This window comes from Rhizobium tropici CIAT 899, assembly GCF_000330885.1.
GTDB classification, from domain to species: Bacteria; Pseudomonadota; Alphaproteobacteria; order Rhizobiales; family Rhizobiaceae; genus Rhizobium; species Rhizobium tropici.
The window spans coordinates 575,193-631,815 of the sequence record NC_020062.1; the positions used below are offsets into that span (position 1 = coordinate 575,193).

Annotated in this window: 52 protein-coding genes and 1 pseudogene (2 of these 53 only partly in view); 31 read left to right on the top strand and 22 right to left on the bottom strand. The window is 59.4% G+C overall.

Annotated elements, in window-relative coordinates:
- The 8 genes from RTCIAT899_RS24775 to RTCIAT899_RS24810 all read left to right on the top strand — a co-directional run.
- Positions 1–377 carry the final stretch of an SAM-dependent methyltransferase gene (locus RTCIAT899_RS24775; RefSeq protein ID WP_015342562.1) on the top strand. The gene continues 964 nt to the left of window position 1, outside the view, so 377 of the gene's 1,341 nt are visible here — the last part of the coding sequence; its start codon lies off the left edge, out of view; its stop codon occupies positions 375–377.
- A gap of 364 nt (positions 378–741) precedes the next feature.
- Positions 742–1,509: a L,D-transpeptidase gene (locus RTCIAT899_RS24780; protein WP_015342563.1), complete on the top strand. Its 768-nt coding sequence runs from the start codon at positions 742–744 to the stop codon at positions 1,507–1,509.
- A gap of 112 nt (positions 1,510–1,621) precedes the next feature.
- Positions 1,622–1,897, top strand: coding sequence for a ribbon-helix-helix domain-containing protein (locus RTCIAT899_RS24785; protein ID WP_041678156.1), 276 nt, complete (start codon positions 1,622–1,624; stop codon positions 1,895–1,897).
- Positions 1,884–2,228, top strand: a complete 345-nt coding sequence (locus tag RTCIAT899_RS24790; RefSeq protein WP_015342565.1) for a type II toxin-antitoxin system RelE/ParE family toxin — start codon at positions 1,884–1,886, stop codon at positions 2,226–2,228. Before RTCIAT899_RS24785 ends, RTCIAT899_RS24790 begins: the two co-directional genes overlap by 14 nt.
- 178 nt (positions 2,229–2,406) lie before the next feature.
- Positions 2,407–3,081, top strand: coding sequence for a response regulator transcription factor (locus tag RTCIAT899_RS24795; RefSeq protein ID WP_015342566.1), 675 nt, complete (start codon positions 2,407–2,409; stop codon positions 3,079–3,081).
- Positions 3,078–4,541: a sensor histidine kinase gene (locus tag RTCIAT899_RS24800; RefSeq protein WP_015342567.1), complete on the top strand. Its 1,464-nt coding sequence runs from the start codon at positions 3,078–3,080 to the stop codon at positions 4,539–4,541. The genes RTCIAT899_RS24795 and RTCIAT899_RS24800 overlap by 4 nt, the downstream gene beginning before the upstream one ends.
- Positions 4,542–4,682: 141 nt before the next feature.
- Entirely contained in the window at positions 4,683–4,886 is a 204-nt protein-coding gene (locus RTCIAT899_RS34290; RefSeq protein ID WP_015342568.1) for an ankyrin repeat-containing protein, read from the top strand.
- An 89-nt stretch (positions 4,887–4,975) separates the two neighbouring features.
- Positions 4,976–5,812, top strand: coding sequence for a bifunctional allantoicase/(S)-ureidoglycine aminohydrolase (locus RTCIAT899_RS24810; RefSeq protein WP_015342569.1), 837 nt, complete (start codon positions 4,976–4,978; stop codon positions 5,810–5,812).
- A gap of 74 nt (positions 5,813–5,886) precedes the next feature.
- On the opposite strand, the gene RTCIAT899_RS24815 is transcribed toward RTCIAT899_RS24810, so the two are convergent.
- The gene (locus RTCIAT899_RS24815) at positions 5,887–7,614 is read right to left on the bottom strand and encodes a tetratricopeptide repeat protein (protein WP_015342570.1); all 1,728 of its coding nucleotides are present in this window, start codon (positions 7,612–7,614) and stop codon (positions 5,887–5,889) included.
- 388 nt (positions 7,615–8,002) lie between these two features.
- Between RTCIAT899_RS24815 and RTCIAT899_RS24820 the strand changes: the two genes are divergently transcribed.
- Both RTCIAT899_RS24820 and RTCIAT899_RS24825 read left to right on the top strand, forming a co-directional pair.
- Positions 8,003–9,022 (top strand): hypothetical protein, encoded by a 1,020-nt coding sequence (locus RTCIAT899_RS24820; protein WP_244441555.1) that lies wholly within the window; start codon positions 8,003–8,005, stop codon positions 9,020–9,022.
- Positions 9,023–9,230: 208 nt separating this feature from the next.
- The gene (locus RTCIAT899_RS24825; protein ID WP_015342572.1) at positions 9,231–10,697 is read left to right on the top strand and encodes a glucosamine inositolphosphorylceramide transferase family protein; all 1,467 of its coding nucleotides are present in this window, start codon (positions 9,231–9,233) and stop codon (positions 10,695–10,697) included.
- Here the strand turns inward: RTCIAT899_RS24825 and RTCIAT899_RS24830 are convergent.
- Entirely contained in the window at positions 10,650–11,792 is a 1,143-nt protein-coding gene (locus RTCIAT899_RS24830; protein WP_015342573.1) for a glycosyltransferase family 4 protein, read from the bottom strand. The genes RTCIAT899_RS24825 and RTCIAT899_RS24830 overlap by 48 nt on opposite strands.
- A complete protein-coding gene (locus RTCIAT899_RS24835) occupies positions 11,789–13,201 on the bottom strand; it encodes a lipopolysaccharide biosynthesis protein (RefSeq protein ID WP_244441556.1) in 1,413 nt (470 codons plus the stop codon). Before RTCIAT899_RS24835 ends, RTCIAT899_RS24830 begins: the two co-directional genes overlap by 4 nt.
- Before the next feature lie 243 nt (positions 13,202–13,444).
- Between RTCIAT899_RS24835 and RTCIAT899_RS24840 the strand changes: the two genes are divergently transcribed.
- From RTCIAT899_RS24840 to RTCIAT899_RS24850, 3 genes are read left to right on the top strand one after another with little or no spacing between them, the layout of a single operon-like run.
- Positions 13,445–15,610: a GumC family protein gene (locus RTCIAT899_RS24840; protein WP_015342575.1), complete on the top strand. Its 2,166-nt coding sequence runs from the start codon at positions 13,445–13,447 to the stop codon at positions 15,608–15,610.
- 2 nt (positions 15,611–15,612) lie between these two features.
- Entirely contained in the window at positions 15,613–16,740 is a 1,128-nt protein-coding gene (locus tag RTCIAT899_RS24845) for a glycoside hydrolase family 5 protein (RefSeq protein WP_015342576.1), read from the top strand.
- Between the two features lie 59 nt (positions 16,741–16,799).
- Positions 16,800–18,353 (top strand): hypothetical protein, encoded by a 1,554-nt coding sequence (locus RTCIAT899_RS24850; protein ID WP_015342577.1) that lies wholly within the window; start codon positions 16,800–16,802, stop codon positions 18,351–18,353.
- A 65-nt stretch (positions 18,354–18,418) separates the two neighbouring features.
- On the opposite strand, the gene RTCIAT899_RS24855 is transcribed toward RTCIAT899_RS24850, so the two are convergent.
- From RTCIAT899_RS24855 to RTCIAT899_RS24875, 4 genes are all read right to left on the bottom strand, one after another.
- Positions 18,419–19,165, bottom strand: coding sequence for a hypothetical protein (locus RTCIAT899_RS24855; RefSeq protein ID WP_015342578.1), 747 nt, complete (start codon positions 19,163–19,165; stop codon positions 18,419–18,421).
- Between the two features lie 242 nt (positions 19,166–19,407).
- A complete protein-coding gene (locus RTCIAT899_RS24860; RefSeq protein ID WP_015342579.1) occupies positions 19,408–20,661 on the bottom strand; it encodes an FAD-dependent oxidoreductase in 1,254 nt (417 codons plus the stop codon).
- Positions 20,658–21,467: a WecB/TagA/CpsF family glycosyltransferase gene (locus tag RTCIAT899_RS24865; protein ID WP_015342580.1), complete on the bottom strand. Its 810-nt coding sequence runs from the start codon at positions 21,465–21,467 to the stop codon at positions 20,658–20,660. Before RTCIAT899_RS24865 ends, RTCIAT899_RS24860 begins: the two co-directional genes overlap by 4 nt.
- Positions 21,468–22,070: 603 nt before the next feature.
- Complete coding sequence (locus RTCIAT899_RS24875; RefSeq protein ID WP_015342582.1) at positions 22,071–22,697, bottom strand: LysE family translocator; 627 nt, start codon at positions 22,695–22,697, stop codon at positions 22,071–22,073.
- Between the two features lie 235 nt (positions 22,698–22,932).
- Between RTCIAT899_RS24875 and greA the strand changes: the two genes are divergently transcribed.
- From greA to RTCIAT899_RS24890, 3 genes are all read left to right on the top strand, one after another.
- The gene (gene greA / locus RTCIAT899_RS24880) at positions 22,933–23,415 is read left to right on the top strand and encodes a transcription elongation factor GreA (RefSeq protein WP_041678159.1); all 483 of its coding nucleotides are present in this window, start codon (positions 22,933–22,935) and stop codon (positions 23,413–23,415) included.
- A 96-nt stretch (positions 23,416–23,511) separates the two neighbouring features.
- Positions 23,512–24,333, top strand: a complete 822-nt coding sequence (locus RTCIAT899_RS24885) for a class I SAM-dependent methyltransferase (protein WP_041678370.1) — start codon at positions 23,512–23,514, stop codon at positions 24,331–24,333.
- A gap of 80 nt (positions 24,334–24,413) precedes the next feature.
- Entirely contained in the window at positions 24,414–25,616 is a 1,203-nt protein-coding gene (locus RTCIAT899_RS24890; protein ID WP_135488108.1) for an acyltransferase family protein, read from the top strand.
- Between the two features lie 104 nt (positions 25,617–25,720).
- On the opposite strand, the gene RTCIAT899_RS24895 is transcribed toward RTCIAT899_RS24890, so the two are convergent.
- Together RTCIAT899_RS24895 and RTCIAT899_RS24900 are read right to left on the bottom strand one after the other, a co-directional pair.
- Positions 25,721–26,647, bottom strand: a complete 927-nt coding sequence (locus tag RTCIAT899_RS24895) for a cation diffusion facilitator family transporter (RefSeq protein WP_015342586.1) — start codon at positions 26,645–26,647, stop codon at positions 25,721–25,723.
- Between the two features lie 148 nt (positions 26,648–26,795).
- Positions 26,796–27,677, bottom strand: coding sequence for a helix-turn-helix domain-containing protein (locus tag RTCIAT899_RS24900; RefSeq protein WP_135488109.1), 882 nt, complete (start codon positions 27,675–27,677; stop codon positions 26,796–26,798).
- A gap of 123 nt (positions 27,678–27,800) precedes the next feature.
- Between RTCIAT899_RS24900 and RTCIAT899_RS24905 the strand changes: the two genes are divergently transcribed.
- Together RTCIAT899_RS24905 and RTCIAT899_RS24910 are read left to right on the top strand one after the other, a co-directional pair.
- Positions 27,801–29,033: a cytochrome P450 gene (locus tag RTCIAT899_RS24905; RefSeq protein WP_015342588.1), complete on the top strand. Its 1,233-nt coding sequence runs from the start codon at positions 27,801–27,803 to the stop codon at positions 29,031–29,033.
- Between the two features lie 29 nt (positions 29,034–29,062).
- Positions 29,063–29,383, top strand: a complete 321-nt coding sequence (locus RTCIAT899_RS24910) for a 2Fe-2S iron-sulfur cluster-binding protein (protein ID WP_015342589.1) — start codon at positions 29,063–29,065, stop codon at positions 29,381–29,383.
- A 61-nt stretch (positions 29,384–29,444) separates the two neighbouring features.
- Here RTCIAT899_RS24910 and RTCIAT899_RS24915 read toward each other — a convergent pair whose 3' ends face one another.
- Positions 29,445–30,491, bottom strand: coding sequence for an isopenicillin N synthase family dioxygenase (locus RTCIAT899_RS24915; protein WP_051043335.1), 1,047 nt, complete (start codon positions 30,489–30,491; stop codon positions 29,445–29,447).
- Positions 30,492–30,746: 255 nt separating this feature from the next.
- On the opposite strand from RTCIAT899_RS24915, the pseudogene RTCIAT899_RS32655 reads away from it, so the two are divergent.
- Positions 30,747–30,953 (top strand): annotated as a pseudogene (locus tag RTCIAT899_RS32655) (VOC family protein); the annotation flags it as partial.
- A gap of 185 nt (positions 30,954–31,138) precedes the next feature.
- A complete protein-coding gene (locus RTCIAT899_RS24925) occupies positions 31,139–32,092 on the top strand; it encodes an NAD-dependent epimerase/dehydratase family protein (RefSeq protein WP_041678372.1) in 954 nt (317 codons plus the stop codon).
- A gap of 21 nt (positions 32,093–32,113) precedes the next feature.
- Here the strand turns inward: RTCIAT899_RS24925 and RTCIAT899_RS24930 are convergent, their stop codons facing one another.
- Positions 32,114–33,325, bottom strand: a complete 1,212-nt coding sequence (locus tag RTCIAT899_RS24930; protein WP_041678161.1) for a TIGR03862 family flavoprotein — start codon at positions 33,323–33,325, stop codon at positions 32,114–32,116.
- Positions 33,326–33,614: 289 nt separating this feature from the next.
- Here RTCIAT899_RS24930 and RTCIAT899_RS24935 point away from each other — a divergent pair, with 289 nt between their 5' ends.
- The 4 genes from RTCIAT899_RS24935 to RTCIAT899_RS24950 all read left to right on the top strand — a co-directional run bounded on the left by RTCIAT899_RS24935 (position 33,615) and on the right by RTCIAT899_RS24950 (position 37,651).
- On the top strand, positions 33,615–34,322 hold the full coding sequence (locus RTCIAT899_RS24935) for a TetR/AcrR family transcriptional regulator (RefSeq protein ID WP_041678373.1): 708 nt from the start codon (positions 33,615–33,617) through the stop codon (positions 34,320–34,322).
- A 129-nt stretch (positions 34,323–34,451) separates the two neighbouring features.
- Positions 34,452–35,609 (top strand): Gfo/Idh/MocA family protein, encoded by a 1,158-nt coding sequence (locus RTCIAT899_RS24940; RefSeq protein ID WP_015342595.1) that lies wholly within the window; start codon positions 34,452–34,454, stop codon positions 35,607–35,609.
- A gap of 12 nt (positions 35,610–35,621) precedes the next feature.
- On the top strand, positions 35,622–36,797 hold the full coding sequence (locus tag RTCIAT899_RS24945) for a dihydrodipicolinate synthase family protein (RefSeq protein WP_015342596.1): 1,176 nt from the start codon (positions 35,622–35,624) through the stop codon (positions 36,795–36,797).
- A 29-nt stretch (positions 36,798–36,826) separates the two neighbouring features.
- Positions 36,827–37,651, top strand: coding sequence for a sugar phosphate isomerase/epimerase family protein (locus RTCIAT899_RS24950; protein WP_015342597.1), 825 nt, complete (start codon positions 36,827–36,829; stop codon positions 37,649–37,651).
- 79 nt (positions 37,652–37,730) lie between these two features.
- On the opposite strand, the gene RTCIAT899_RS24955 is transcribed toward RTCIAT899_RS24950, so the two are convergent.
- Positions 37,731–38,837: a branched-chain amino acid ABC transporter substrate-binding protein gene (locus RTCIAT899_RS24955; protein WP_015342598.1), complete on the bottom strand. Its 1,107-nt coding sequence runs from the start codon at positions 38,835–38,837 to the stop codon at positions 37,731–37,733.
- Positions 38,838–39,236: 399 nt separating this feature from the next.
- Between RTCIAT899_RS24955 and RTCIAT899_RS24960 the strand changes: the two genes are divergently transcribed.
- Positions 39,237–40,061 (top strand): aminoglycoside phosphotransferase family protein, encoded by an 825-nt coding sequence (locus RTCIAT899_RS24960; protein WP_015342599.1) that lies wholly within the window; start codon positions 39,237–39,239, stop codon positions 40,059–40,061.
- On the opposite strand, the gene RTCIAT899_RS24965 is transcribed toward RTCIAT899_RS24960, so the two are convergent.
- From RTCIAT899_RS24965 to RTCIAT899_RS24995, 7 genes are all read right to left on the bottom strand, one after another.
- Positions 40,058–41,443, bottom strand: a complete 1,386-nt coding sequence (locus RTCIAT899_RS24965) for an FGGY-family carbohydrate kinase (protein ID WP_015342600.1) — start codon at positions 41,441–41,443, stop codon at positions 40,058–40,060. The genes RTCIAT899_RS24960 and RTCIAT899_RS24965 overlap by 4 nt on opposite strands.
- Positions 41,440–41,766, bottom strand: a complete 327-nt coding sequence (gene rhaM / locus RTCIAT899_RS24970; protein WP_015342601.1) for an L-rhamnose mutarotase — start codon at positions 41,764–41,766, stop codon at positions 41,440–41,442. The genes RTCIAT899_RS24965 and rhaM overlap by 4 nt, the downstream gene beginning before the upstream one ends.
- Positions 41,763–42,779, bottom strand: a complete 1,017-nt coding sequence (locus RTCIAT899_RS24975) for an ABC transporter permease (RefSeq protein ID WP_015342602.1) — start codon at positions 42,777–42,779, stop codon at positions 41,763–41,765. Before RTCIAT899_RS24975 ends, rhaM begins: the two co-directional genes overlap by 4 nt.
- Positions 42,776–43,780, bottom strand: coding sequence for an ABC transporter permease (locus tag RTCIAT899_RS24980; protein ID WP_015342603.1), 1,005 nt, complete (start codon positions 43,778–43,780; stop codon positions 42,776–42,778). The genes RTCIAT899_RS24975 and RTCIAT899_RS24980 overlap by 4 nt, the downstream gene beginning before the upstream one ends.
- Before the next feature lie 10 nt (positions 43,781–43,790).
- Positions 43,791–45,326: a sugar ABC transporter ATP-binding protein gene (locus RTCIAT899_RS24985; RefSeq protein ID WP_041678374.1), complete on the bottom strand. Its 1,536-nt coding sequence runs from the start codon at positions 45,324–45,326 to the stop codon at positions 43,791–43,793.
- A 73-nt stretch (positions 45,327–45,399) separates the two neighbouring features.
- Positions 45,400–46,395 carry a rhamnose ABC transporter substrate-binding protein gene (gene rhaS, locus RTCIAT899_RS24990; RefSeq protein WP_015342605.1) on the bottom strand — a complete coding sequence of 332 codons (996 nt, stop codon included), beginning with the start codon at positions 46,393–46,395 and terminating at the stop codon, positions 45,400–45,402.
- Between the two features lie 53 nt (positions 46,396–46,448).
- Positions 46,449–47,261, bottom strand: a complete 813-nt coding sequence (locus RTCIAT899_RS24995) for a DeoR/GlpR family DNA-binding transcription regulator (protein WP_015342606.1) — start codon at positions 47,259–47,261, stop codon at positions 46,449–46,451.
- 207 nt (positions 47,262–47,468) lie between these two features.
- Between RTCIAT899_RS24995 and RTCIAT899_RS25000 the strand changes: the two genes are divergently transcribed.
- Together RTCIAT899_RS25000 and rhaI are read left to right on the top strand one after the other, a co-directional pair.
- A complete protein-coding gene (locus RTCIAT899_RS25000) occupies positions 47,469–49,565 on the top strand; it encodes a bifunctional rhamnulose-1-phosphate aldolase/short-chain dehydrogenase (protein WP_015342607.1) in 2,097 nt (698 codons plus the stop codon).
- A 227-nt stretch (positions 49,566–49,792) separates the two neighbouring features.
- Complete coding sequence (gene rhaI, locus RTCIAT899_RS25005) at positions 49,793–51,085, top strand: L-rhamnose catabolism isomerase (protein ID WP_015342608.1); 1,293 nt, start codon at positions 49,793–49,795, stop codon at positions 51,083–51,085.
- Between the two features lie 42 nt (positions 51,086–51,127).
- Here the strand turns inward: rhaI and RTCIAT899_RS25010 are convergent, their stop codons facing one another.
- Complete coding sequence (locus RTCIAT899_RS25010; RefSeq protein ID WP_015342609.1) at positions 51,128–51,838, bottom strand: helix-turn-helix transcriptional regulator; 711 nt, start codon at positions 51,836–51,838, stop codon at positions 51,128–51,130.
- 102 nt (positions 51,839–51,940) lie between these two features.
- Here RTCIAT899_RS25010 and RTCIAT899_RS25015 point away from each other — a divergent pair, with 102 nt between their 5' ends.
- Complete coding sequence (locus tag RTCIAT899_RS25015) at positions 51,941–52,339, top strand: VOC family protein (RefSeq protein ID WP_015342610.1); 399 nt, start codon at positions 51,941–51,943, stop codon at positions 52,337–52,339.
- 338 nt (positions 52,340–52,677) lie between these two features.
- On the top strand, positions 52,678–53,469 hold the full coding sequence (locus tag RTCIAT899_RS25020) for an HpcH/HpaI aldolase family protein (RefSeq protein WP_015342611.1): 792 nt from the start codon (positions 52,678–52,680) through the stop codon (positions 53,467–53,469).
- A 103-nt stretch (positions 53,470–53,572) separates the two neighbouring features.
- On the opposite strand, the gene RTCIAT899_RS33895 is transcribed toward RTCIAT899_RS25020, so the two are convergent.
- Positions 53,573–53,722 carry a hypothetical protein gene (locus RTCIAT899_RS33895; RefSeq protein WP_015342612.1) on the bottom strand — a complete coding sequence of 50 codons (150 nt, stop codon included), beginning with the start codon at positions 53,720–53,722 and terminating at the stop codon, positions 53,573–53,575.
- 379 nt (positions 53,723–54,101) lie between these two features.
- Between RTCIAT899_RS33895 and RTCIAT899_RS25030 the strand changes: the two genes are divergently transcribed.
- Together RTCIAT899_RS25030 and RTCIAT899_RS25035 are read left to right on the top strand one after the other, a co-directional pair.
- Positions 54,102–54,293, top strand: a complete 192-nt coding sequence (locus RTCIAT899_RS25030) for a hypothetical protein (protein WP_015342613.1) — start codon at positions 54,102–54,104, stop codon at positions 54,291–54,293.
- Positions 54,294–54,638: 345 nt separating this feature from the next.
- Positions 54,639–55,535 carry a fructose bisphosphate aldolase gene (locus tag RTCIAT899_RS25035; protein WP_015342614.1) on the top strand — a complete coding sequence of 299 codons (897 nt, stop codon included), beginning with the start codon at positions 54,639–54,641 and terminating at the stop codon, positions 55,533–55,535.
- Positions 55,536–55,583: 48 nt separating this feature from the next.
- Here the strand turns inward: RTCIAT899_RS25035 and RTCIAT899_RS25040 are convergent, their stop codons facing one another.
- Positions 55,584–56,623, bottom strand: the 3' portion of a protein-coding gene (locus RTCIAT899_RS25040; protein WP_015342615.1) for a class I SAM-dependent methyltransferase. 22 nt of this gene lie beyond the right edge of the window; 1,040 of the gene's 1,062 nt are visible here — the last part of the coding sequence; the start codon falls outside the window, past its right edge — the gene reads right to left on this strand; the stop codon is at positions 55,584–55,586.

A 56,623-nucleotide genomic window follows, 5' to 3' on the forward strand; every position in this document is an offset into this window, starting at 1 on the left:
TCCTGCGGCTCCATTATGCCAAGACGCTCGAGCAATGGCGCGACCGTTTCATGAAGAACAGGAGCACCCTGGCAAAACTCTATGACGAGCGGTTCTGTCGGATGTTCGAGTTCTACCTCGTCGGGTCCGAACTTGCCTTCCGTCGCATGGGGCACATGAACTGGCAATTGCAGCTGACGAAGAATGTTTCCGCCCTGCCGCTGGCCCGAGACTACATGGTCGATATCGAGCGAGCCCGGGCGGCCATTGCCGAGCAGGGAAAAATGGGACCGATCGAGGCCGCGAGCGCGCGGGTAAAACGGGATTTGACCTTGCACGACGAGCGCAAATCCCGTCAGCAAAATCAATCCGGCGGGGAGTCCTCACGGAACCTGTAGAGACTCTGTAAGCCTGACATGAAGGCCTTGGCTGGGCATGGGCATGATATCTTGCCCGGCCATTTCTTCTGTAGCTACCCGGTCCAGATTGCAGCACGCGGCGAATAGGTGTCGCGCCATGCAATCATGGCGTTTAAACGTCGATGCCTCTGCGAGCGCTCGACATGCCCGCGGAAGCACAAGACGCTGTGGCTTCTGGCACACACTCGCCGATTGAGTTTGTATGATCATGGTATTGGTAAACTTGTCATCATCGGTCCCGAGTGGCTATGAGGTCATCATCACTTAATGATGAGACATGTCGCCTCTTCGGCCTCATCAATCGAAGAAGCGATATTAATGTGCGGGGCTTGTTAGGATAGGTATGCGATCAACCAAGACTGAAAAGACTCTTTCCCGGCGGGCTTTCGTGCTCGGGTCGATCTCTGCGACTGCGGCCCTTGCGGGCTGTGCCACCACAACCCCTGTTCCGACTCCGATTGCAGCCCCGGTTCGCACGCCGCCGGTCGTTCCTGTGGCGTCAGCACCTCAGAGCGTTATTACACCGGATCCCGAGCTCGAAGCGCGTTATGCGTCCGTGGTTGATGGCGACCATGTCATTCCGGCTGTTCCCTATCGAAAGCTGGACCCGAAGTTTTATCGCCAGCGCGTTCCCGATCCGACCGGCGAGGCGCCCGGCACGGTCGTCGTCGATACGGCATCGAGATTTCTCTATGTGGTTGAGCGCGGCGGCACGGCCATGCGCTATGGTGTCGGCATCGGCCGCGATGGCTTCGCGTGGCAGGGGGAGGGGATCATTCATTGGCGGCAGCATTGGCCGCGCTGGAAACCGCCGGGCGACATGATCGCCCGCAAACCGGAACTCGCGAAATATTCCGTCGCCAATGGTGGCATGGACCCGGGCATCAAGAACCCGCTGGGTGCCCGCGCGCTCTATATCTTCCAGAATGGCAAGGATACGCTCTACCGTCTGCATGGCTCGCCGGAATGGCGCTCGATCGGCAAGGCAGCCTCGTCAGGCTGCGTTCGCCTGATCAATCAGGATGTTATCGACCTCTATGAGCGCATCCCGTACCACGCTCGGATCGTTGTCCATCAGTCGCCGCTTCAAGGCAAGGCGATTTCCGCCTGAGCGAAATCGGCTTCCTCGCGGCGCGCCGATGTTTCGGGGCGGTGTAGCGCCGCACGAAATCTTGACATGTGTGCGACTGAGTAGCACTTTAGCGTCTAAAGGAGATTGTCTCGTGAGCGTCAAGTCGTCGATATCGTTGACCGATCAGCAGGATGCGTTCGCCCGCTCGCTTGTCGAGACCGGCCGCTATTCCAGCCTGAGCTCCGTTCTCCAGCAGGGTCTGGAACTGCTGCGACAGAAAACGGAAGCCGAAGCGGCCGAGACTGAAGGGCTGCGCAGGCTCATCCAGCGTCGCGTTGATGGACCGAAGATCCCTGCTCAGGAGATGGAAGAGCGGATCGAGAGCATGATCGAGCGCAAACAGCGAGCTCTTCGTGCGGAGCCTTGAATATTCCAAGGATGCCGATCTCGATTTCGAACTGACCTTCGATCATCTGTTTGCATCCTATCTCGATCTTGGAGACTCGGCTGAAGAAGCTCTGGAGCGCGCGGCTAACCGTATTCGCGAACTCCGTCTGGAAATAAATCGGTTGGCCGAAACCCCATATATCGGAACATTGCGGCCGGATATCTATCCTGGCATCCGCTTCCTGCGGCGTGACAAGGCGGCCGTCTGGCTTCTGCCGATCGAAGAACGCAAAACGATCATCGTTGCAGCGATTTTCTTTGGCGGTCAGGATCACATCAGGCGGATGCTGGCGCGCATGCTGCAGCGATAAGGATCCAATTGTCTGTTCGAATGGGGTTTCCGGCTTCGAGCCAACCCATCGTCCTATTGGTTGCGACCCATTGGCATCCTCCTGGTGCCACTTGTGCAATCTGCATGTAATGTAGCCGCAATCTTTGGCTGTCAGTGGGGCGAGGGATGGCGATGGCCGTCCTTTTGGGGGAAGGTCATTGCGAATTCTGCTTCTTGAGGATGAGCCCGAAATGGCGCGCGCGCTGCTCGAAGCGCTGCGCCGCCGCGACGTGCTCGCTGACCACGTCCGCACCATTGCGGATGCCGACGCCATGGCGCGTGTCGGGAGCTATGATGTCCTCGTGCTCGACCGCCGCCTGCCCGACGGCGAGGGGCTGGACCTCGTGGCGGCATTGCGCCAACGCAAGCACCCCGTGCCGATCCTGGTGCTGACTGCGCTCGGCAGCGTCGACCATCGCGTCGACGGGCTCGATAGCGGCGCCGACGACTATCTTGCCAAGCCTTTCGCGATCGAGGAGCTGCTTGCCCGGCTGAGAGCACTCCAGAGGAGGGGACCGACGGTATCCGATCGTTATCTGAATTTCGGTAATCTGAGCGTCGATCCCGCAACCAATGACATTTTCGTCGGCGGCTCGCTGGTCGAATTCCCGCGCCGTGAATATCTGGTGCTGGAGACGCTGATGCGCCGCCCGAACCGCATCGTCACGCGGCCAAGCCTGGTCGAGGCCGTGTACGCCCTTGAAGACGAGATCGGCTCGAACGCCCTGGATGCGCATATATCACGCATTCGAAAGAAGCTGCTTCTGGCTGAGGCCACGGTTGAAATAAGAGCCGTGCGCAACATCGGCTATCTGATCCGGGCCAAGGCATGAACCCGGAGCGCAGCCGATCGTTGCGCTGGGGGCTTATAAGGCGCCTGATCGCCTTGCAGGCCTTCCTTCTCGTTCTCTTCTTCGTCCTTCTCGTCGGCTGGATCTGGATCATCAATCCCGAACTGGAAGATGCTAATGAAGAGGCCGTCCGGGTCGTCGCTCAGCAGGTAACAAGAGACGATGACGGCCAACTGCAGGTGGCGGAGACGCAGGAGGTAGCAGAGCTGAAGCGGCGCTATCCCGAACTCTGGTTCATGATCCGGGATCACAAGGGAATACTCTTTCAATATGGAGAGATACCGGCGACCGCTCTCAACGAGAACTTCCCGTGGACGATAGATCGGGCAAGGGTAGAGGCTGGCAGTGGAGCCCATGCCACGGTCGAGAACAGAGAGACGTCGGTTGGCAAGCTGCAGATCGTCGTGGCCACCGAACGCGGCTTTGACAATGAGGGCTTGAACGTGTGGATCAATATGCGGGTTGACGTTGCCAAAGGTCCCAATGGCGAAATCCATTGGCTCAACGTCTTGCCGCCTCTGGCATTCATCATCTTCATCGGCGTCTTTCCGATACTGGCGGTGACCGGCGTGGCGACGCTGCTCGTCACGCCGCGTGCCGTCGGCCGGTCGTTGAGCGGGCTTGTGGAAACGGCAACGCAGGCGCAAGCGATCGATTTCGATACACGCTCGGCCCGTCTCGATCGTTCCAAGGTGCCGACCGAGATCATCCCTCTGGTGGATGCCTTCAACCATGCCCTTTCGAAGCTGGACGAAGGATATAATAGGCACAATCGCTTTCTTGCCGATGCCGCGCACGAGCTGCGGACGCCGATTGCGATCGCACGGACGCGAGCGGACCTTCTCCCCGAGGCCGAAGTCAGCCAGCAGGTACGCGATGATATCGACCGTCTTTCTCGCGTCGCGCATCAGCTCCTGGAGATGCAGGCAATCGGGGTGGTCGAGTTGCGGGCGGAGAAAAAGGACCTGAATGTGCTGGTTGAAAACATCGCTGCCGACCTTGCGCCGATTGCCATGGATGCGGGCTATGATTTCGATTTCGAGCCAAGCCCGGAGGAAGCGGTCTTCGTGGTCCAGACCTCGACGATCGAAATGGCTGTTGTCAACCTGATCCGGAATGCGATCGATCATGCCGGAGGTAAGGGCTCGATCATCGTTCGTGTCGGCGCTGGCGGTACGATCGACGTCTGCGACGAAGGCCCAGGCATTCCACTGGCGGAGCGCGATCGTGTCTTCGAGCCGTTTCGCCGCATCAACACCAGTTCGTCCGGTGCTGGCCTGGGGTTGAACCTGGTCAAGAAGGCGGCTGAGCTCCACGGCGGACGAGTTTCGTTCCTGGACACCGGTTGCGGTTTTTGCGTGCGCCTGCAGATCGGTTCTATCCCGCCCACTGTCCTAGCCGCAGACATGGGCCGGCGGCAGAAGCCGCACGTGCCGGGCTGAAACGCCGTGTGCCAGCTATTGCCGCACAAAATCCTGAAACTGTTTTCATTTTCACAAGCGGTCGGGGCTCGGATATTCGATTTTCCGAAGCCGAGTTCCCTGATAGGGTTTTGGGGAGAGACTCCAACGGGATAAGGCATATTGAAACTTCTGTTATCGGCTTTGCTTTTCCTGGCGGCTCTCTGCATCTCTTTTCTTGCCTTCGGCGATACAATGGACCTTCGACTGCATAAGGCCGCCGCAATCGAGGCGCGGGATGCCAAGGGTGCAACGCCGCTGCAGCACGCGCGCAGCCGCGGTTACGCTGAGATCGTGAAATTGTTGGAAACGGCGGGGGCGACGTAACGCAGCATTCCGGCTTCCAATGCTGTGCAATACGACAGGGAGGTACATGTCTCAGCCTCCCGAAACGATGAGAATGAAGGGCTTAGATAATGGAAAGAAAATACTACTCCTCTCTGGGTGGCCATCCGCCGCAAAGCGATCTGCTGACGGGGCGCGCCGTATTCACGGAGGCCTATGCGGTCATCCCGAAGGGCGTGATGCAGGACATCGTCACCAGCTATCTGCCCTTTTGGAACGAGACGCGCTGCTGGGTGATCGCCCGGCCGCTTTCGGGTTTTGCCGAGACCTTTTCGCAATATGTCATGGAGGTGGCGCCAGGTGGCGGCAGTGACCGTCCGGAGCAGGATGCCGAGGCCGAGGGCGTGCTGTTCGTCGTCGATGGCGAGATCGAGTTGACGTTGCCATCCGGCAAGCATGTTCTTCAGCCGGGCGGCTATGCCTTCCTGCCGCCAGGGTTGAAGTGGTCGCTGCACAATCGCTCCGGCGCCCATGCCCGCTTCCATTGGGTTCGCAAGGCCTATGAGGCCGTCGAGGGGCTGGCCCATCCTGAGCCGCTCATCTTGAACGAGAAGGACATTACGCCGTCAGCCATGCCGGGTACGGAGGGCCGCTGGGCAACGACCCGCTTCGTCGATCCGTCCGACCTGCGGCACGACATGCATGTGACGATCGTCACCCTGCAGCCGGGTGCCGTTATTCCTTTCGCGGAAACCCATGTCATGGAACATGGCCTCTATGTGCTGGAAGGGAAGGCCGTCTATCGCCTGAACCAGGATTGGGTCGAAGTCGAGGCCGGCGACTTCATGTGGTTGCGCGCCTTCTGCCCGCAGGCTTGTTATGCGGGAGGTCCAGGCCCGTTCCGCTATCTGCTCTATAAGGATGTCAATCGTCATATGGCGCTGCGTCCATTCGGTTCGCGCCGTTGAGCTGATCGACTTTCCGGAAAGCTTGCGCCTCCTTGCCGTCCGGTCTTTTGCCGGCGAGCGCCGGCGAAGGGCTTTCACTGACTTTTGCCGTCCTGCGTTTGCCCATCGCCGGCCGGCAACCCCATCTCGATTAGCGTGCGGATGATTTTCGTGCTCTCCTCGAGATAGGTCGGACTGGCGTTAAGAGAGGGCAAGGCAAGATTGCTGGCCGTCGAGCCCGGCCTCAATTGCAGCGCCGTGGCGAAAGCCTGTTTTGCTTCATCGGTCCGACCCAGTCGTTGATAGGCGGTTGCCAGGAGCATATGCGCGCGTCCTGTTCCCGGCGTAATCGTAATAGAGCGCTGCAGCCATTCCACAGCATCTTCATTGTGATCCAAAAGCAAGTCTGCAAAACCCGCCCCCAGCAACCATGTCCAGCGCGAGACATCCGGCGTATCGAAGCGGTCGGCCTGTTCGAATGTTGCAAGTCCATCCTCGAACCGGCCCAGCTGAACTTGCGTCAAGCCGAGATGGAACAGCGCCGTGCCATCCCACGGATTGAGGCTCAACGCCCTTGCGCAAGCCACAAGGCTTTCTGCAAATTGGTTCGTTACCGTCAGAAAACGGCAATAGGTTCCAAGTACTGGAAGGAAGTTTGGCCGGGCTTTCAAAGCACGTTCCAACAGAGATCTCGCGTCGTTTTCCGCAGCCCTGCTTTCGGCGGGATTGTACCAGGCAAGCTGAATTCCGCGCAGGTGCAGCGCCGCCAAGGCAATTTGCAGATCGACATTATCCGGTTGTTCCGTGAGATATTTTTCCAGTATCGACCGAGCCGTCGCAAACCGTTCATGTGTCGTCTGATTGATCGAGGCGGAGGCCTGCTTTATCGCGACACTGGCAGCGCCAGCCTGAGGGGCGCTGTCGGCTTGACCGAATTTGTTCAGGCGAACGGCAAGGTCATAGCCAGCCCCGGCAGCAAGCCGAGATGCGAGGCGCTGTTGGTCGGGCTCGCTGGCATCCAGCTTGACTTCGGCGACCGATACGACCTCCCGGCTGCTCGCATTGATAAAGCGCGTTTGCAAGATCCATGCTTGCGGACTTCTTTGCAGTTCCCCCTGTAGAAGGAAATCCGCCCCATCGGAGCGATTGAAGGGGGGCTTGCCTGATGTCACCGGCTCGCGTTCCTTGGGAAGGACGAGGCGGATATCATCGATCCTGGCAAGGCCATTGATCATTTCAGCAGCAACGCTTTGTGCTAGAGCGGCGCTTTGGGCATCGCCAACAGTATCGACGATAGGCAGCACCTCGATGACAGGTCGGCCGTTTCCTGAAATGCCGCCAAATCCCGAAGAAAAGACAGTGACACCGAAAATCATGGCAAGCATGCAAAGAAGTGCGGCTCCGCTGAGAACCAAGGCTTTAGGCAAGCCTAGCCAATGGCGAGGTGCGATGGGGTAAGTTGCCGGAGCATCGGCAATCGGCGTATCGCTCAACGCCGGCCGTGGGTCCAGACCTTCCTGTCTCGTGGATACCTCAGCGGTAAACAGATAACCGCGGCCCGACACAAGCTTGATCATGTGCCGTTCCGTATCACCCAATGCAGTGCGTACTTCGCGAATACATTGAAAAAGGCTGTCTTCCCCGACATGAATGCCGGGCCAGACAGTATCCATCAGTTCCTGCTTGCTGACGGCACGCCTGTTGTTTGCGACGAGGAATTTCAGCAATTCAAAAGCTTTAGGGCGCAGCTTGATGGCCGAGCCGTCGGGTCCGCGAAGCTCGGCGCGATCTGGATCGAGGACGAACCCCGCAAAACAAAACACCTGCTACTACCGATCCCCATCTGAAGTATCGAAAATGCGATGAGTATAGAGAGGGCTTAACTCGACAGTCAACGCGCGGATATTGGCCAAAGCCAAAACAAATCGTGACTTGCATGAGTAACGTGGCGGCCTCGGCCACGGTTGATCAAGCGCCGATTCTGCCGGCGAGGTCGATGATTCAGAAAAATATCAGAAAATATCAGAATCTTACAGTGTCATCATCAGGACAGCATATATCGCTCCAACTACCATCGAGTGATATTTTGGATATTTCGGCAGCCGCCGGGTGAGCAGATGCTCAGTGTCCGGAAAAGAGGAAACGAAGCATTCTTTCGATTGCTCGCCGTTTTCTCGAACAGGCAAATGCGACCTCTGCCGCAGGTTCGGAGTGAGCACCGATGTGTTGGACACCGCTCACCCGACAACATTGAAAGAACTGTTTATGGGAAGAGTGCTTGATTTCCCCCCTCATCGACCAGCATCTTCTGGCCGTGCAACTGGGACAAACCCTACCGGCAAGCCGAGCGAACTGATCGAAACGGAGCAATTTTCTTCCGCCGTTTTCTTATTGGCACGCAGCTTCGCCGCTGCTTACGAATCCTTGCCTTGGACTGCGGCGCTTTTTGCCACCCAACAACGCCGGCTCTTATGTCACGCCGCATTGAGCGACTACTTTCTGGCCGTTCGCAGGGTCGGGGCGGGATTGACCAGAAGCGGTTTTGGAAGTCTCGCCCGGCAGTACGGGATTGCCAGCCGCAATACCGCCTACGCATTTTTCGACGAAGCGCTGCGATACAATGTCATTCGTCCGGTCGCAGGCTCCAGAGGTGGTCCTTCCGATGAGGTCGGGCCTACGCACTCGACACTGTCGATGCTGATCCGTTGGTACAGCCTGCATTTCCAGGCGCTCGACCTTATAGACGGAGGAGGCAGGGCGGCTCGGTTCCTTATGGAGCCGCAACGCATGCTGATACTCATCGAACCGCTTGCGGCACATGCCTTGTTAACAAGCCGGGAGGTACGCAGCCCCGGGCCGCTTCATGCCATCTTTGCCAGCGGCGATACGGGGGGATTTCTGATGGATCGCCTCATCGCCGGAATAGATCCGGAAACTGTGGTGGGACAGGGGCGGCTCCTGACGAATGTCAGCTCGATTTCCTCTCTCGCCTCATCGCTCGGCCTATCGCGCGCCCATATCAGCGATAAGCTTGCCGCAGCTGAATCGATCGGTGCCGTCGGCTGGAGCAGCAGGCGAGGGCGTTCACGCATCTGGATCTCGTCTGGCTTCTACCAGGAATATGCGCGTGCGCACGCCCGCAAACTAGGCATTCTGGATGACGCCTTCACCGAAGCTTGCGCTATTTTGGCATCGTTCCCGATAAAATCGGCGGCTACCTCCGATAGCTGAGATCCTATGTGCAATGATCAGTTTGCAAATGAAGACTGTTCGGAACTCATCGAGCGAAGAGCCTGGCTGATCAAAAGGCGGCTGAACGGTAGCACCAAAGCTCCATTCCGCAATACAACTTCAGAATAACCTGAAAGTAAGCTTTCCCGAATAAATATAGTTCCCAGGTCTCCGAAGCTCACCGAGGCTGCTGCGGATGGGGAACGCCATGCCATCGATCGATATCATCGTTCCGAAGTCTGCGCCGCGCCGATGGCAGGAAATCGTGGTCGCGCGTCTGCAGGCCGAGGGGCACGATATCGCTGTCGTGCATGAATCCGGGTCGAATGCGTGGCCGGTCGCCATCAATACAGCTTTGGCTCTCGAGCGAAAAATCTTCCGCCGGCGCGATCCGGCGCTTGCCGCTCCTCTGTCGGAGATCCCCGCCAGCAGTCGCGATAGCTCTGCAGTCCTTCGGCTGGATCTTACCGGCCACGCTGCGCCATCGGACGTTCCGACCATCACATTGCGGTTCGGCGGGTCGCGGTCGGACCTGTCGGTCGCGAGGTCGGTCGCCGCTGGCGCTTTGCCTGTTATCGATGCCGTCCTGGACGGAAAAACGGTGGTGGGTCGAGCCTGGCCGATGATCGATCGGCGGGAAGCCGTGTCGCTTGGCGCGGAGGATGTGCTCGCACGTGCCGTCACGCTTGCTGTTTCCACGGTTCGCGCCTTTGCCGAAAACCGGCTCGTTATGAACGAACCGGTGTCCAAAGTGTCTGAGAATGCCGTCAGTAGAACGCTGGGCTTTGCATCCGCTTGCATGACGGGCGCCTTGCCGCGCCTGGGCCGAGAAGCAATGCGACGCGCGCGCTTCCGCCACGCGCATTGGCGTGTCGGTTATCGTTTTATAGATGGGCCGGGTGTCGCGAGCAGCTGTGAGCTTGGCGATGGCTGGTCCGTGCTACCGGATGCGGGAGATCGCTTCTATGCCGATCCCTTTCCGTTTCAATGGCAGGATCGCTTCTTCCTGTTCGTGGAAGATTATTCGCATGCGACCGGCAAGGCAGTCATCTCGGTCGTGGCGTTCGATGCCACAGGGAAACCTGGAGAGCCGCGATGCGTGCTGGAAGAGCCTTACCATCTGTCTTACCCGCAGGTCTTCGAGCGTGACGGCGCGATCTGGATGCTTCCTGAGGCAAGTTCAGGCGGAAAACTCGTCCTCTATCGCTCGATAGAGTTTCCGGATCGCTGGGCCCCCGAGGCCGTGCTTATCGAAGGCGAGATTTCCGATGCGACCCTGCTCGAGCATGGCGGGCAACTCTGGTTGTTTGCGACCAATCGCGATGGTTACGGCAGTACGTCCGATACGCTCGTAGTCTTTCACGCACCACGGCTTGCCGGCCCCTGGACGCCGCATGTGTTGAACCCGGTTCTCATCGATCGTCGCATGGCACGCCCGGGCGGCGCCTTCGTCCGCGAGGGGAGTAGTATCTATCTGCCGGTCCAGGACGGAACGCTCGGCTATGGCGGCGGGCTCGGCATCTCACAGTTGCTGGAGCTGGATGAGAAGACGGTTCGGCTGTCGCCGCCCCGACCGATTGCGGCGCGTGGCGACTGGCCCTATCCGAAAATCCATACGCTCAATCGTTCAGGCCGACTGGAGGTGATCGACGGGATTGCAGCCGTGCGGAAGTGAGCGCGACAGAAGCAGTGCCTCATAGCCGGCGCACATGCGGGCTGGCGAATATTGTTCCTTCAGCTGCCATCCGGCCGCGGCCAGTCGGGCGGCTAGCTCGGGCCTGGCCATGAGTTCGGCAAGTCCTTCGGCCATTCCCTTCGCATCGGCATCGACGAAGAGTGCGGCTGCTTCGCCCTCATCTGTGGTCAGGACTTCCCGCAGGACATCGAGCTTGCTTGCAACCACCGGCAGCCCGGAAATGGCCGCTTCGACTGCGGCAAGACCAAAGGTTTCCGTCAACGACGAAAAAGCATAGGCGTCTCCCGCCGCGAGGAACTCGAAAATGCGTGAGGGAGGTACTTCGCCGACGAGATGCAGCCTGTCGGTGACGCCATTGGCTTCGGCAAAAGCGACAATCGCATCCTGCTCGGGGCCGGTGCCGGCGATGGCGACATGAATGTCGGGCAGATGGACGAGGGCGCCGACGAGCGCGATCTGGTTTTTCGATGGCGCCATGCGGCCCGAAGAGACGGCGAGCCAGGGGTCTTGAGGAAGACCAAAGGCCGCGCGCGCCGCCGCCTTGTCGACGTCGACCGAGGGCGTGGGAACGCCGTGGTCGATGCGTGACATCCGGCGCCGGTAGGCTTTCGGAAAGCTGTCGAACTGCGCTTCCGTCCAACTCGAATTGACGACGTTGGCGTGATAGGCGCCGAAAGTGCCCATCAGCTTGTCTATCTGCGTCAGAATCCCCCTGACGCCTCTGGTCTGCGGCGCACCGCTCTGGTTTGCGATGATCAAGTCCACGCTGGCGAGCCGCGCGCCGATGGTGCCAAAAATATTGCCATAGTGCTGGAAGGTGACGACGGCATCTGGCCGGGCGTTGCGCAGGTAACCCGCAAGTCCGATGGCGGCCCGTATCTGGCCTAGCAAGCCGCGCGGCGGCTTGGTGAGGATGAAATCGGCGTGCGGATCGCGGTCGTAGACCTCGGTCTTCCGATACATGAAGACGGTGCGAACCTCATGGCCGCGCGCGCGCAATCCCTCGCCGACCATATCCGAAATTCGCTGTGCTCCGCCCGCTTCCGCCTGGGTTTGGACCTGAATGATTTTCATGAACGGCCTTTCAGGAAAGAGCGGGCCGCAAGTGCGTCTTCGCCGGCGAGGAAGCCGAGGATTGACGGGTTGATGCCAATGGTGCGGCGTGCGATGAACACGGCGGTCACGCACCAAACGATGATCGTGCCGGCGATGGCGAGCGCCGCACCGATCGGGCCGAGCCAATAGGTCAGCACCGCCGTCGCACAGAGCCCGAAGGTGTTGACGATAACCAGCAGCTTGAAAAGCGCGTGCTGAAGGCCCGTCAGCTGCATCAGGATTTCGGTCGGCCCGCAAGCAGTGCCGATTGTCGCGCCGATGCCGAAGATAATCAGCGTTACCTGCATCGTCGGCGTGGCATAGGCATGATTGAAGATCGACAGGATCAGGTCGCCGAAGATCAGGAACGATACCAGCACGCACAAGGCGATGATGAAGCCGCCCAGAGCGGCAAGACTGGTGATACGCTGCACATGTGCCTTGTCCCCGGTGTAGAAGGCAGCCGAGATCTGCGGCGCAAGCGCCTGGTTGATGCCGTTGAGTGCCAATACGACCAGCCGCATCGTTCGATCCGCGACGAAAATCGCGCCGGCGGCCTCGGGGCCGAGAATGGCCGCGACCAGCAAGGTGCTTGCCTGGCTGAGCGCCGGCGGCAGCGCAGTGACACCCCAGAGCCCGAGCGTCACGGTCTTGAATTCGGTCTTCTGTTCTATCGTCAGCGGGCCACGCTGGGCGCGGATCGTATCGCGAAAGAGGACAAATGTCTGTGGAGCGATCATCAGGAGCAGCAACCCGGCTGTGAGATAGGTTGCGGCAACCGCGCTCATCTTCAGCTGCATGAAATGTGCTAGCACGAAAACCGGGATTGCCACTGCCCGCCACAGGACGTCGCGCGGCAGCAGCGCGAAGATCAGCGCATTCTTGGCGCGAAGAGCACAGGCGACGAATTCCGACCAGCCGAGCGCGAAAGCCAGCACCATGGTCGCCACGCAGATCGGGAGCCATTCGGGCATTTGAGCGCCAGCGAATGGCAAGAGGCCGATGATGAGAATGAGCAGGCTGAAGCTCGCGAGCCCTATCAGCGCAACAAGGATGGAGCGGGCCATCATGCCGTTTGCGGAGTTCAAATCGTTGTTGCCGGCATATTGCGGCCAGAACCTGAGCACGGCGCTTTGCTGGCCGACTATGGCGAAGAAGGAGACCAGGCTCGCTCCGGCATAGGCGGCGCTATAAAGGCCGAACTGCCGTTCATCGGTCGTCATGGCGACTGCGACGAACATCAGGAACGAGAGGCCGGCACTGGCAAGCTTGATCACACCGGCAACGGCGCCGCTCCTGGCAAGAGCACCGATCGACAAGCGTAGGTTGCTCGCGGGCGGCGGCGTTTCGGTCGATAAAGTATCGCTGCTGCCAGCTTTCTCGCTCAACGGCCTGTTCCCGTGTTGATTGCTGTCGACCGAATGGCCCATCGCACCTGAAATAGAATGTATCTCTAATATCGTAAGTACTCATGCTTGCGCCAGAACGAAGTCGCAACATGGTTACTTGCGATATCTGAAGTTGATCACACGCTCTGGTGTAAATTCAACGGATGATTAACATTATTCACTAATACTGAATTTAGTGATGTGTGATGAGCCGGAGACCCGCGGCCCGCGGAGAGGAACTGGATGAAGCCGTTTAACATTGACGAGCGCTCGCTTCCGCCGCTGTTCGATGTCGGTGCCGTGTGGACAATCCTGTGGCAACGCTGGCTGACCGTGCTGGTAAGCACCTTGGCCGTGCTCCTGCTGGCGCTTGCTTACCTTGTGGTGGCAAAGCCGAGCTATACCGCGACAGCTTCCGTCATGATCGATCCACGCGATCCGCGCACGACAAATCTCAACAATGTCCTGCCCGGCATCGGCAGTGACAGCGCGGCCATCGCGAGCCAAGTGTTTGTCATTGAATCGCGCGACCTGTTGATGAAGGTCTTTGAGAGCGAAGACATCGAAAACGATCCCGAATTTGCAAGCGGCGGTCTGCTGTCGCGTATCGGTCTGGCTTCGCATCCCACGAAGGATTCGATCTTCAAGAACTTTCAGCGTGCCGTCACCGTGGAGCGTGCCGGGCTTACCTATGTCATCGACGTCAGTTTTGCTTCGCGCTATTCCGATAAGGCGGCGCGGATCGCCAATGCCATCGTCAATCGCTATAGGGCCGGTCTGTCGGGGGAGCGAGAAACCGCAAACAGCGACGTAAACTCCCTGCTTGCGAGCCGGATCGGCAATCTCCAGAAGAACGTCAGCGATGCCGAGCAGGAGGTCGGAGATTTCAAGGTCTCGCATCAGATTCTGGATGCTTCCGCCGGAGGCACGCTGCAGTCCCAGATCGACAAGCTTACGGATCAGTTGATCGGCGCGCGAAGCGAGGCGGACCAGGCCAAGGATAAATATGCCCAGGCGGTTGCCGCAGGCACCTCGCCGGCCGGTCTCGCCAAGCTTTCGGAAATCCTATCTTCCGAGGCGACGGTCAAACTCCGCGAAAACTACAATCAGCGGGCGGCCGACCTCGCCAATTACGAGGCCATGTATCAGCCGCGCCATCCGATCATCAAAAGGCTGCGATCCGAACTGGACAGGATGCAAGGCCTCATGACCGTCGAGGCGCAGCGGATCACGCGGGAATTGAAGGCAAAGTCCGATCTCGCCGCGCAAAACGTCACAGCACTTCAGGCAAAGCTTGATGATCTCCGCCAGAAGCTGGAAAGCTCAAATGCCGCGCAGGTGCAGTTGCGGCAGCTGGAGGCGAAGACGAAGGCGGCGCGCACTGTCCTTGACGATTTCCTGAAGCGCGCCGAGGAAACATCGCAGATGCAGGGCCTGCAGCTACAGGAGGCGCGGGTGATCAGCGCTGCCGCTCCGCCGGTGCAGCCGACCTGGCCCAAGCCGCTGCTGCTCTTGCCGGTCAGTGCGGCGCTTGGCCTTATCATCGGCTGCGGTCTTGCCCTGGTGCGCGGCCCCAAACATCAGCCGGAGCAAGATCCGACAAGCCCCATAAGAGGCAGCCTCCTCGGCGTCGAGCCACATCGGGACGCCGTGAAGGAGACCGCAAAACCGGAGCCGGTGCCGGCGCCGGTCAATCTCGGAGAGTATCGGCTGCCTGGTCTTGCCGGCTCCGGCGTCTATCTCAGCATCCGCGCGATGCGAAGACGCTTTTTCCACGCTGGAAACGAAGCCTTTTCACGAGATGTGCTGCAGCTCATGCGACGCATCATTCTGCATCTGACCGAGCATCCGAAGCCTTACGTCCTGCTGGTCTCATCGCTTCATACGCCGGTTGCGGCTAGACTTGCGGGCGCGATGGTTGGCCTTGGCCTGCAACAGGCGGAACAGAATGTGCTCCTGGTTGAGTTTGGCGATCAGCCGGGTCCGGGAGCATCGGCGCATAGTGGTAACGGTGTCTTCGTGAGCGGTGCAAGCGGTCTGCGAACGGTCGTATACAACAGGCCAGTTGCCGAGAATGGGAAGCCACCGGGAGGTCTCGGCCTCGACGACATTTTGGCCACTGCCGGCTCCTTCGATTTCGTGCTTCTGATGGGACCTTCCATCGTTGGCAGCTGGGATCCCGCGCTTTTTGCCGAAGCGGATCTCATGCTTTTTGCGCTCAGCCCGGCCGAGGAAGCGGGGGAAATCACCAACTTGCTTCGTCAGCGCCTCGATGCAGATCAGATCGGGCGCAGCGCCACGTTGACAATTGCACCGGAGCACATGGAGACGCAAGGTGGCGAAGGGATACGATCGATCCGATCGGGTCACGACGGAGAGCAGGGCAGCCGAATCTCTGCGAGGGGGTGACCGTGGGGCGCGGCTTGCGATCGACGCTGATATCACGCCGAAGCGCTCTCAAGCTGGGGGGCGGCTCCATTCTGGCTGCTCTTCCGGCTGCCCGCGCGGCGCGTGCGGCGGCCAAGCCCATCGTGCCTTCGCGCGGCATCAATCTGCCCGGATGGTTCGATCGCGGCGATGGCGTGGCGCCAAGCGAGCCTGTGCTCGAAAAGCTTCGCCAATTGGGCTTTCAAACGATCCGTTTGCCGATCAATGGCGATCTCTTGTCGGCAGGTGATACGACCACCCTCCGTCGCATCGAGGCTGGCGTGGCCGACCTCAATCGGCTGGGCTTCTCCGTCCTTGCCGACATGCATCCCTCCGAAAGTCTGCATACGGCTCTCCGTCAGGATTTCGAGGCCGGTTCTCAAAGGGCGGCCGAGGCATGGATGGCGCTAGGCAGCGTCCTTGCGAACCTCCCGAATGAGATGGTCTATGCAGAATTGTTGAACGAGCCGCCTCTGCGGAATGACGCGTGGCTTCAGCTAAGGCAACGGCTTGCCGAGGTCGTGCGATCGAAATGTCCTAACCATACGCTGATCTGGGGGCCATCACCCTCTCAGGGCATCTGGGAAATAGGCGAGACGCCCCCGCTTGCAGACGATAATCAGATCGCTGCCATTCATTTCTATTCACCGACGGCCTTCACTCATCAATGCGAGACCTGGGATGCGTCGCCGCTGGCACGGATTTCGAATTTGCCCTTTCCCGCGACCATCGAGACGCCGCTGGTACAGCAGAGCATCCAAAAGCTGCGAGCGTCCGGGGACGAGCAGGCGGCAAGCCTTATCGAGGAACAAATGGCGACACCCTGGACGGAGGCTGCGATCGCCGCCGAATTTATGAAATTGAGGCGCTGGTCCGAGACATATGACTGCCCTGTCATGATGAACGAATTTGGCGTCCTCAACTTCTGCGTCGACGCCGAAAGTCGCCGTTTCTGGGTTCGGGCCGTGCGGCAGGCGGCCGAGAGCAACAAGATCGGCTGGGCCTATTGGGAGCTCGATCAAGGTTTTGGCATCATCAGGAGCAGAGGCAGCATTGAAGGCTTCGATGACGCCATGATCGCGGCACTTCTGGATGACAGCAATGGGGGCTGAAAAGCGGCGGAATATGGCAATGTGGAACGGCAACTGATGCGGATAAATGGAGATTGGCGATGAGTATTACCGGAGGTCGCGCGGGCTTCGGGGCGGGAGGCCTGAGCGGACTTCGTTCGGACGCCCTTTTCCATCTTTTCATCGCCATCCTTGCGGTTATCGCTTCCGTCTCTGCCTTCGCTGTCTGGACGCCGTTCGGGGTTGCCGCGACATTCGCGTTGACGCTGGTTTTGTCGATTGCTCAACCCGGCTGCATCCCGATCGTCATTGCCTGCTCTTTTCTCTATCAAAATCTCGTGGTCGCCTGGTTCACGCCTTTCGTGCCCGATCACAATACGTTCGATGCGCTGCGGGGTGCCAATTTCGTCATTCTCATGACTGCATTCGGCGCCTTCGTGATGGCTTCTTTCCAGTATCGTGTGAGGGCTCTGACCGAATTGCGGCCGTGGCTGACATTCAGCTTCGCGCTCTGCGGTATAGTGAGCTTTTATCTTGCGCTCGGCGCTGTTCATGGTGGGCCGAAGGACGCCGTCATCTATTTCCGCAATACGATCACGCCGCTTGCATGTTTCCACATCGCCATTCTCGCAGCCAGCCTCTATCCCGTTGATCTGCGCAAGGGCATCTTTTGGCTCTGCGCCGTTGCCATCCTCTACGGCTATCTGGAACAGATCTTCAGGATGGATTTCCTGAGCCTGTTTCATGGCGATCTCTATATTCACCGTGGTCTGAAGGCTCAGATCGAGGCCGGTGTATGGGAAAAGAAGCTGAGGGAGACCGGTTTCGTGCTTCGCGGTATCGAAGACACGATGATGACGACCTTTTTCAACATCAAGCTGTTCAGCGACCTGTTTCCGCCGATCTTCCGCAATGGCGGCCCGAATTTTCATCCGATCAGCTATGCCTACGGCTTGAGCATCATGTCTGCCTGGCTCCTCTTCAAGGGGCGCTGGCTGCTGCCGATTGCGGCTTTGCCGCTATTGCTTGTCATCGGCTCCAAAGGCGCGACATTCATGCTGCTTGTCGCGATCGGCGCCCGGCTGATCTATCGCCCATCGCGCGCGGAACTGACGCTGCTTGCCGTCGTAGCGCTTGCGGTCGTCTGGACGGTCGCTGCCATCCTCTTCGGCGCCACCCATGGCGATTACCATGTTCTCGGCCTGATCGCAGGCGTTCGCGAATTCCTGCACAATCCGTTCGGGCAGGGCCTCGGGATCGGCGGCAATCTTTCGAGTACGAGCCTCAATCTGGATTGGGACCGGGCGCAGGATGAGGGGGTTGCCTCCGTCCCGGTTGAAAGCGCTGTTGGCGTCATGCTCTACCAGATGGGCGTGGGCAGTTTCGTCTTCTTCGGCTTTCTTGCCGCATTGGCGCTGTCGGCCCGCAAGCAGCTGCTCGCCACCGGTGAGCCGGATTTCCTGTTTGCCTTCGTCGCGATCATCACGATTGCATCCAATGCGGTATTGCAGGAAGAGGCATTCTTCTCACCGCTCGCGCTCGGCTTCTGTCTTCTGCTTGTCGGTGTTTCCTTTGGAACGCGATGGCGCTTGCTCGGTATTTCGCGAGGCATGTCCAGCCGACCGGACCAACCCATGCCGGCACCCTCGCTGTAACGCGGTTAAAATCGGCGTGAGCGTGCGCAAAGTTCAAAATGCCGCTGACGGGTCTTTGTCAGGGATCAGGAGCCGAAGATGACGAGTTCCGTGAATGTCAGGTCTCCAAGCGAGGGCGGTTTCGGACCTTTGAAATATTTCGTCCCGCTTCCGGCAAAGTAACGTCCGACGAGACCGGGCACCTGCCCGTTCGCGTCGACGACGCAGAGAAATATGCCTTTTCGCAGGAGATGGCGACCAAGTGCCCCCGCACACCGGCTGAGCTCCTCGGGCGTGCGGCTGTAAATCACCTGGGCACTCGGGACAGTGCCATGGAAGATGCGGCGCGTCTTGAAAACGAAGGGAAAGGCTTCGTCACCATCGAAACAAATCAACGACAGGCATCCGAGCGCCGCATGCTGGAGAAGAATCTCCCTGTCGCCCTCCGAGAGCATCGACATTTCGGCAAGGCCGGGACTTGCTTCGAGCATCCGATAAGGTTGCCTCACAGCACTCAGTATCGGCAGAAAAGCCAGCTGCCCGTCCGCATAGCGGCGAAAGCCGAGCGCTTCATTGACCTTTATCGTTCCCGGCGCCGGCGAAACGTTGATGTAGGTGACATTCTTTCGTCTGAGCGCCGCGATCACCATCTTGCCGGCGAAAGCGCGGTATTCCGGATCGACAGACCAGCTCGACAGATTGCAGCGGAGTTCTTCTCCTTCCAGTCCTTCATGTCGAAAATAAAGCGCCAGCAAGACCCCGACGATGCGTCCGGACATATCCAGAACGAAGCCGTACTTCGGCAGATCGGGCACGAAAGGTCGCTTTTCCATCCGTGTGACGGCCCGCTCCCAATAGCTTCGATCGCGCGTCGGAAAATTTCTGCGGAGACAATCGATGATACCATCCCAATCGCTCTCCTCGATTGGTCGGCAAGTAAGTCCAGGAGGGAATGCGCCTAAAACTGCCATGATGAACTCCGTACTATTATCGATACAGAACTGCGTTGTTCACGTTATAGCTATTTTTACTAGTGAATATTTCTCGAAACAGCGTTTCTTGCTAGTCAGCCCAGCTATGCCACGGGTTTAGAATTCAGCACAGCGGATCGCAGCGCAGATCTGGTGCGTATCGTCTTGAGCTGATGAAGCTTTGCCGCGAGAGCAGGACTTATGCTTTCGATGCCGTATAGGATGCGTCGCCGCGTGAAATGGAACTGGCGGCGCAGACGCCACCCGACATCGGTTTTCGCGGTCAGATTGAAGTGGCGATCGGCCATTTGCACCGAACCGATATCCATATCAGCCTTTTCCGGGTCGTCATAATAGGCGGCGATCCTGGTATGGTCGATAGCGGTTTCTGTCATCCATTGCGGGACATATGTGCGGCATAGGCGCTCAACATCGGTCAGAAGCCGGCTGACGCCGAGGCCGGTCGCCGGGGAGGAGGTCAGATAGGCGTCTCCGATGAGCACGACGCCGTCCTGTCGGCAATTCTCGGCCAGCGTAATCTCGGTGAGCCAGCTGTCGATCCTGCTGGCAATCTCGAAGTCACCAAAATGATCGACGAGTGATGGGAAAGTGGCGATGAGCGCCTGCTTTGGATTGTCATGCAGTGACCTGACCCAGGAATCTCGTGGATCGCGAAACAGGAAAAGATTGGCACGTGTTGCATCGGCGACCGGAAATAGATCGAGACGATCGATGCCGTTGCCGTCTCCATGATAGCTCAAGGCTGTATGGCGAAATCTATTGGATTGCAGCGGACGAATGTTGAAGCCGAATGCGAGAGAGCGCCTTTCGCCGATCGATTTGTGCGAAATGCCAAGATCCCTGTGCAGCATATCCCCCATCCCGGTTGCGAGCACCAATAGCCGGGCAGTCAGTTCATCCTTGCCGAGAATTGAAATCCGCTGTTGCTTGGCGCTCGTCCGCAAGCCGGTGACCTGACCGACGACGAAATTCACCGTCTCTGGTAATGCGGCGCGCATTGCGCCCATGAGCCTGTTGTAGAAAAAGCCATAATGCTGGCCGTGTGTCCGATCCAATATGCGCCCCCTATGCAGATTGACGATGTCGTCGAAGGGCGCAGCAACCTTGAACAGGGGCGTGAGCAATTGAAGCTGCTCGAGTTTTTCGATCTCTTCACGACCGATTTGCTCAACGCGGAACTCCTGCGGAAAGACGCGATGGCGATCGATGAGCGTCACCCGATATCCCGCTCGGCCGAGCAGGCAGGCGGTAAGCGTGCCGGAAAGCCCGCCACCGACGATGGCTATGTCGGTGTCCGTTTCGGTGGCCGACGGTTCGGGATATCGCCTGTTCATCATTTCGAATACCTCAGGATCGCGTAGATGGCGTAAGGATTGGTCGTCAGATAGCGCCAGAACAGGCGGCGGGGCTCCATCAGCATGCGCCAGAACCACTCGAAGCCGGCCCGTTGGATCCACATGGGCGCTCTCTTCGTTTTCTCCGCCAGGTGATCGAAGAGCCCGCCCGAGGTCTTGATGACGCCGACATTGGCAAGCCGTGCGGCAAAATCGTGCACGAATATCTGCTCGCGCGGAACACCAAGGCCGATCCATAATATGTCGGGGGCGAGTGCGTTGATTTCATCAAGTTTCTGCTCCAGGGCTTCCCCCGCAAGATAGCCGTGGCAATGACCCACGATGCGCAGGCCGGGATAACGGGTTTGCACGGCGACGACGGCCTGACGGTTTGCGGTCTCGCTAGCTCCCAGGAGATAGAAGCTCACGCCCTTCCTTTCGGCCAGTTCGGCAACATCATGGAACAGGTCGGTCGTTGCCACGCGCTCGGGGAGCTGTACTCGGCAGAGCAGGCGAGAGGCCATGACGAGGGGTTGGCCGTCAGCCAGGATCTGATCGGCTTCCTTGAAGAGTTTGGCGATATTGGCATCGGCATGAACGCGCGCGACGACCTCGCCATTGGCGGATGTAAAGTAATAGGGCCGGCTGTCGCGGCGGCGGCGGCGCGCCACATCGATCATGAAGGAGGCGGCATTGCGCCGATTGACGACGGTGATGGGCAATCCGCCGATCAGCACGCTTGGAAGCACAAGCGGATAATCTTGAGCGGGAATGGCGGCTGCGTGTTCGGGCGCGTCGGCCGGCTGCATTTGGCTCTCCTGATTTGAAATCTGCTTTTCGGAAACAAGATGTGCACGGGCGGCCTCTGCCTCGCTGAGGTCTGATTTCTCGGCGCTATTGTTGATTGAGTAAGCTCTTTCTGAATAATTTTGAGAGTCTGTACCAATATCTTGCACATCCATTACCTCCGATTGCGTAATGGTTAGCTAATATTGGTCCGAAAGTTAAGGCGTTTATTAGTATTCAGTTAATATGTAAATTTCTAAATAAATAATATTCGTATAAACTGAACTTCTTTCCAGGTTGGATTACCTAGGAAGGCACAGATATTTTCTGAAATAATTTCAGAGGCTTGATCGCTCACAAGTAATTCCGTTCGCGCGGGGTAATAGGAGTGATGATAGCGTTTTCGCGGCTGCGAAGGAGCGGATCGGCAGAGCTTCCTGTCAAAGTGACGCTGTCGCCGCGTGCCGGATCCAAACGGAATACGACCTTGGCGTTAGTGCATTTTTGGACGGCGACACGACGCAGATACTGGAGCTGTCCGGTGAGTACAATCATTGGGATTGCAGGGTGCATCCTCCAGCATGCGGCAGCCGGCTTGATTTTCCGGTAGTCGCCGTAAAGGCGGGTTACTGCTGCTGCAGCGCGAGCCTCAGACCCAATGCCATATAGATCGTGCCGATGACCTTTCCCTGCCATCGGCCGATCGTGCGGTTGCGGCGCAGCCAGCCACCGATCGAGCTGGCGCCGATCGCCAGAAGCGAGGTGACGCCGATGCTGAGGATGACGAAAATCGCTCCCAGCAACGCGAATTGCCCGATGACGGACCCACTTTCCGGATGAATGAACTGCGGCAGGAAGGCCAGGAAGAAAAGCGCTGTCTTTGGGTTGAGGATCTCGGTGAAGAAACCCTGGCGAAACGCACGCATAGGGGTGATGGCTTGCGCAGTCGGAAGATCGATGCTGCCGCTTTTCTCGACAAAAGCCTTGAACCCCAGATAGATCAGATAGATGACGCCGGCATATTTGACGATCTCGAAGGCCAGTGCGGACGTGGCGAGCAAGGCCGACAACCCGAAGGTCGCCATCATCGTATGGAAAAGATCGCCGGCAGCGATGCCGATGCCGGTTGCCAATCCCACGCGCTTGCCGCCGCTGACCGCTCTGGCGAGCGTGAGCAATGTAGCAGGCCCGGGAATGACCATCAGGCCCAGCACCACCAATATATAAGTCGTCAAAACACCAAGGTTGACCATCGATCTCTCTGAAGTTGCGTGCCGTGGCAAAGCCTTTCGGCAACATGGAAACTTGGCATCCGACATTCTTAGCTGGTTTGAAGATTAATCGATCTGAAGATCCTTGCAACAGCCATGCCGGGTTCGGGCCTCTTTCGGCGCGCTGGCTTTCCAGCGGTCGTTCTATTCCTCCGGCACAGTCATCTGGTCTATAGTACGGGGCTGATTTGGTTGTAGCTCGCAATGGAGTTTGAAGTTGAGCACTGCGTTCATGAAGGAAGAAAGCGCTGAGACGGCGGCGGAAACCGTGCTGCCCGACCGGCCCATTTCTCCACATCCGAACCTCGTCACGGAAGCGGGGTTGAAGGCTCTGGAATTTCAGCTTCAGGAGGCGCGCAAAGCCTATGAAACGGCAAGTGCCCTCGAGGACATCAACGAACGCCGCCGGCAGACGGCCATCCCCTTGCGTGATGCCCGCTACTTCGCGGAAAGGCTGCGAACCGCCGAAGTCATTGCGACGTCCAGCTCAGCCGAGATCGTTGCCTTCGGAAGCAAGGTAACCTTCAGCCGCGAAGATGGTCGCATACAAACATACCGTATCGTCGGCGAAGATGAAGCCGATCCTAAGGCAGGGTCGATTTCCTATGTGTCGCCTGTCGCACGGTTGCTGATGGGGAAAAGGGTGGGAGACGTCATGAGCCTTGGCAATGACGAGCTGGAAATCACCGCGATCGAATAGCCTCTCGGGTATTTGGGGCCTCTTCAGAGCCTGAATGACGCGTTTGCCGCGATATGCTAATATTGCGGTCTATCAGGTGCGCAGCGGGTGATGGCGATGTTGGAGGCAGACAAGATATTCGCCGGCTCGATTCCGGAAAATTACGACCGCTATATGGTGCCGTTAATTTTCGAGCCTTATGCGGCAGACATTGCACAACGCGCCGGATCTCTCAGGCCGCGCACAGTTTTGGAAATTGCCGCAGGCACCGGAGTTGTCACCCGCGCCCTGGCACCGAAACTATCCTCCGATGCAAGCTACGTCGTCACCGACCTCAACCAGCCGATGCTAGATTATGCCGCTTCTCGACATCAGCCGGACGGACGCATCGCTTGGCGGCAAGCGGATGCCATGGCGCTGCCGTTCGAAAATGCGGTCTTCGATCTCGTCGTCTGCCAGTTCGGCGCGATGTTCTTCCCCGATCGCATCGCGGCCTATCGCGAGGCAAAGCGCGTTCTGAAATCATGCGGACATTTCCTGTTCAACGTATGGGATCGCATCGAGGACAATGTTTTCGCCGACGACGTGACGAAGGCGCTGGCGCAGATTTTCCCGAACGATCCGCCGCGTTTTCTGGCGCGCACGCCGCATGGTTATCACGATGTGGGCCAAATTCGCAGCGATCTCCAGGCTGCCGGTTTCTCCGAAATCGTGATCGAAACGAGGACAGAGCAGAGCCGCGCGTCCTCACCGCGCATTCCGGCCATCGCCTATTGTCAGGGAACCCTGCTTCGCAACGAAATCGAGGCCAGGGAGGCGGGGAAGCTGCAGGCCGCGACCGACTATGCAGCCGCCGCGATCGAAGCAAGACATGGCAGCGGCGAAGTTGCGGCCAAAATTCAGGCGCATGTCATATTGGCGACCGCGGGTGAAGCTTAACTGAAGAATAACTATAATTTAAAGCAGTACTGCGCAATTATGCAGGCAGCGACGAGTTGTTATATCGTTTTGGATAGAAAATGCGGGATCCAAGACGATATTTGCCGAGATTTCCGGTGAGGTTTTATAGAAAAATACTTGAGGATGGGGATGCTAGCCGCGCTGCCAGCAAATCCGCCCACACGCTCGTGAATCTTCAGATATTGCGTGCGCTCGCCGCCTCTTCTGTAGTTGTTGCCCATGCCTTGCACGAGACGGGCATGCTGGCGGCAGCAACAGGACGTGCAGTGGTCGATGGCTCGGCATGGAATCTCGGTTTCGGCGTCGATATATTCTTCGTCCTCTCCGGCTTCATCATGACCCATACGACCGCGTCGGAATTCGGCAAGAGCGGCGCCTCGCTCCGCTTCTTCCTGCGGCGCTGCGCACGTGTTATCCCGCTTTATTGGCTGCTGACGAGCGTCATGTTGCTTGGCGCGCTTGCAGCCCCCTCGCTTCTTGCCGTTCCTATCGGTTCCCTATCCCATCTCCTGGCATCCTATTTCTTCATTCCATCCGGGCGCGGCGTCGATGAGATCAGGCCGGTGCTCGCCCTCGGCTGGACGCTGAACTACGAGATGCTGTTTTACGTCTTTTTCGCCGCGGCACTTCTGCTGCCGATACGATTGGGCGTTCTCTGGCTGTCGGTTCTCATGGTCGGAATGGCGCTCGTCGGAAGGCTGATCGACCCCCAGCATGTGCAGATAGCGTTCTGGACGAACCCGATCATTCTGGAGTTCCTCTTCGGCGTCTATGTCGCCCTGATTTTCCGCAGCGGAGCAAGGATCGGCGGCGGCTGGGCACTTGGGCTGGCAGCCATCGGGCTCCTCGGCTTCGTGCATGTCTCGACGCTTTGGAACGATGCGGCCCTGCCGCAATTTCTGCGAAGCGGTGTGCCTGCGGCTCTGTTCGTCCTCGCGGCCGCGATCGGTCCCATCCTGCCTCAAAGGCGGCCCGTCCTTTGGGGTGTCGCGCTCGGCGACGCCTCCTATAGCCTCTATCTTGTCCATCCCTTCATCCTGCGGCCGCTGCGCGCGATATGGGAGAAAGTGATCGGGGCAGGGCTTCCTCTCGGACTGTTCGTCGTTTTTGCGACGCTTGTCGCCGCCATGTTTGCCAAGGCGCTTTTCAGATATGTCGAGAGGCCGCTTACGAGCCGCGTCCAGGGCCTTGTGCTTCGCTCTGCCCGGAGCAAGCAGACAGCGGCCGCTCCTCTTTCGCGAGCTGATACTGAGAGCGCCTGATCTTTTCAGCTGGTGCTCTTGCCAAATTGCCTCGGCAGTTTGCGCATCGCAGCTTGGTCGATCTTCGCTCTGTAGTATCGGTAGACTGGCGGGTGCGGCGGCGCTTAATCGGCCCATTCCGGATCGGTCGTAAATGCAATCGTCAGCCAGCGGTCCGGGCCTTCGCCGCCGATCGCTTCGCCGATCTCGTCACGGATATGGTCCCATTCCTCCAGCTTCTTCGCGGGCCCGCCCGGCGGCACGATGAAGTAAAGCTCGATCTGCCTGCCGCGGCCGACGCGCGCGACATAGGAGCGGTAGGACAGGAAATCGTAGCGTTGAACGATCTCTGCAGCCACGCGGTCGACATGGTCCCGCAGATCCGAAGGCGTCACGAGCAGGATATCGGCGAATGCCTGCTTGATGGTACCGATCGGCATGGGAATGACGATGAGGCAGACGAGGGCTAGGGCGACCGGATCGACATAGGGCGACATCCATTGCAGCTTCGTCTCCTGGATGAAGAAGCCGAAGATGAAGGCGAGGAGCAATGCGGCGCTGAGGCTGCCGGTCATCACCCAGGCCTTGGCATCCAGTGCAATGAAGTTGGATCCGATGGTCTTGTTCACTCGCGTGGCATAGCCGGCCATCAGGAAGGCGATGATCATGGTCAGGACGGCATAGATGATGGCCTGATCGAAAGAAAGATGCCGTCCGCCGCTCATGATGCTGCCGACGGCGTTGATCAAGGCATAGACGGCTGCTCCCGTCAGCAGCACGCCATTGAGGCCGAGCACCATGGGCTCGAGATGCCAGAAACCCATGGTGAAATGCTTGGCGAATTTGCCGGCGGCGGTTGTGTTTGTCGCCGAAGATACGATCAGATTGGAAACGACCAGCGCAACGATCGTCATGCTCGCATCCGTCAGTGCGTAGATGCCGTCGAAGACGATTGCGTAGGAGCCGGAGAGAAGGCCGAAGACAATGCCGGCGACGGCGAGAACGAACGTCACGATAATGGAAATGCGCAGAACGCTTTGTTCGGTCGTCACTTTTCAATCCCTCGACTGCGAGCGCGGCGTTCGTTTCGGAAAGACCCGCTTAGGCTGCCGCCACTCTTAGCCCGTCATATGCGCCGCGCCAATCGGGTTAGCTATGTCGAGGAGCCCTTGGCTCAGAAACCAAGAGGTATTTGATCTCTCATATCCCTATCGGCCGCACGTTCTGGCCCTGCCGCCTGAACTCGCTGGGAGTGACGCCGACCAGCTTCTTGAAGTCGCGGGCAAAGTGAAAGGGGTCGGGATAGCCGCATCGGGAGGCTATCCGGCTGATCTGCTCATCCGTTACGACCAGCAACGGCTTTGCGGCATTCACACGCTCATGGCGCAGCCAATCGAGAGGCGTCGTTCCCATTTTCTGGCGAAAGCGGCGGAACAATTGCGCCTGGCTTAAATTGGCGGCGGTCGCGAGGTCTCCTACTGTCCAGGGGCGTGTCAGATCGGTGCGAACCAGTTCCATGACCCGTTGCAATCGTTGTACGGAGGCGCTGAGTTCGCTGCTTTCGGCACGCTCGGATACAAGGAATGAAATCAACTGTGCCAGCAGGGCAAAGCATCTGTTGTCAGCAAGAAAGCTGCCCGTGTCCACTTCCCGCAGGATGACTTCGAACAGCGCCTCCGGATCGCGGGTGTTGGCCGTGTCGAAGATCGGATTGCCGATCACGCCGAGACTGTCGAACAAGGTATCGAGCCCATATCCGACGAAACCCACCCATAGATAGGACCAGTGCGAATGGCGCGGCTCGCAGCGATGCGAATAGAGCATCGAGGAATCGAGCCAGGCGATCGTCCCTTCATGCAGCGAGCTCGAAACCTCGTTGACCTGCAGCTGGCCTTTTCCGCTGAGAGTAAGGATCAGGGTGTGATGGTTGAAGCGATGGGCGATCGGCATTTCAGCAGGTGTGCAAACCCGGCGCCCGGCGGCGAGAAGCGTGTAAGGGAACGCCCGGGACAACTTGCCCGGAGTCTGAAAGAAGACGTCGTCGAGAGGGAGGGTTTCTGGTAAAATCGCTTCGTGGGTCATGGCGACTTAACTCTATTTGGAAATGAGAGTTTTATCCATATGGCTGCGGCTCGCATCCATGTCCTTTCGTCGTTTGACGCTGTATTCTATAGCCGATGAACCAGATTGGATGAGGTCCTCATCATGGCGATGGCAACTCCAGCATTCGATCCGCTCTCGCAGGCGTTCACGGACGATCCCTATGCATCTTACCGCGTGCTGCGCGCCAGCCCGGGTCCGGTCTACTATGAGCAGTTCGACATATGGCTGCTGTCGCGCTATCAGGATGTGGCTGCCGCTGCGGCCGACAAGACGCTCGTGCGGTCGCTCGAATTCTTTCTCTCACCGGAGGAAATACGGGAGCAGAAGGTTCGGCAGAACTGGCATGACATGCCGAACCATTCCCGTTTCGTGCAATTCAGCCTGCTGGATTCCGATGGCGAAACCCACGACCGGCTGCGACGCAAGGTTTTTCGTGAATTTACGCCCGCGCTCGTCGCGCGCCAGCGCGGCATGATACAGGATTTCGTCGACCGTCTGCTCGACCGTCTCCTGCAGGCAGGTACGATCGATTTCGTCGAGGATCTCGCTTCGCAGGTTCCAGGCCACATTATCGGTTCGGTGCTGGGCGTGCCGGAGGAATATGCCGGGCAACTGCGCAAGTGGTCGGAAGACGTCGTGCAATATTTCGACGTCGATCGCAGTGATGAGCGCAAGGCAATCGCCGAGCGTGCGACGACGGAATTTTACGAACTCCTCAAGGAACTCATTGTCGAGCGCATAAGCACGCCGCGCGACGATCTTCTCTGTCGGCTGAGCGAGGCGCATGTCGCCGGCGAGCTTACCGAAGACGAACTCGTTTCCACTTGCATGCTAATCCTGATGGCCGGGCACGGCTCGACGATCGATGTGCTGGGCAGCGGCATGCATGCTTTGCTGCAATATCCCGAGGCTTTGAAAAAGCTGCGCGAAACCCCGACGGTGATGTCGACCGCCATTCAGGAAATGTTTCGTTTCGAGTCGCCGTTGCCATTCTTCCATCGCTATCTGACCGAGGAAAGGACGATTGCCGGCAAGCTGTTGCCAAAGGGTACGAAGATCGGTCTGCTCTATGGCGCGGCCAATCGCGATCCCGAACAATTCGAGTCGCCCGACGAGTTCGACGTCGGGCGCACGCCCAATCGCCATCTGGCGTTTGGCAGCGGCGCACATTTCTGTCTCGGCAATCATCTGGCCCGGCTGGATATGGAGATCATTTTCTCGACGCTTCTGCAGCGTACTCGCTCGATCGAACTGCTGGACGACAATCCCGCCTATAAGCGCGGGCTGTCGGTGCGCGGACCGAAACGCCTGGACATTCGCCTCATCGCCGCATGAGCGGATTCGCCGAAAATATGGAGAATGCAATGTGTGAAATCGTGTTCATCGATTCCGCCGGCCGCGAAACACGCGTCGAGGCACAGGAGGGTGAGACGCTAATGGCCGTCGCCGTCAGGAGCGGCATCGACGGCATCGTGGCGCAATGCGGCGGCGCCTTGGCCTGCGGCACCTGTCACTGCTACATCGAACAGCCCCATCTCGATCGTCTGCCGCCGCCTTCCGAGGAGGAAGCGATGATGATCGAATTCGTGATGGAGCCGATGCCGAATAGCCGCCTAAGCTGTCAAATCCTCGCAAGCAGCGTCGTCGACGGCATGCGGGTGATCGTGCCCGATAGCCAGCACTAGGAACGAGCTTCGAGAAGGGGTGGCCGATAAGCGACCTCACCTCGATCTTGATGGATCCGGCTTAAACCGACTGTTCCGATGCCAGGAGATCGGCATAGTGAGCGCGGGCGACATCCGGGTGAGATCGTAGTCGGCTCTTCAGCTGGTTCTGGCCAACTTCACGGAAGATCGGGTTCAGGGGATCGACCGAGATGCCGCGTTCCGATCGCTTCAACTCTTCCGGCAGTTCGATGACCGGGATGGTCGCATCCGGACGGGAGCCCAGGAAGAAGGCGACAGAGAAGCGCTCGACACCGGCAGGCGGTGCGACGACGTCATGCACATCGGCGCGCACGAAGCCGTTTGTCGCAAGCTCGAGCAATTCGCCGGTATTGATGACAAAGGTGCCCGGAACCGGCGGTGCATCGATCCAGACGCCGTCTTCGGTGCGCACCCTCAGGCCGGGCACGGTGTCCTGCAACAGCACGGTGACGAAGCCGCCATCCTTGTGAGCGCCGACGCCCTGATCCGTTTCGGCGACATCGCGGCCCGGATAGCGGATGATCTTCAGAAGCTGCGAGGCCTGCGGCTCATAGATATCGGCAAAGACGTTTTCCGCCTGGCCGAGGGCCGCTGCGATCGCCTTCAGAATATCGATGCCGATGCGAGTCACCTCCGCCTGATAGGCAAGCAGCAGCGGCCTGAGTTCCGGCAGAGCTTCCGGCCATTGGTTCGGCCCCTGCAGGCGCCGCCATGCCGGCGTATCCGGGCCGATCTCGAAGGGTGCGCTTTCGGTGTTGATGTCGAGCTGTTCGCGCCAATCCTGTTCGCCGCGGGTACGCTCCTGTCCAGCGCGGTTATAGCCGCGAAAATGCGGCGACTTCACCATCTCGATCTTGAGCTTTTCTTCGAGCGGCAATGCAAAGAAACGCTTCGCCGTCGCAACGACATCGGCAATGAGTTGGGGGTCGACGCCATGGCCTGTCAGATAGAAGAAACCATGATCGTAGAGCACTTTGCGAAGCTCCGCGACGAATGCCCGGCGTTCCGAGGACGAGGCGTAGAAGCGCTGGAGATCGAGCGTGGGCAGCGATGTATCGGAGCCCGTCGGCACAGTATGGGAGGTCAATGAGGTTTCCTCTTTCAAGCTCGTCTTTGTTCTCGGGTCGTAATGCCATCGCCTGCCGTGCCCGAGCCGTGATGACGCAAATCGCCTTTACGGGTTGGGACGAGGCTAGAAGCCCTTCGTTACTAAGGCAAAGAAGATAATCTCAAAGATCGCTGATCTTTTGGAATGGTTTTCACAGCCGTCGTTCTCGCGACTGCGGCTTACATGAATAGTCATTGAGTCCGCAGTTAAACGGTCTGGGGCGCGAACGGTGAAGCATCCGAGCCCTATGGGCGGCGGAACATCCTTCTCTATTTCGAACATGAGGACGTCGATGCGGCATTCGAAGCGATAGCGCCGCATGTCGATCTCATTCATCCCGTCGAGAGGCAGGAATGGGGGCAGCGCGTCTTCCGTTTCTACGATCCGGACGGCCATGCAGTGGAGATCGGCGAACCGCAGTTGGTCATGATGGGCGGTTGATTCCTGCCGCTGTCGCCCAGTCCATTCATCATCGTCACCTGAAATTGCCGCAAAGACAGCAATGAATGCCTTTTTGCATCCCGCAGGGGATGACAAAACCGCTTGCTCTCCTATTCTCAAGCGCCAGACCACGTCTTGAACGCCTGCGCCCGCCGGCGTTCGATCTCGGCCATTGGGAGGATATCATGACGCGCACGGTGATTATCGGTGCAACGGGCCATGTCGGCACCTATCTGGTGCCGCGGCTGGTCGAAGCCGGGCATGAGGTGGTGGCGATAAGCCGCGGCCAGGCCAAGCCCTATTCGCCGAACAAGGCATGGAGCGAAGTGGAAATGCTGGCGATGGATCGTGCTGCCATGGAGAAGGATGGCAGCTTCGGTCCGGCCATCCGCGCCTTGAAGCCGGATATCGTCATCGACATGATCTGCTTCACGCTCGATAGCGCGAGGCATCTGACCGAAGCGCTCACCGATCATGTCGGCCATTTCCTGCATACGGGCACGATCTGGACGCATGGATTTTCAACCGTCGTCCCGACGCCGGAAGAGGCGCCGAAGCGGCCGTTCGGCGACTATGGCATCCAGAAAGCGGCGATCGAAGCGCATCTGCTTGAGGAGGCGCGGCGTAGGGGATTTCCCGCAACCCTGATCCATCCCGGCCATATCGTCGGTCCGGGCTGGGAGCCTCTCAATCCCGCCGGGCATTTCAACCCGTCGGCGTTTTCGACATTGGCGCGGGGTGAAACCCTCGTCCTGCCGAATTTCGGCCTGGAGACGGTTCATCATGTCCATGCCGATGATGTCGCGCAGATGTTCATGGGCGCTATCGCCAATTGGCGGGCCTCGACGGGAGAGGCTTTCCACGCGGTTTCAAGCGGTGCGCTGACGCTCAGAGGCTATGCCGAAGCCATGTCGCGCTGGTTTGGGCATGAGCCGAAGCTGGAATTTCTGCCTTACGAAAAATGGGCGGAAAGCCAATCGGCGGAGGATGCGCAGGCGACCTGGGAACATGTCGCCCGAAGCCCGAATTGCTCGATCGCCAAAGCCGAACGGCTACTCGGATACCGGCCGCGCTATACGTCGCTGCAGGCCGTTCAGGAAGCGGTCGCCTGGCTTATGGAGAACGGCCGGGTCGGTTGAAAGGCCCGGCTCTAAGCCCGGTCACCGGTCTTTGAGCCAGGCGTCCATGCCCTTGGCTGCCGCGTGCCCAGTCGCAAAGCAGGCCGTCAGAAGATAGCCGCCGGTCGGCGCTTCCCAATCGATCATTTCTCCGGCGGCGAACATGCCGGGGAGCTTCTTCAGCATGTATCTTTCGTCGAGTTCATCCCATCGGATGCCGCCGGCGGACGAGATGGCCTCGGCAATGGGTCTCGGCCTCAGCAGCGGAATCGGCAGGGCCTTGATCAGGCGTGCAAGCGTTTCGGGATGCGAGAGAACTGCGGGTTCGGCAAGCTCGCGCAGAAGACCCGCCTTGACGCCCTCGATACCAGTGCCCTTGCGCAGGCGATTGGAAAAACTGGCCTTCGAATCCTGTCGTGCCAGATCGCGCGCCAAACGCTCCTCGTTGCGTCCGGGCGACAGATCGACAACGAGCGAGGCCTCGCCCGTTTTTGCCAATCGATCGCGCAATGAGGCGGCATGGGCGTAGACCAGACTGCCCTCGATCCCCGTTTGCGAGATGACGAATTCGCCAGGGAAAGTCCCTGCCTGCGATGTCGCCGTCACCGCTTTCAGCGGTTCGCCGGCGAAGCGCTCGCTGAATGTCGCGCTCCAGGTGACGTCGAAACCGCAATTGGCCGGTTGAAACGCGGCGATATCGATGCCTTCGTCCCGAAGCCAGCTGACCCATGCCGCGTCCGAGCCCAGCCGAGCATAGCTTGCCCCACCGAGCGCGAGCAGAACGGCGTCATGACGCACGAGCTCGCGGCCCTTTGGCGTTTCGAAGATCAGACTACCGTCCTCGAAGCCACACCAGCGATGCCGCGTCATGATAGTGACATCGCGTGCTTCCAGCCTCGCCAGCCAGGCGCGCAGCAGCGGCGATGCCTTCATGACTTTCGGGAAGACGCGGCCGGAAGAGCCGACGAAGGTTTCCGTTCCCAGGCCTTCCGCCCAGGCTTTGACGTCATCCGGCTGGAAATCGTCAAGCGCTGCACGCAATCGGGATGAGGCAGCGCCGAAGCGGGTGGCAAAGACCCCGTAGTCTTCCGAATGCGTGATATTGAGGCCGGATTTTCCTGCCAGCAGAAACTTGCGTGCAACCGTCGGCATGCTGTCGTAGATCGCGATGCGATGGCCCAGCTGCGATAAGGTCTCTGCCGCCATCAACCCGGCAGGGCCGCCGCCGATGATTGCGATTTGGTTTTTGGTCATGTTCACCCGGTGCCGCTTGCCTATTGTTCTTTAGGGCCGGATGGGATCCGAGCGCAAGATCGTCGCGGTGTCCCGGCCCAATTTCGCCCTCATTCGGGCGGTTATGGCAGCGGCCGAAATTTCACGTTTCCTCTCGGTATCCTTCGCCATACCTACATTTAAATCGATATAACCATATGGTTACTATTGCCTCCGATTCACCGGGGGCTGTCAACTTATGCGATGATCGGTTACTTATCGGCGTGAGGATGGGCCGCATAAGCCTTATGAAATGCCGCCGGGAGCCGTGATGTCAGAAGCCAAGACCGTGAAGCGCAGCGCAAAAAGTGCAGATACCGCGGATTCAAAGCAAACCATCTCGCGCGCGACTTCGGAGCGGCCACGTCTCAGGGATGCGGAGCGTACCAGCAAGGCTATTCTGGCGGCCGCAACCAAGGAGTTCGCAGAGCGGGGCTATGGCGGTGCCCGCGTCGATGCCATCGCCGAACGGGCGAAAATCAACAAGCGGATGCTCTATCACTATTTCGGCGGCAAGGATGCGCTCTACGTCGCCGTTTTGGAGGGCAGCTATATCGCCATTCGCTCGGCGGAGGCACGGCTCGATCTCTCGCATCGCTCGCCCGCCGACGGCATGCGGGAGCTGGTGGTCTTCACCTGGCAATATTTTCTGGATCACCCGGAGTTCCTGGGAATCCTCAGCACGGAAAATATGCATAAAGCCCGCTTCCTGAAGCGTTCGGCACGCATTTTCGAGCTACACTCGCCGCTGGTGTCAGAGATCTCCGGCCTGCTCGATCGCGGCGCGGCGACAGGCGTATTCCGCAGCGATTGCGATCCGGTGAAAATCTATATGAGCATTGCCGCCCTCGGCTCGTTCTTCCTGACCAACCGCTGGACGCTTTCCACGATCTTCCGCCGCAATCTCTCGGACAAGAGCGAAATCGATGCCTGGGGCGAGCATATCGTCGATGTGATTTTCGCCTATCTGCGCCCCTGAAATCCTTAAGGTAACAAGCTCCGCAACGATGGATGATTGCCGCTGCGGCCATTGACGATGGCCGTTGACAGCATTGGCTCGCCGTGTCAGTTATGTAACTATATAGTTATTTACGGGAGGACGAAACTCATGGCAACGAAGCCGATCGGCATCATCATGCACGGCATTACCGGCCGCATGGGCTATAACCAGCATCTCGTGCGCTCCATTCTGGCGATCCGCGAACAGGGCGGCGTTCTTCTGTCGAACGGCGACCGGCTGATGCCCGAGCCGCTGCTTGTTGGCCGCAATGCCGAAAAGATCGAGGCGATCGCCCGCAAGCACGGCCTGTCGAAGACGACGACGGATCTCAATGCCGCCCTTGCCGATCCCAGCAATACGATCTTCTTCGATGCCGGTTCGACGCAGATGCGCGTCGAGCTTCTGGAGAAGGCGATTGCCGCTGGAAAGCATGTCTATTGCGAAAAGCCGATTTCCGAGACGCTGGAGGAGGCGCTCTCGGTTGCTGCCTCTGCCGAGCGCCGCGGCGTCAAGAACGGTGTTGTTCAGGACAAGCTGTTCCTGCCTGGGCTGCGCAAGATCGCCATGCTGCGCGACAGCGGCTTCTTCGGCAAGATTCTCTCCGTGCGCGGCGAGTTCGGCTATTGGGTTTTCGAAGGCGACTGGGGCGTGAAGGCACAGCGTCCGTCCTGGAACTACCGCAAAAAGGACGGCGGCGGCATGATCCTCGATATGCTGCCGCATTGGCGCTATGTGCTCGACAATCTGTTCGGCGAAGTAAAATCCGTCAGCTGCCTCGGCGCGACGCACATTCCGAGCCGCGTCGACGAGAACGGCAACAGCTATGTCGCCGATGCCGACGATGCCGCCTATGCCACGTTTGAGCTCGAAGGCGGCGTCATCGCCCATATCAACTCCTCCTGGGCAGTGCGCGTCCGCCGGGACGATCTCGTCACCTTCCAGGTCGACGGCACCCATGGATCGGCCGTCTGTGGGCTGATGCGCTGCTGGACGCAGCATCGCGTCAACACGCCGAAACCAGTCTGGAACCCCGATCAGCCGCAGCCGATCAATTTCTTCGATACCTGGGAAGAGGTGCCGGACACCCAGGCTTTCGACAATGGTTTCAAGGCGCAATGGGAGCAGTTTCTCTGCCATGTCGCCGAGGACGCGCCGTGGAGGTTCACGCTGCGCGAGGGCGCCAAGGGCGTGCAGCTGGCGGAGCTGGCACAGAAGAGCTGGGCGGAGCGTCGCTGGGTCGACGTTCCCTCCCTTTCGGCCCGCTAGGAGGCTGGCCTCATGGAGAGAAGCCTTCACTTGCCAAGGGCGGATGGCACTATTGCCGCCTTCACGCCCGTCAATGAGCCGTTGATCGCGCCTGTGAGACCGGCGGGCGGTCATCATTTCAATCGCGTCGTCTATGCTGCCGCGCACGTCGTGGTCGATGCGCTTGCCGATAACGATCCCTGGCTTGACCGCAATATCGACTGGGAGCGCACGATTGCCTTCCGCGAATATCTCTGGGGCCTCGGCCTTGGCGTGGCGGAGGCGATGGATACCGCCCAGCGCGGCATGGGGCTCGACTGGAGCGGCGCAAAAGAGCTGATTGCACATGCACAGTCGGCCGCCCGTGGCCGGTCGGATGCGGTGATCGCCTATGGCGCCGGTACCGATCATCTGCAGCCTGGCGCCGATGTCACGATCGATGACGTCATTCGCGCCTATGAGGAACAGGTAGCCTATGTGGAAGGGCAGGGCGGCCGTGTCATCCTGATGGCGAGCCGGGCGCTTGCCGCCGCCGCCAAGAGCCCGGATGATTATATCCGTGTCTACGACCGCATTCTCGGTCAGGTCAAAGAGCCTGTCATCATTCACTGGCTCGGCTCGATGTTCGATCCGGCGTTGGCGGGCTATTGGGGCTCCGCCGATGACATGAGGGCCATGGAAACCGCGACCGCGATCATCAACCAGAATGCGGCCAAGGTGGATGGCGTGAAGATTTCGCTGCTGTCGGCAGAGAAGGAAATCGTCATGCGCCGGCGGCTCGATCCGTCGGTCAAGATGTATACCGGCGACGATTTCAACTATGCCGAACTGATCGCGGGCGACGACCAGGGCTATTCGCATGCCTTGCTTGGTATCTTCGATGCCGTCGCGCCGGCCGCAAGTGCGGCTCTCGCAAAGCTTGCTCAGAACGACCTCGACGCCTTCCACGGGATCTTGGCGCCGACCGTCCCGCTATCGCGCCATATATTCAAAGCGCCGACGCGCTTCTACAAGACGGGCGTCGTCTTCCTTGCTTATCTTAACGGCTTCCAGGACCATTTCCAGATGCTCGGCGGCCAGCAAAGCGCCCGATCGATCCAGCATCTTTCGGAGCTTTTCCGTTTGGCGGATGCGGCGCGCGTACTGCGCGACCCGGATTTGGCGACCTATCGCATGAAGACGATCCTTGCCACCGTCGGCATTGAATAGCGGAAAAGGGACCGGGGGAGGAGATCACGATGGCCATAGAGGGTCTGTCCATCAACCTGGCGACGGTGCGCCGGCAATATGATATGCGCCAGGCTGTGGAAGCTTGTCTGAAGCAGGATATCGTCGCGATCGCTCCCTGGCGAGATCAGGTGCATAGGATCGGCCTTTCCGAAGCCGCCCGCATCGTTGCCGATAACAGGCTGAAAGTCACCGGGCTTTGCCGTGGCGGCATGTTTCCTGCCGCGAGCGCCGAGGGCAGAGCGGCTGCAATCGACGACAACAAGCGGGCGATCGACGAAGCGGCGGCGCTGGATGCCGATTGCCTGGTTCTCGTCGTCGGAGGCGTACCAGAGGGATCGAAGGATATCGTTCACGCCCGCGAGATGGTGGCCGATGGTATCGCCGCGATCCTGCCGCACGCGCGCAGCTCCGGCATTCCGCTCGCGATCGAGCCGCTGCATCCGATGTATGCGGCCGACCGTGCCTGCGTGAACACGCTCGAACAGGCGCTCGACATCTGCGATCTTCTGGGCGAAGGCATCGGTGTCGCGATCGATGTCTACCATGTCTGGTGGGACCCGAAGCTTTATCAGCAGATCGCGCGTGCCGGCGCCGGCGGCCGTATTCTGGCGCATCACATCTGCGACTGGCTGGTGCCGACCACGGACCTGCTGCTCGACCGCGGCATGATGGGCGATGGCGTCATCGACTTGAAGCGCATCCGCGCCGAGATCGAGATGGCCGGCTTTTTCGGCCTGCAGGAGGTGGAAATATTCTCTCAGAATAATTGGTGGAAGCGGCCGGGTGAGGAGGTTCTCTCCACCTGCATCGAACGCTTCCGCACCGTTTGTTGAGTGGCAGTACCCAGGATCGACAACAAAAAACCGGGCCAGCAAGTGGCCCGGTTCCATTCCAAAGCGATAACGTGACGACTTATTCGGCCGAAACGATCTTGCCGCCTTCCCACTTGTAGAGCGAGAAGCTCTGCGAGGTCAGGTCGCCGGTTTCGCCGTAGGTGACCTTGCCGATGACGGTGTCGATTGGCTCGCCCTTCTTCAGCGCAGCGCCGACGGCTTCGGCGTCATCCGCCTTGCCGGCCTTTTCGATGCCGGCCTTCAGTACCTGCACGGCAGCATAGGCATTCAGCGTGAAGGCTTCGGCCGGGATGTTGCGGGCCTTGAGGGCGGCGACGGCGCTCTGCGAATCCGGGTTCTTCAGCGCGTCAGACGCATTTGTGAAGAGTGTGCCGGCCGCGGAATCGTTGGCGATCGCCCAATATTCGGTGTTGGACAGGCCGTCGCCGCCGATGATCTGCGCCTTGACGGAGATGTCGTGCAGCTGGCGGGCCAGAAGGCCTGCTTCCGGATGATAACCGCCGAAATAGATGACTTCGACGCCAGCCTGCTTCAGCTTCGCCGTCAGGGAGCTGTAGTCCTTTTCACCCGGGGTCAGGGAGTCGTTCAAGACCTCGGTGATATCGCCCTTATTGATGGCGGCCTTGAAGGCATCGGCCAGGCCCTTGCCGTAGGCGCCCTTGTCGTTGAGGATCGCGATCTTCTTGTCCTTGAAGTTCTTCACCACGTATTCGCCGGCAACGACGGCCTGCTGGTCATCGCGGCCGCAGGTGCGGAAGACGTTCGTCAGGCCGCGATTGGTTAGGCCCGGAGCTGTTGCCGTCGGCGTGACCATCAGGATGCCATTTTCGGCAAGCGCGTCGGAAACCGGAATAGCGACGCCCGAGGTCACCGGGCCGACGACGAAGCGGATGCTGTCGCCGACGAAGCTGTTGGCGACGGATACGCCCTGCTTCGGATCGCCGGCATCATCGCCGAGCTTCAGAACGAGCTTCTGGCCGAGAACGCCGCCGTTCTTGTTGATTTCTTCGATAGCGGTCTGCGCGCCGTTCTTGACCTGGTCGCCATAGGCTGCGACCGGGCCGGTCAGCGGCGCAATGAGGCCGATAGTGATGTCCGCATGTGCGAGAGGTGCGAAGGCCAGCGAAGCGACGAAGGTCGCGGCCGTCAATGTCTTCAGACTCATGTTAGCTCTCCTTGGATGGGCGCGGCAGCGCCCTTTGAACCCGCTCGCAATCGCCTGTCTCGACGCGCAAACTGCCGTAAGGCGTTCTTTTGGAGAAGACAGAGCTGATATCGAAGCCGATGGACGCTTTCGGACATTTTTTGATCTCGAACGCGCTCATAAGGGTATTTTGTGTAGGAATATTGGGACGATTCCGCAAGAAAATAACCGTCGCCAAGACAATTTTGACGTTCTTTTTGATTTTTTGTCGAGGGATGGTTGTTGTGCGTCTGCGGCCAAGACCCAGACGATATGGCGGTAAGGCGACGTGGATCTAAAAGTGGAAGTTTCGATGCCGCTGACCCACATAGCTAGCGACGCCTGTCATGGCGTGGCCTATGCCGAGGAGATTTATGTCGCGTGAATGAGAATGACGGTTCAAAGATCTATTTCGACCTCTGGTGCCTGATCCCGGATGGCGATCCGATCGTCACCCATTCCAGCCGGCTTTTTCCCGTGCGCCGTGACGGCGAGCCAGCGATGCTGAAGATCGCGGATGCGCCGGAGGAGAAATCGGGTGCCGAGCTCATGGTCTGGTGGAATGGCATTGGTGCCGCGCGCGTTCTCGAACATCAGGACGATGCTATCCTGCTCGAACGGGCGACAGGCAGCCGCTCACTTGCCGAAATGGCAAGGAATGGCGAGGACGACGAGGCAAGCCGTATCATCTGCAGGGCCGTCGCTGGGCTTCATGCCTCTCGCGGGGGCGCCTTGCCGCAATTGATTCCGCTTGTCCACCGGTTTCGTTCGCTCGAAGCGATGGCCCATTGCGAGGGTGGCCCTTTCGTGCGGTCTGCGGTCACGGCCCGCATGCTGCTATCGGAGCCGCAGGACGTCGTGCCTCTGCATGGCGACATTCATCACGGCAATATTCTGGATTTCGCAGAGCGAGGCTGGCTTGCGATCGATCCGAAGGGGCTCTTAGGCGAACGCGGTTTTGATTACGCTAACCTCTTCTGCAATCCCGATAATGCCATCGCCACATCTCCCGGCCGTCTTGCCCGGCAAGTGACGGTCGTTGCCGAGGTGGCGGGAATGGAGCGCGGACACCTGTTGCGATGGATCGTTGCCTGGGCCGGCCTTTCAGCAAGCTGGCTGATCGAAGATGGCGAGGACGAGCACGTCGAATCAGCGCTGCGCGTAGCCGAAATCGCGGCGGCAGAGCTCGCCAGAACCGAAGACTAGGAGATCATGGCCTCGCGCCAGAACTGCCGATAGCGCGCCAACCCCCGCAGCTCGGCGCGAATGGGCGGGCTGTCCGCGACACCGATGGGTCTTATCCCCGCCAGCAAGGCGGCACCCTGGCTGGTGCCCGTCGAACCCGCTAGTGCGATGACATCGGTGCTCGTCAAGGCAGAGAGCGCGATGAGGTAGGCGCGATTGAGCGCAAAGGGACCCTCGACGAAGATCTGTCCTTTAGCGCCGATCAGACCAAGACAGGCTTCCGTCATCAGCGCGAGATAGAGGCTGACGGCGGCAAGGCGTTCGGCATTGCTCGCGGCATGATCCGCGATCCAGCGGCGCCTCCGGCCGGGAAAGGGACCCGATCCTTCAACGGCGTTGGGCAGCAACATGAGGCCCTTCTCGATTACCGCCTCGATAGCGGCTTCGACCGCATCGGATGATGCGGGACCGATTTCGGCAGCCAGAATCTCGAATTCGCGGCCGCCCATGAAGCGGGCTGACGGCACGGCGCGGCCATAGGCATCGACATTGGCGAGCGCATCGCGCTTCGCATCAAGATGATCAAGATCGCCGCCAACGCCGAAACTGATGACCCAGGTTCCCGTCGAGACGACGGCAAAGGGGGCTTCGTTCTCGACCAGATGCGGCAGAAGCGAAGCGTTGGAATCGTGAATACCGCAATAGACCGGCACCGGTTTCGTAAGACCCAGAGCCGCAGCGAGTGCCGGCAGGACCGGCCCAAGCGCGTCGAAAGCCGAACGGACCGGCGCCATCAACCCGCGAATGCCAAGCGTGTCGACGAGAGACGAATAGCTTTGCGTCGTCGGGTTCCAGAGATCGGTGTGGCAACCGAGCGACGTCACCTCGTTGGCGGCAACGCCGGTCAGGCGAAACGCCCAATATTGCGGATAGGTCAGGATTGTTGCGGTACGGGCGAAATCGGCCGGAAAGGTGCTTTTTAGATAGTGGATTTGGGCGCCGACATTGAGGCCAACCGACAATCCGGGTGAAAACGTCTCAACAAACTTGGGGCGCACTTGGCTGTAGGCGTTCTGAATGGCTTGCGGATAGCCATGCTCGTAATCGAGGACGGGCATGGCGAGGTTGCCATCGTCCGCTAGCATCGCCACACATGCGCCATGCGTCGTGATCGATATGGCATCGAAGCCTGGCACGCGGACAAAGCCCTTCAGTGCCGAGATGATGAAATCCCATAACCCGTCAATATCGTAATGCAGATAAGGGCCCGACTTCAGGACGCTGTTTGCGGTCCTGACGGCGGCGATCTCGGTACCTGTCCCGGCATCGACCACCACCACCTTGGCGTTGGTCTTGCCGATGTCGATCACGGCGATGCGGCGGTAGACTGTCTCGTTGCTCATGGCAGATGAAAAACCGTGACCAGATCGCTCTGGACGGGCGAATTGTCGGGATTGGTCGCCATGATATCGGCCATGTGCGCCCACCATTTCTTCATGACGGGATGGTCTGGCAGGCTCGCCATGGTGTGATCCTTCGGCCGCGTCAACACGCCGAAGAGTGTGTTCGTCTCCTGGTCGAGATGGATGGAATAATCGCTGACGCCGGCCTGATGCAGCAGACCTACCAGCTCGGGCCAGATTTCATCATGCCGCTTCCGGTATTCTGCTTCCATGCCTGGATTGAGCGTCATCTTGAAGGCGTGGCGTTCGAGAGCAACAGTCATTTGGAGCTCATGGCCTTGATGCGCTTGGCAACGATCGGCAGCGCGATGGTGATGATGAGGAGGAGACCGATGAAGATCGACATGACGATGCCCGGTACGTTGAGCAGGCCGAGGCCGAAGGTGACCAAGCCCATGACGAAGGCGGCGATGACGACACCGCCGATCGTGCCGGAGCCGCCGAGGATCGACACGCCGCCGAGCACGACCATGGTGACCACCTCCAATTCCCAGCCGAGTGCGATCGACGGACGCGTCGAGCCAAGGCGCGAGGTGAGGCAGATGGCGGCGATACCGCTCATGATGCCGGTCAGGAGAAACAGGATGAATTTGACCCGTTCGACCGGAATGCCGGAGAAGCGTGCGGCGAAATCATTGTTGCCGATGGTGTAGACCTGACGACCGAAATTCGTCGCATGCAGCAGGATTGCGAAGGCGATCGCCAGCGCGATGAAGAGCACGAATTCGAAAGAAAAGACCCAGACGACATAGCCCTGGCCAAAATAGGCGAAACTATCCGGATAGTTGCCATAGGCCTGGTCGCCGAGAACGATATAGGAAATACCGCGAAACAGGCTCATCGTGCCAATGGTAACGACGATCGACGGCAGCTTCAGTACCGAAACCAAGAAGCCGTTGAAGATGCCGCAGACGAGGCCGACGCCGATACCGATCGCGACGAGGCCGGGGGTATCGACGCCCAGTTGTGCGGCGGCGCCCATCGCGGTCGAGGCGAGCGCAATAATGGCTGCGACCGAAAGGTCGATTTCGCCAGCGATGATGAGCAGCGCCATGGCAAAGGCGATCATCGCCTTTTCGGTGAAGTTGAAGGTCGCGTCCGAGAGGTTGAAGGGATCCAGGAAATAGGGCGAGGCCAGCGAATTAAAGATGAAGATCGCGACCGCTACTCCGAAGAGCAGCGTTTCCCAGCTCGACAAGATGCGCTTGAAGGGCGTGCCGAGGCGATCCGGAATGACGCGCTTTTCCGCGGTTGCCGCTTGCGAACCGTTGCTCATGCGTGTGCTCCCTGGCTGGCGGTGTCCTTTGCGGCCTGATCGCGCAGGATGATGCGGCCGCGGTTGCGTTCGCGCCGGGCGTTGAAGACGACGGCAAGGATGATGACGGTGCCGGAGATCGCCATCTGGGTGAACGGCGAGATGCCGATAACAGGCAGGGCATTCTTGATGACGCCAAGGAAGAGAGCGCCGAGCACCGCGCCGGCGACAGAACCGACACCGCCGGCGATCGAAATGCCGCCGATGACGCAGGCCGCCACGCTGTCGAGCTCGAAACCGTTGGCAATATCGACATAGGCAACGGCATAGCGCGAGACCCAGAGATAGCCGCTGAGGCCGGCAAGGGCGCCTGAGAGAACGAAGGCAAGAAACCGCGTCCAGCCGACATCGATGCCGGCATAGACGGCCGCGACCGGATTGCCGCCGCTCGCATAGGCCGAGCGGCCGAACTGGGTGTAGCGCAGCACCAGAAACATCATCAGCACGATCACGATGCCGATCCAGGCAAGCACCGGCAGGCCGAGAATCGGCGTGCGCGGCACGTTCAGGAAAATCGGCGTGAACTGGTGCGCATTGACCCAGGCGCCGCCCGACAGAACGAAGGCCATGCCGCGATAGATCGTGAGTGTGCCGAGCGTGACGACAATCGGCGGGATTTCGAGCGCCCAGACGAGATAGCCATTGATGGCGCCGAGAACCGCGCCCATCAGGATCGCCGTTATGACTAGCGCGATCAGCGGAATATCGGGATAGGCCGCGTTCAGCATCGCGACCGCCATGCCAGTCAGCGCCAGGTTGGCGGCGACAGACAGATCGATCGACTTCGTCAGAATGACCGTCATCTGGGCAAGCGCCAGGATGATGAGGATCGAGGTATCGTTGAAGATATTGGCGAGATTGGCGGGCTCTGCAAAGCCGGCCGCACGCGTGGCAAAGCCGGCGATCATCACGACGATGATGATGAAGAGCAGTGTCTCTCGTCTTTTGAGGATACGTGGCATCCGCCTCTCCTTATGCATTTCCCGTGGCGGCACGGACGAGTGTTTCCGGTGTCAGCTCCTCGCGGTCAAAAAGACCAGCCGACAGACCCTCTTTCATAACGAGTACGCGATCCGCCATGCCGATGATCTCCGGCAGTTCGGAAGAGATCATGATGATGCTCAGGCCCTCGGCCGCCAGCTCGCTGATGAACCCATGGACGGCGGCCTTCGAACCGATATCGATCCCTTTGGTGGGCTCGTCGAGAATGATGATTTTCGGCTGCGTCGCGAGCCACTTGCCGATGACCACTTTCTGCTGATTGCCGCCGGACAAAGTGCCGACAGGCACGGAAAGGGCGGCTGCGCGCAGATCGAGCCGTTCGGCATATTTGCGGGCAAGAGCGAATTCGTTGGCCGCCTTCAGGAAACCCTTGCGCGAGGTGCGTCCGAGCGACGGCAGCGACATGTTCTGATAGATCGGCATCGGCAGCGCCAAGCCGTGGCGGCCACGCTCTTCCGGCACGTAGACGATGCCCGCACCGATGGCGTCCTGCGGCGACCGCACCTGGATTTCCTGACCATCGAGCGTCAGGCGACCTGAGAGCGGCTTGGTGATGCCGAAGAGCGATTGGCAGAGCTCCGAGCGTCCGGCGCCGATCAGGCCATAAATGCCAAGGATCTCGCCGCGCCTCAGCTTGAAGGAGATATCGCGGAATTCCGTGCGGTGACAATATTTGTCGACTTCTAGAACCGTTTCCCCGAGCGCTACCGCAACCTTGGGAAAAGCGTTGCCGACATCGCGTCCGACCATCATGCGGACGATTTCATCCTGTGGCGTCGCCTTCAGCTCGCCGTGGCCGACGTCGCGACCGTCGCGGAAAACGACGAAATTATCAGCGATTTCATAGACTTCATCGAACTTGTGGCTGATGAAGAGGATCGCCTTGCCCTTTGCCTTCAATCCCTCGACGATGCGGAAGAGATCGTCGATCTCCTTGCGCGAAAGGGCGGCGGTGGGCTCGTCCATGATGACGACGCGGGCCTCGATCGACAGGGCGCGTGCGATTGCCACGAGATGGCGCTGCGCAATGGAGAGGTCTTTTAGTCGGGTTGTCGGATCGATGGCGCTTTCCAGCGATTGCAGAAGTTCCCTCGAGCGGCTGTTCATCGTCTTCCAGTCGATGGTACGCCAGGATGTGCGCGGCGCATGGCCGAGGAAGATGTTTTCGGCGACCGTCAGCTCGTCAAAGAGCACCGTTTCCTGATGGATGGCCGTCACGCCGGCATCGATGGCCGCCTGCGCATTGGCGAAAGCCGTCGGCTTGCCGTCGACAAGGATTTCGCCCTCGTTGGGACGGTAGATGCCGGTCAAGATCTTGACGAGGGTCGATTTTCCCGCGCCGTTCTCACCGATAAGGGCAGTGACCTTGCCGGGATGAAGCGAAATGCTGACGCCATCCAGCGCCTTGACGCCGGGAAAGATCTGGGAAATGCCGCGCATTTCCAGAATGGCCTGATTGTCCGCGGCTGGTGCGTCCGCGATGGAGCGTTGAAGAACTGTGGTCATCAGCAATGTACCGGATCGGTGAAACCAGGTCCGGCGGCTGATGCCGCCGGAGAGCTGCGAGTTCGATTTTCGATCAGAAAACCTTGGAGAACTGATCGATGTTCGAGGCGTTGTAGACGAACGGATCGGCCATGGCGGCCTCGCCGTTTTCGCCAACCTTGATCTTGCCCATGCGGCCGGCATTGATCTCGCTGCCCGGCTTGCCGTCGGTCTCGCCCTTGACGAGGCGATAAGCGATCTGCGTTGCGGAATAGCCGAGATCGATCGGGTTCCAGATCGCGAATTCCTTCGTCGCGCCTGATTTGATCGCGCCGGCCATTTCGGACGGCAGGCCGAGACCGGTCACATAGACCTTACCGATTTTGCCGGCATCCTTGACGGCCTGCGAAGCGGCAAGCACGCCCACCGTCGTCGGGGCGACGATGACCTTGACTTCCGGATGTGAGGTCAGGAGGCCCTGGGCTTCACGATAGCTTTTGTCCGAGAGGTCGTCGCCATAGACTGTTGTCACCAGATTGAGGCCCGGGAAATCCTTGAGCTGCTTCTTCATCTCGCCGATCCAGATATTCTGGTTGGTCGAGGTGGTCGTTGCCGACAGGATGGCGAAGTCGCCCTTGCCGCCGTCAAGGTGATCCTTGGCGAGCGTCAGGCACATCTTGCCGATCAGCTCGTTGGACGAGGGGTTCAGCTGCAGGATGCGGCCGGCCTTGGCGACACCGGAATCCCAGGAGATGACCTTGATGCCGCGCTGCGCAGCCTTCTTCAGTGCCGGGACGACTGCATCGGGATCGTTTGCGGAAATCGCGATGGCATCGACGCCCTGTGCAATCAGCGAGTTGATGACTTCGATCTGGCCTTCGGCCGTGGTCGAGGTCGGGCCGGTATAGATCACCTGCACGCCGCCGAGATCCTTGGCTGCTTCCTGTGCGCCCTTGTTGGCGGCTTCGAAGAAGCCGTTGCCCAGCGACTTCACTACGAGACCGATCTTGACGTCCTTTGCACTTGCCGCGCTGGCCATCAGTGTCGCGGCGAGCGCGACGCCGATTGCCAGTTTCTTTGCTATATTCATGTCACTTCCTCCCAAAGTTAATAGGCATGCTCACCCCATTTCGGCCGCGTGTCTCACGCGACCGACGGGGAATCCTCCTCCTCGGCCTGAGCCGAAACATTTGCAATAATGAGCGAAATACCCGCATCCTCGATCATGCGCACGGTTTCGGCGGAAACGCTGTCATCGGTAATGATGGTTGAGACCTGTTCGAGCGGACAAAGGATCAGGCTGGAGCGTTGGCGGAACTTGCTCGAGTCCACCATGACGACGAGTTCGTCGGCCTGGCGCATCAGCTTCTGCTCGCTCTGGATGACCAGCGCATCGGCTTCCATGATGCCGAGCGGGCCGACGCCCTGTGCACCAATGAACATGCGCCGCGCATAGAAATTTCGGATCGTGTCGTTGTCGAAGGGTGAGAGGATCAGGCTCTGCTCGCGATAGATCGCGCCGCCCGGCACTGTCACGGTGTTCTTCGAATGTTTGACCAGATGTTCGGCGATGGCGAAGGAATTCGTCATCACCTGCAGCCGGAAGGCCGAGATATAATGCACGAGCTGGAACGTGGTCGTGCCGCCATTGATGATGATGGCGTCGCCGGGATTGCAGAGTTCGGCAGCCTTGCGCGCAATTGCGCGTTTCCTATCGATGTTGACGGCTTCGGATACACGGAACGGCCGCGCTGCCAGATTGCCGAGCTGTGGGGGATGAATCGATTCCGCCCCGCCGCGCACGCGCCGGATCTTTCCCTGGATGTGCAGGGCAGCGATATCACGGCGTATCGTCGCTTCCGAAGCCTCGGTCAGCTCGGAAATATCCTGAATCGTCACGACAGACTTTTCCTGTACGGCGCTCAGAATAATGCGATGGCGTTCGCGTTCGTGCATTGGCTCCTCCTTATGGGCGGTTATTTCGCAAATATGACAATGTGTCAATCATAAACAATCATAAACTTTCATATTGCATCGCAGCATTATCGAATTTGATCGTTTTCGATTGACAAGATGACTATACGTGAGCGATACCCTGCTCACAAAGGGTGGCGCCATCACGATCCGGTCCGCCCGAAAGACTTGATTTCAAGGGAGGATGACATGGCGGCTGGCGTTCAGCTTCTGAAGAACCGTTGGGATGATGCGTATGCGGCGGGCTTGGATGAGCCGGGCAAGCTGCTTTATCGCTCGAATCTGCTCGGTGCCGACAAGCGTATCACCAACTACGGCGGCGGCAACACCTCGGCCAAGGTCATGGAAACCGATCCGCTCTCCGGCGAGAGGGTTAGGGTGCTCTGGGTCAAGGGCTCCGGCGGCGATGTCGGCACCATTAAGCTCGACGGTTTCGCGACGCTCTATCAGGACAAGCTCGACAGCCTGAGGAATATCTATCAGGGCGTTTCAGACGAGGACCGCATGGTCGGCTTCCTGCCGCATTGCACCTTCAATCTCAATGCTCGCGCCGCATCCATCGACACGCCGCTGCATGGCTTTGTGCCGTTCACCCATGTCGATCACATGCATCCCGATGCCATTATCGCCATCGCTGCGTCCAAGAACTCGCGCGAACTGACGCGGGAGATCTTCGGGGACGACATCGGCTGGCTACCCTGGCGCCGGCCCGGTTTCCAGCTCGGCCTCGATCTCGAAGCCTTCGTCAATGCCCATCCGAATGCCAAAGGCGTCGTGCTCGAAAGCCATGGCCTGTTCACCTGGGCTAATGATGCCAAGGAATGCTACGAGCTGACGCTCGCCATCATCAACAAGGCAATCGAATGGTTCGCCGCCAAGACCGAAGGCAAGACGATTTTCGGCGGCGCCGCTGTCGAAAGCCTGCCGCGAGTGGAGCGTCGTGCCATCGCCGCCCGGCTCATGCCTGAGATCCGCGGCCGCATAGGCAAGGCCGAGCGCAAGCTCGGCGATTTCGACGATCAGGATGCCGTGCTCGAATTCGTCAACTCGAAGAATCTCCGCCCGCTTGGCGCGCTCGGCACCAGCTGCCCGGATCATTTCCTGCGCACCAAGATCCGCCCGCTGATCGTCGATTTCGATCCGGCTAAGCCCGATGTCGATGCCGTCATCGCCGGTCTCGACAAGGCGCTGGAGGACTATCGCGCCGACTACGCGCGTTACTATAATGATTGCAAGCATGACAATTCGCCTGCCATGCGCGACCCGAACCCGGTGATCTTCCTCGTTCCCGGCGTCGGCATGCTGTCCTTTGCCCGCGACAAGGCAACGGCCCGTATTGCCGGCGAGTTCTATGTCAACGCGATCAATGTCATGCGCGGCGCCTCCACCGTTTCCGAATATCAGGGCCTGCCGGAGCAGGAAGCCTTCGATATCGAATATTGGCTGCTGGAAGAGGCCAAGCTGCAGCGCATGCCGAAGCCGAAGAGCCTCGCCGGCCGTGTGGCCTTCGTCACCGGCGGCGCCGGCGGCATCGGCCGTGCGACGGCGGCACGCCTGGTGGGCGAGGGCGCTTGTGTGGTTCTGGCTGACATCGACCAGGCGGCGCTGGAGAGCACACAGGCGGATTTTGCCAAGATGTTCGGCGCCGACGCGGTGCGCAGCGTCAAGCTGGACGTGACGAAGGAAGATGCCGTCATTGCCGCCTTTGCCGAGGCCTGTGTCGAATTCGGCGGCGTCGACATTCTGGTATCGAATGCCGGGATCGCATCGTCGGCACCGATCGAAAGCACCGAGCTTTCGATGTGGAACCGCAATATCGACATTCTCGCGACCGGTTATTTCCTCGTCTCGCGCGAAGCCTTCCGGCTGTTCCGCCGTCAGAATCTCGGCGGCAATGTCGTCTTCGTCGCGTCGAAGAACGGTCTGGCCTCCTCGCCGAATGCTGCCGCCTATTGCACGGCAAAGGCTGCCGAAATCCATCTGGCCCGGTGCCTGGCGCTGGAGGGTGCTGAAGCCGGCATCCGCGTGAATACGGTCAATCCCGATGCCGTCCTGCGTGGCTCGAAGATATGGAACGGCGAGTGGCGGGAGCAGCGCGCCGCCTCCTCGAAGATCGAGGTGGACGAGCTGGAGGAACATTACCGCAAGCGCTCGATGCTGAAGCTGAATGTGTTCCCGGAGGATATCGCAGAGGCGATCTACTTCCTGGCATCGGACCTTTCCGCCAAATCGACGGGTAATATCATCAACGTCGATGCCGGTAATGCGCAGAGTTTTACGCGGTAGTTTGCTACATTTTTCCTTCTCCCCACCGGGGAGAAGGTGGCCCTAAGGGTCGGATGAGGGGGGTGCTGTACATGCGGTTCTATCTTTCGCTTACGCTCAAGGTGTGAGTCGCTATGCTCCTCACTCCCCCTCATCTGCCCGTTGGGCATCTTCTCCCCGTTGGGGAGAAGAGGGAACAGCCAGTCGAGAGGCTGTAATGTTTCGAATGACGTACATGGGAGGAAAGAATGGCCGAGTTTAGAATTGCGCCCGATCTGGTTGCCGCGGAAAACGACAAGCGCGCCGCCGCGTTGAAATCCGATTATGAGGCGCTCGGCGCCACGCTCGCCCGCCGCGGCGTCGATATCGAAGCCGTCACAAAAAAGGTTTCGGAATTCTTCGTTGCCGTCCCGTCCTGGGGCGTTGGCACCGGCGGCACGCGCTTTGCCCGCTTCCCCGGAGCTGGCGAGCCGCGCGGCATCTTCGACAAGCTCGATGATTGCGCCGTCATTCAGCAGTTGACGCGGGCAACGCCAAGGGTTTCGCTGCATATCCCCTGGGATAAGGCCGATCCGCGCGAACTGAAGGCTGCAGGCGATGCGCTTGGCCTCGGCTTCGACGCCATGAACTCCAATACATTCTCCGATGCGCCCGGCCAGGCGCATTCCTACAAATTCGGCTCGCTCAGCCATGTCGATGCGGCGACCCGCGCCCAGGCTGTCGAGCACAACATCGAATGCATCGAAATCGGCAAGGCCATCGGCTCGAAGGCGCTGACGGTATGGATCGGTGACGGCTCGAACTTCCCCGGCCAGACCAATTTCACCAGGGCCTTCGAGCGCTATCTCGCCGCCATGGCTGATATCTACAAGGCACTGCCTGACGATTGGCGGCTGTTCTCCGAACACAAGATGTACGAGCCGGCCTTCTATTCCACGGTCGTTCAGGACTGGGGCACCAATTACCTGATCGCGCAGACGCTTGGCCCGAAGGCGCAGTGCCTGGTCGATCTCGGTCACCACGCGCCGAATACCAATATCGAAATGATCGTGGCGCGCCTCATCCAGTTCGGCAAGCTCGGCGGCTTCCATTTCAACGATTCCAAGTATGGCGACGATGATCTCGACGCCGGCGCCATCGAGCCCTACCGCCTCTTCCTCGTCTTCAACGAGTTGGTCGATGCCGAACGGCGCGGGGTCAATGACTTCAATCCGGCGCATATGATCGACCAGTCGCATAACGTCACGGACCCGATCGAAAGCCTGATTTCCAGCGCCAACGAGATCCGCCGTGCGTACGCCCAGGCGCTGATCGTCGATCGCAATGCACTTGGCGAGTATCAGGATGCGAACGACGCGCTGATGGCATCGGAAACGCTGAAGCGCGCCTATCGCGCCGATGTCGAGCCGATCCTGGCCGAAGCACGCCGTCGCGCCGGCGGCGCCATCGATCCGGTCGCGACCTACAGGGCGGGTGGCTATCGCCGCAAGATTGCCGCCGAGCGTCCGGTTTCCGTTGCCGGCGGCGGCGGGATCATCTGAGATTATCGGGTGCCGGCGACCGATGACCTCAGCGCCCGATAATCACCCTTTCCGTTGAGTTTGCTGGAGTTCCGCCTCTCGCCAGGCGGACCAGCGGCGGCGAAGTTCGCCTGAGCGCAAGCCATGACCGTCATTCAGCATGTCGGCCTCGGTAATCCGTTCCGTGCGGAAATGCCGGAAGCCCTGGCGCAGCTCGCACCATGCCACCAGAATGCGGCTCGTATCGGAATAGCCGAGGATAACGGGCCAGACGATCCTTGTGCTTTCCGCACCCGCATCGGACCGATAGCGCAGCCGAAGTTTTCGTCCTTCGCGGATTGCCGCCCGCAACATCGGCAGGTCGATGTTTTCTTCTTGGCCTCCCTGAAGAAGCGGCTTGGCGCCGACGCTCGGCTCAAGGATGAAGGGACGCAGGTGCCCGGGTACGATCGCGGTGATCTTGGCAACCACGTCGCGTGCGGCATTGGCAAGGGCCTTGTCGGCACGACCCGCAACCCATTGCGCCCCGAGGACGACGGCCTCGATCTCCTCGGGCGTCAGCATCAGCGGCGGCATTTCGTAACCGGGTGACAAAAGATATCCGAAGCCTGCCTCACCTTCGATCGGAACCCGCTGGCTCATCAGATCGGCGATGTCGCGATAGACCGTGCGCTTGGAGACTTCGAGTTCATCCGCCAGCGCGGCAGCAGTTACCGGCCGGCTCGACCGGCGCAATATCTGTATGATCTGAAACAAACGATCGGCGCGACGCATTCCTGCTGACTCCTGCTGCCAGTATGGTGGCAACAGCCTTATGCAACAAGAGCCTTCGAGCCGCCAGCGACACAGCGGGCGGGAATTTCGAAGGAGCATTCGATGAAACTCGCATCCATGCGTCTGATCGCCTCAAACATCAAGAAGATGGTTGGCTTTTATGAGATGGTCACCGGTCACCCGGCCGAGTGGCTTGCGCCAGTCTTTGCCGAGATCGTCACCCCCTCGGCGACGCTTGCGATCGGAAGCGCCGAGACCGTCGCCCTGTTCAAGGAGGGCAGCGCCGAACCCTGCGCCAATCGCTCAGTCATCATCGAATTCCAGGTTGACGACGTCGATGCTGAATTCGCAAGGTTGAAGGACAAGGTAGAGGTCGTGCATGAGCCGAAGCTGATGCCGTGGGGAAACCGGGCAGGGCAAATCCGCGATCCCGAGGGAACGCTCATCAGCCTTTACACGCCCGTCACGGATTTTGCGAAGCAGCGCTTTGCCCGGCGTTGAGCGGTAAGGAGCGGCCGAAATCCTATGATCGGGCGATGCCTTCTGCCTGGCGGCATCGCTCGTCTTAAGTCACGCCTTGGTCGCCTTGTGGGTACGGCTAACCGATCCAGATAGCTGCAAATTTGTCATGGTCATCTGGCAGATTTGAAATCATCTTCCTGCACGGCGGCCGACCACGATCGGAGCCGTGGTTTGTTCATTTGTGTCCGTCGCCTCCGCACTTTCGAGTGGCTCGGCAATGGGAATTGAGTATTGTCGCTTGCAACGGCCCGCCGTGATTTGGCGGTCGAAGCTGGCAAAAAAGTCAGAGCCCTGCTGTTGATAGGTGAGGAAAGACGATGACGACTGACATGAACGGTTTTGCCGGACGCCTAAAGCGCCGCGAGAATGGCGGCATGATCTCCGGCTGGGTCGGCATACCCGATCCGATGCTCGTCAATCATCTGGCGCAGGAAGACTTCGATACCATCGTGCTCGATATGCAGCATGGCATGTGGAACATGGAGTCCGCTGCCAACGGCATCGCCCATGTGCGCCTGGCAGGCAAGCCGGCGATTGCCCGTATTCCCGTCGGCGATTTCGCCTCCGCCTCGCGGCTTCTCGATGCCGGTGCCTCTGCCATCATCGCACCGATGATCAATTCTGCCGATGATGCGCGCGCCTTGGTGCAGGCGACGAAGTATCCGCCGCTCGGCGAGCGCAGCTGGGGGCCGTCGCTGGCCCTCAATCATTTCGGCCTGCCGGCTGAAGATTATCTGCAGAGCGCCAACAGCCTGACCGTCACCATTGCCATGGTCGAAACTCGCATGGCGCTCGACGCCATCGACGAGATTCTGGCCGTTGACGGCATCGACGGCATCTTTGTCGGCCCATCCGATCTGTCGATCGCGCTTTCAAACGGCGCACGCCTTGCACCCGATAGTGCCGCGATCGACCAGGCGCTTGCGACCGCGCTTGCGCGGTGCCGTGCTCATGGCAAGGTGATCTGCGCCTTCGGCGGCGATGGCGATCGTGCGGGCCAATATCTGAAGCTTGGTCTTGATCTGGTTATCGCAGGCACGGAAACCGCTCAGCTCAGGGCAGGAGCGCGCACGGCTCTTGAGGCTGCGCGAAAAGGCGCTGATTCATAATCGGCTGAGATAAAAGCTGCCCGGGGGGGTATCCCACGGGCGGCGTTGATTGCGCAAGAGCCGGATGATTTTAGGTCTGTTCGACCTAAAATCTGAATCCGCTCTAGTTCACCAGCTTTACATAGCAGGGCCGGTAGGTTTCCGTACCGCAGCCGCCACCGACGGCTTGCGCCGGCGTAATCGTGTTTTGGATGGCGATTGCCGCGAGCGCGACGGCGATGATTGTCAAAACAGTTTTGGTATATTTGTCCATGAGTTTCCCCTAATAATAGAATGACTGACGACATGCATCTTAAGATTGCCTTTCTGAACGCCGGCTGAATATCTATGCTTAAGGTTGTGTCCTGATGTCATGCGAGAACATCGGATCGACAGCCCAAACACGCACCCCTCGTCGACTTTGATCGCAGCCTACGCTTCATCGTTACCCGCCTGCGGGGCATTCTCGCGTCGACATGGCGGAGCGGAATGATTTGTCGAAGGTGTAGGGATTGGCGGTAGGACGCGCCTTGCGTCGCGAAGTAGATCAGCACTGGCGAGCTCGGTTATCGCCCCAATCTCGGCGGCATCAATCTTCGCATCGGCAAGACCTACGCATTGGCATCGTGTTACCCTCCGGACGCGAGGGCGAGATGAATATCGTCGTCGCCTCGCCGATCGAGGGCGCCTCGCGCTACATGAAGGCGCGAGGAGAGTTGAGCGGAATCGCTAATGCCATGCAGTTTGCCCTTTCCCCATTTTTCCCGCCAAAAACGGGCTGCGAAACCCCAACCAAAAGCAAACCAGCTCAAAACGGCTCAATCACACGGATGGTGAAAAGCTGAAGTTAAAATATTGCTCGACCGGTTCCTGGCGCGCCATCTTCCAGTAATGGCCGCCTTAATCGGTTTATTCGGCGAGTTGGCGCGGAAAGAACCGTTTTGGTGAGCTGTCACACCCAAAACTCCGCAGTTAGAAGTCATTGATTTCTCGAAAATGCTGTGCATTTCGACTGGATAACCATCGGAATTCCGTTAGGTTTCTCAGATATTGGTCGCTTGCAGGGCCGGATCAGGGGCGAAAGCGTTCGCCGGGGTCGATATTTGCAACCGGCCGGAGATGCCAAAAGGCTTGTCCGGTCCAGAAAGTCCGCATGCGCCGCACGGCGTTACGTAATAAGGGAGAATAGTATGGCTGACGAAAAGATGATGTCACAGATGTCGGGCAAGGGTGGCTTCATCGCTGCCCTCGATCAAAGCGGAGGCTCGACCCCGGGCGCTCTGCGTCTCTATGGGATCGCCGATTCCGACTATAATGGCGATGAGGAAATGTTCCGCCTGATGCATGAAATGCGCGTGCGCATCATGACGGCTCCCTCATTTTCCGGAGATAAGGTGATTGGCGCCATTCTTTTCGAGAAGACCATGGATGGGGAGGCGCAAGGCAAGCCGGTTCCCACTTATCTCTGGGCCGATCGCGGTGTCGTCCCGTTCCTCAAGGTCGACAAGGGTCTGGCTGCCGAGGAGAACGGCGCACAAGTGATGAAGCCGATGCCGGATCTTGACGCTTTGCTCGCCCGTGCGGTGAAGAAGGGGATCTTCGGGACCAAGATGCGCTCAGTCATCGCTAGCGCCGACAAGACAGGCATCGCCGCAGTGGTCAAGCAGCAGTTCGAGATAGGACATCAGATTCTCGGCCATGGTCTCGTGCCGATCATCGAACCGGAAGTCTCCATCAAGAGCCCGACCAAGCAGGAGGCCGAGGCTATCCTGCGGGATGAGATCGCTCAGAGGCTCGACGCAGTGCCGGCCGGCGAGAAAGTCATGCTCAAGCTGACGATCCCGACTGTTCCGGATTTCTATAAGCCCCTCGTCGATCACAAGGCCGTGGCGCGCGTCGTGGCGCTTTCGGGCGGCTACAGCCGTGCGGATGCCTGCGAAAAGCTCAGCCACAATCATGGAATGATCGCCAGCTTCTCCCGAGCTTTGACCGAGGATCTGCGCGTGACGATGAGCGACGCTGAATTCGACGCCAGCCTCGCAAAAACCATCGACGAGATCTATCAGGCGAGCGTCGTGAAGGCCTAATCACACGAAAGGCGCCGGGCCTAACGCGGCCCGGCGTCCTCCAGCCGGTCATGCCCTGACTTCGAAGACCATGTTGAACGGCGTTTCGGTTGCCTTGCGGAAATGCGAATAGCCCGCATCCATGGCAACCTTGCGCAGCTTCAATTCGCCGGCCTGCGCGCCCAGGCCCAGCCCGACTTCCTGCGACAACGAGGCCGGTGTGCAGATCATCGTCGAAGCGCCGTAGAAGACCCTGCCGACCGGATTGAGATTGTCCTTCAGGCAGTCATGCGCAAAGGGTTCGACGATCATCCAGGTGCCGTCGTCGGCAAGGCTTTCCTTGACGTGTTTACCGGCGCCGACCGGATCACCCATGTCGTGCAGGCAATCGAACATGGCGACAAGATCGTAACCGACAGCCGGGAAATCCTTGGCGCTTGCCTGCTCGAACGTGATGCGGGTATCGACGCCCGCCTGCTTGGCGGCAGCGCGCGCCCGCTCGATCGATGGCAGGTGATAGTCGAAGCCGAAGAAGGTCGAGTTCGGATAGGCCTGCGCCATCAGGATGGTCGAGGCGCCGTGGCCGCAGCCGACATCCGCAACCGCAGCGCCGGCTTGAAGCTTTTCATGCATGCCGTTCAGCGCGGGTATCCATTCCGTAATGAGATGGCTGTTGTAGCCTGGGCGGAAAAAGCGCTCCGTGCCGCGGAACAGGCAGGCGCTATGCTCATGCCAGCCGAAACCGCTGCCGGTCTTGAAGGCATTGGCGATTTTCGGCTCGTCGAGCCACATGGATTGGACGACATCGAAGGCGCCGTTGAAGAAGGCGGGGCTGCTTTCCTCCGCAAACACCATAGCCTGTTCCGGCGTCAGGTAGAAGCGCTCGGTTTTGTCGTCATAACTGACATAATCGGCCGCGGCTTGAGCTGACAGCCATTCACGCACGTAGCGTTCCTTTACGCCAACCTTGTCAGCAAGCTCCGCCGGCGTCATCGGTGTTCCGTCGGCCATAGCCTTGAACAGACCCAGATGATCTCCGAGTGTCACCAGCACACCCGAGACCGCCGCGCCGACATCGCCGATCAGGCGACCGACCAGGGCATCAAGTT

Bases quoted from the DNA above. Each gene is read 5' to 3' on its own strand.
- RTCIAT899_RS24780 (WP_015342563.1), top strand. From the start codon at position 742: ATGCGATCAACCAAGACTGAAAAGACTCTTTCCCGGCGGGCTTTCGTG.
- RTCIAT899_RS24800 (WP_015342567.1), top strand. From the start codon at position 3,078: ATGAACCCGGAGCGCAGCCGATCGTTGCGCTGGGGGCTTATAAGGCGC.
- RTCIAT899_RS24810 (WP_015342569.1), top strand. From the start codon at position 4,976: ATGGAAAGAAAATACTACTCCTCTCTGGGTGGCCATCCGCCGCAAAGC.
- RTCIAT899_RS24825 (WP_015342572.1), top strand. From the start codon at position 9,231: ATGCCATCGATCGATATCATCGTTCCGAAGTCTGCGCCGCGCCGATGG.
- RTCIAT899_RS24830 (WP_015342573.1), bottom strand. From the start codon at position 11,792: ATGAAAATCATTCAGGTCCAAACCCAGGCGGAAGCGGGCGGAGCACAG.
- RTCIAT899_RS24840 (WP_015342575.1), top strand. From the start codon at position 13,445: ATGAAGCCGTTTAACATTGACGAGCGCTCGCTTCCGCCGCTGTTCGAT.
- RTCIAT899_RS24850 (WP_015342577.1), top strand. From the start codon at position 16,800: ATGAGTATTACCGGAGGTCGCGCGGGCTTCGGGGCGGGAGGCCTGAGC.
- RTCIAT899_RS24855 (WP_015342578.1), bottom strand. From the start codon at position 19,165: ATGGAAAAGCGACCTTTCGTGCCCGATCTGCCGAAGTACGGCTTCGTT.
- RTCIAT899_RS24860 (WP_015342579.1), bottom strand. From the start codon at position 20,661: ATGATGAACAGGCGATATCCCGAACCGTCGGCCACCGAAACGGACACC.
- RTCIAT899_RS24865 (WP_015342580.1), bottom strand. From the start codon at position 21,467: ATGCAGCCGGCCGACGCGCCCGAACACGCAGCCGCCATTCCCGCTCAA.
- RTCIAT899_RS24875 (WP_015342582.1), bottom strand. From the start codon at position 22,697: ATGGTCAACCTTGGTGTTTTGACGACTTATATATTGGTGGTGCTGGGC.
- RTCIAT899_RS24885 (WP_041678370.1), top strand. From the start codon at position 23,512: ATGTTGGAGGCAGACAAGATATTCGCCGGCTCGATTCCGGAAAATTAC.
- RTCIAT899_RS24890 (WP_135488108.1), top strand. From the start codon at position 24,414: ATGCGGGATCCAAGACGATATTTGCCGAGATTTCCGGTGAGGTTTTAT.
- RTCIAT899_RS24900 (WP_135488109.1), bottom strand. From the start codon at position 27,677: ATGACCCACGAAGCGATTTTACCAGAAACCCTCCCTCTCGACGACGTC.
- RTCIAT899_RS24905 (WP_015342588.1), top strand. From the start codon at position 27,801: ATGGCGATGGCAACTCCAGCATTCGATCCGCTCTCGCAGGCGTTCACG.
- RTCIAT899_RS24910 (WP_015342589.1), top strand. From the start codon at position 29,063: ATGTGTGAAATCGTGTTCATCGATTCCGCCGGCCGCGAAACACGCGTC.
- RTCIAT899_RS24925 (WP_041678372.1), top strand. From the start codon at position 31,139: ATGACGCGCACGGTGATTATCGGTGCAACGGGCCATGTCGGCACCTAT.
- RTCIAT899_RS24930 (WP_041678161.1), bottom strand. From the start codon at position 33,325: ATGACCAAAAACCAAATCGCAATCATCGGCGGCGGCCCTGCCGGGTTG.
- RTCIAT899_RS24935 (WP_041678373.1), top strand. From the start codon at position 33,615: ATGTCAGAAGCCAAGACCGTGAAGCGCAGCGCAAAAAGTGCAGATACC.
- RTCIAT899_RS24940 (WP_015342595.1), top strand. From the start codon at position 34,452: ATGGCAACGAAGCCGATCGGCATCATCATGCACGGCATTACCGGCCGC.
- RTCIAT899_RS24945 (WP_015342596.1), top strand. From the start codon at position 35,622: ATGGAGAGAAGCCTTCACTTGCCAAGGGCGGATGGCACTATTGCCGCC.
- RTCIAT899_RS24950 (WP_015342597.1), top strand. From the start codon at position 36,827: ATGGCCATAGAGGGTCTGTCCATCAACCTGGCGACGGTGCGCCGGCAA.
- RTCIAT899_RS24955 (WP_015342598.1), bottom strand. From the start codon at position 38,837: ATGAGTCTGAAGACATTGACGGCCGCGACCTTCGTCGCTTCGCTGGCC.
- RTCIAT899_RS24965 (WP_015342600.1), bottom strand. From the start codon at position 41,443: ATGAGCAACGAGACAGTCTACCGCCGCATCGCCGTGATCGACATCGGC.
- rhaM (WP_015342601.1), bottom strand. From the start codon at position 41,766: ATGACTGTTGCTCTCGAACGCCACGCCTTCAAGATGACGCTCAATCCA.
- RTCIAT899_RS24975 (WP_015342602.1), bottom strand. From the start codon at position 42,779: ATGAGCAACGGTTCGCAAGCGGCAACCGCGGAAAAGCGCGTCATTCCG.
- RTCIAT899_RS24980 (WP_015342603.1), bottom strand. From the start codon at position 43,780: ATGCCACGTATCCTCAAAAGACGAGAGACACTGCTCTTCATCATCATC.
- RTCIAT899_RS24985 (WP_041678374.1), bottom strand. From the start codon at position 45,326: ATGACCACAGTTCTTCAACGCTCCATCGCGGACGCACCAGCCGCGGAC.
- rhaS (WP_015342605.1), bottom strand. From the start codon at position 46,395: ATGAATATAGCAAAGAAACTGGCAATCGGCGTCGCGCTCGCCGCGACA.
- RTCIAT899_RS24995 (WP_015342606.1), bottom strand. From the start codon at position 47,261: ATGCACGAACGCGAACGCCATCGCATTATTCTGAGCGCCGTACAGGAA.
- RTCIAT899_RS25000 (WP_015342607.1), top strand. From the start codon at position 47,469: ATGGCGGCTGGCGTTCAGCTTCTGAAGAACCGTTGGGATGATGCGTAT.
- rhaI (WP_015342608.1), top strand. From the start codon at position 49,793: ATGGCCGAGTTTAGAATTGCGCCCGATCTGGTTGCCGCGGAAAACGAC.
- RTCIAT899_RS25010 (WP_015342609.1), bottom strand. From the start codon at position 51,838: ATGCGTCGCGCCGATCGTTTGTTTCAGATCATACAGATATTGCGCCGG.
- RTCIAT899_RS25015 (WP_015342610.1), top strand. From the start codon at position 51,941: ATGAAACTCGCATCCATGCGTCTGATCGCCTCAAACATCAAGAAGATG.
- RTCIAT899_RS25020 (WP_015342611.1), top strand. From the start codon at position 52,678: ATGACGACTGACATGAACGGTTTTGCCGGACGCCTAAAGCGCCGCGAG.
- RTCIAT899_RS33895 (WP_015342612.1), bottom strand. From the start codon at position 53,722: ATGGACAAATATACCAAAACTGTTTTGACAATCATCGCCGTCGCGCTC.
- RTCIAT899_RS25030 (WP_015342613.1), top strand. From the start codon at position 54,102: ATGAATATCGTCGTCGCCTCGCCGATCGAGGGCGCCTCGCGCTACATG.
- RTCIAT899_RS25035 (WP_015342614.1), top strand. From the start codon at position 54,639: ATGGCTGACGAAAAGATGATGTCACAGATGTCGGGCAAGGGTGGCTTC.